Source organism: Bacillus bruguierae, from assembly GCF_037104725.1.
Taxonomy (GTDB): Bacteria; Bacillota; Bacilli; order Bacillales; family Bacillaceae_G; genus Bacillus_A; species Bacillus_A bruguierae.
In genome coordinates this window covers 115,343-173,013 of sequence record NZ_JBAWSX010000007.1, presented here as the reverse complement: position 1 = coordinate 173,013, position 57,671 = coordinate 115,343, and the positions used below count along the sequence as shown (strand labels likewise).

Annotated in this window: 49 protein-coding genes, 1 tRNA gene, 3 pseudogenes and 3 riboswitches (2 of these 56 running past the window's edge); of the genes and pseudogenes, 35 read left to right on the top strand and 18 right to left on the bottom strand. The window is 35.8% G+C overall.

What is annotated here, in order from left to right; translation table 11 throughout:
- From WAZ07_RS13880 to WAZ07_RS13860, 5 genes are all read left to right on the top strand, one after another.
- Positions 1-140: the 3' portion of a glutaredoxin family protein gene (locus tag WAZ07_RS13880; protein WP_336472921.1), read on the top strand. 109 nt of this gene lie to the left of the window's left edge; only the last 140 of its 249 coding nucleotides appear in the window; its start codon lies beyond the left edge, outside the window; its stop codon occupies positions 138-140.
- Positions 141-154: 14 nt separating this feature from the next.
- Entirely contained in the window at positions 155-397 is a 243-nt protein-coding gene (locus WAZ07_RS13875) for a hypothetical protein (protein ID WP_336472920.1), read from the top strand.
- Between the two features lie 111 nt (positions 398-508).
- Positions 509-730 carry a hypothetical protein gene (locus WAZ07_RS13870; protein ID WP_336472919.1) on the top strand — a complete coding sequence of 74 codons (222 nt, stop codon included), beginning with the start codon at positions 509-511 and terminating at the stop codon, positions 728-730.
- 28 nt (positions 731-758) lie between these two features.
- Positions 759-926, top strand: a complete 168-nt coding sequence (locus tag WAZ07_RS13865; protein ID WP_275857410.1) for a hypothetical protein — start codon at positions 759-761, stop codon at positions 924-926.
- A gap of 79 nt (positions 927-1,005) precedes the next feature.
- Positions 1,006-1,076: transfer RNA gene (locus WAZ07_RS13860), tRNA-Cys, on the top strand.
- Positions 1,077-1,104: 28 nt separating this feature from the next.
- Here WAZ07_RS13860 and WAZ07_RS13855 read toward each other — a convergent pair.
- Both WAZ07_RS13855 and WAZ07_RS13850 read right to left on the bottom strand, forming a co-directional pair.
- Positions 1,105-1,260 carry a hypothetical protein gene (locus WAZ07_RS13855; protein ID WP_336472918.1) on the bottom strand — a complete coding sequence of 52 codons (156 nt, stop codon included), beginning with the start codon at positions 1,258-1,260 and terminating at the stop codon, positions 1,105-1,107.
- A gap of 80 nt (positions 1,261-1,340) precedes the next feature.
- The gene (locus WAZ07_RS13850) at positions 1,341-1,922 is read right to left on the bottom strand and encodes a DUF3967 domain-containing protein (protein WP_336472917.1); all 582 of its coding nucleotides are present in this window, start codon (positions 1,920-1,922) and stop codon (positions 1,341-1,343) included.
- Positions 1,923-2,710: 788 nt separating this feature from the next.
- Here WAZ07_RS13850 and WAZ07_RS13845 point away from each other — a divergent pair.
- Positions 2,711-2,887, top strand: a complete 177-nt coding sequence (locus WAZ07_RS13845; protein WP_156107953.1) for a hypothetical protein — start codon at positions 2,711-2,713, stop codon at positions 2,885-2,887.
- Between the two features lie 329 nt (positions 2,888-3,216).
- Here the strand turns inward: WAZ07_RS13845 and WAZ07_RS26405 are convergent.
- The 3 genes and pseudogenes from WAZ07_RS26405 to WAZ07_RS13835 form a co-directional block, all read right to left on the bottom strand.
- Positions 3,217-3,315, bottom strand: a pseudogene (locus WAZ07_RS26405) (IS6 family transposase); the annotation flags it as partial.
- Positions 3,312-3,425 (bottom strand): annotated as a pseudogene (locus WAZ07_RS13840) (IS6 family transposase); the annotation flags it as partial. The pseudogenes WAZ07_RS13840 and WAZ07_RS26405, both read right to left, overlap by 4 nt.
- A 116-nt stretch (positions 3,426-3,541) precedes the next feature.
- A complete protein-coding gene (locus WAZ07_RS13835; RefSeq protein ID WP_413788889.1) occupies positions 3,542-3,874 on the bottom strand; it encodes a nitrous oxide-stimulated promoter family protein in 333 nt (110 codons plus the stop codon).
- A gap of 1,377 nt (positions 3,875-5,251) precedes the next feature.
- Here WAZ07_RS13835 and adhP point away from each other — a divergent pair.
- The gene (adhP, locus tag WAZ07_RS13830; RefSeq protein WP_090919801.1) at positions 5,252-6,295 is read left to right on the top strand and encodes an alcohol dehydrogenase AdhP; all 1,044 of its coding nucleotides are present in this window, start codon (positions 5,252-5,254) and stop codon (positions 6,293-6,295) included.
- Positions 6,296-6,562: 267 nt separating this feature from the next.
- Here the strand turns inward: adhP and WAZ07_RS13825 are convergent.
- A pseudogene (locus WAZ07_RS13825) lies at positions 6,563-6,973 on the bottom strand (aquaporin); the annotation flags it as partial.
- 221 nt (positions 6,974-7,194) lie between these two features.
- Between WAZ07_RS13825 and WAZ07_RS13820 the strand changes: the two are divergent.
- Complete coding sequence (locus WAZ07_RS13820; RefSeq protein WP_336472915.1) at positions 7,195-7,803, top strand: methyltransferase; 609 nt, start codon at positions 7,195-7,197, stop codon at positions 7,801-7,803.
- A 202-nt stretch (positions 7,804-8,005) separates the two neighbouring features.
- Here the strand turns inward: WAZ07_RS13820 and WAZ07_RS13815 are convergent, their stop codons facing one another.
- Positions 8,006-9,178, bottom strand: a complete 1,173-nt coding sequence (locus WAZ07_RS13815; RefSeq protein ID WP_336472914.1) for an MFS transporter — start codon at positions 9,176-9,178, stop codon at positions 8,006-8,008.
- A gap of 81 nt (positions 9,179-9,259) precedes the next feature.
- On the opposite strand from WAZ07_RS13815, the gene yeiL reads away from it, so the two are divergent.
- Positions 9,260-9,931: a transcriptional regulator YeiL gene (yeiL, locus tag WAZ07_RS13810; protein ID WP_336472913.1), complete on the top strand. Its 672-nt coding sequence runs from the start codon at positions 9,260-9,262 to the stop codon at positions 9,929-9,931.
- Between the two features lie 172 nt (positions 9,932-10,103).
- Here the strand turns inward: yeiL and WAZ07_RS13805 are convergent, their stop codons facing one another.
- Together WAZ07_RS13805 and WAZ07_RS13800 are read right to left on the bottom strand one after the other, a co-directional pair.
- Positions 10,104-10,604, bottom strand: coding sequence for a phage tail protein (locus WAZ07_RS13805; protein WP_336472978.1), 501 nt, complete (start codon positions 10,602-10,604; stop codon positions 10,104-10,106).
- Positions 10,591-11,070 carry a GyrI-like domain-containing protein gene (locus WAZ07_RS13800; RefSeq protein ID WP_336472977.1) on the bottom strand — a complete coding sequence of 160 codons (480 nt, stop codon included), beginning with the start codon at positions 11,068-11,070 and terminating at the stop codon, positions 10,591-10,593. The genes WAZ07_RS13805 and WAZ07_RS13800 overlap by 14 nt, the downstream gene beginning before the upstream one ends.
- A gap of 109 nt (positions 11,071-11,179) precedes the next feature.
- On the opposite strand from WAZ07_RS13800, the gene WAZ07_RS13795 reads away from it, so the two are divergent.
- The 4 genes from WAZ07_RS13795 (at position 11,180) to WAZ07_RS13780 (ending at position 16,369) form a co-directional block, all read left to right on the top strand.
- The gene (locus WAZ07_RS13795; protein WP_336472912.1) at positions 11,180-12,142 is read left to right on the top strand and encodes a helix-turn-helix transcriptional regulator; all 963 of its coding nucleotides are present in this window, start codon (positions 11,180-11,182) and stop codon (positions 12,140-12,142) included.
- Positions 12,143-12,298: 156 nt separating this feature from the next.
- The gene (locus WAZ07_RS13790; protein ID WP_336472911.1) at positions 12,299-12,943 is read left to right on the top strand and encodes a LytTR family DNA-binding domain-containing protein; all 645 of its coding nucleotides are present in this window, start codon (positions 12,299-12,301) and stop codon (positions 12,941-12,943) included.
- Positions 12,944-13,069: 126 nt separating this feature from the next.
- Positions 13,070-14,584, top strand: a complete 1,515-nt coding sequence (locus WAZ07_RS13785; RefSeq protein ID WP_336472910.1) for an acetyl-CoA hydrolase/transferase family protein — start codon at positions 13,070-13,072, stop codon at positions 14,582-14,584.
- A gap of 303 nt (positions 14,585-14,887) precedes the next feature.
- Entirely contained in the window at positions 14,888-16,369 is a 1,482-nt protein-coding gene (locus tag WAZ07_RS13780; RefSeq protein ID WP_336472909.1) for a WD40/YVTN/BNR-like repeat-containing protein, read from the top strand.
- Between the two features lie 149 nt (positions 16,370-16,518).
- Here WAZ07_RS13780 and ahpF read toward each other — a convergent pair whose 3' ends face one another.
- Both ahpF and ahpC read right to left on the bottom strand, forming a co-directional pair.
- A complete protein-coding gene (ahpF, locus tag WAZ07_RS13775) occupies positions 16,519-18,045 on the bottom strand; it encodes an alkyl hydroperoxide reductase subunit F (RefSeq protein ID WP_336472908.1) in 1,527 nt (508 codons plus the stop codon).
- Positions 18,046-18,059: 14 nt separating this feature from the next.
- A complete protein-coding gene (ahpC, locus tag WAZ07_RS13770) occupies positions 18,060-18,623 on the bottom strand; it encodes an alkyl hydroperoxide reductase subunit C (RefSeq protein ID WP_336472907.1) in 564 nt (187 codons plus the stop codon).
- A gap of 461 nt (positions 18,624-19,084) precedes the next feature.
- Here ahpC and mtnK point away from each other — a divergent pair, with 461 nt between their 5' ends.
- From mtnK to WAZ07_RS13740, 6 genes are all read left to right on the top strand, one after another.
- Positions 19,085-20,317 (top strand): S-methyl-5-thioribose kinase, encoded by a 1,233-nt coding sequence (gene mtnK, locus WAZ07_RS13765; protein WP_336472906.1) that lies wholly within the window; start codon positions 19,085-19,087, stop codon positions 20,315-20,317.
- Positions 20,318-20,329: 12 nt separating this feature from the next.
- The gene (gene mtnA, locus WAZ07_RS13760) at positions 20,330-21,373 is read left to right on the top strand and encodes an S-methyl-5-thioribose-1-phosphate isomerase (protein WP_336472905.1); all 1,044 of its coding nucleotides are present in this window, start codon (positions 20,330-20,332) and stop codon (positions 21,371-21,373) included.
- Positions 21,374-21,457: 84 nt separating this feature from the next.
- Complete coding sequence (locus WAZ07_RS13755) at positions 21,458-22,099, top strand: L-fuculose-phosphate aldolase (protein ID WP_090919766.1); 642 nt, start codon at positions 21,458-21,460, stop codon at positions 22,097-22,099.
- A gap of 137 nt (positions 22,100-22,236) precedes the next feature.
- Positions 22,237-22,467, top strand: a complete 231-nt coding sequence (locus WAZ07_RS13750; RefSeq protein WP_139207770.1) for an excisionase family DNA-binding protein — start codon at positions 22,237-22,239, stop codon at positions 22,465-22,467.
- A 1,580-nt stretch (positions 22,468-24,047) separates the two neighbouring features.
- On the top strand, positions 24,048-25,283 hold the full coding sequence (locus WAZ07_RS13745) for an ATP-binding protein (RefSeq protein WP_336472904.1): 1,236 nt from the start codon (positions 24,048-24,050) through the stop codon (positions 25,281-25,283).
- A 394-nt stretch (positions 25,284-25,677) separates the two neighbouring features.
- Positions 25,678-26,790 (top strand): PRK06851 family protein, encoded by a 1,113-nt coding sequence (locus WAZ07_RS13740; RefSeq protein ID WP_336472903.1) that lies wholly within the window; start codon positions 25,678-25,680, stop codon positions 26,788-26,790.
- Between the two features lie 44 nt (positions 26,791-26,834).
- Here the strand turns inward: WAZ07_RS13740 and WAZ07_RS13735 are convergent, their stop codons facing one another.
- Positions 26,835-28,043, bottom strand: a complete 1,209-nt coding sequence (locus WAZ07_RS13735) for an NAD(P)/FAD-dependent oxidoreductase (protein WP_336472902.1) — start codon at positions 28,041-28,043, stop codon at positions 26,835-26,837.
- Positions 28,044-28,186: 143 nt separating this feature from the next.
- Between WAZ07_RS13735 and WAZ07_RS13730 the strand changes: the two genes are divergently transcribed.
- Positions 28,187-28,960, top strand: coding sequence for a nucleotidyltransferase domain-containing protein (locus tag WAZ07_RS13730; RefSeq protein ID WP_090917727.1), 774 nt, complete (start codon positions 28,187-28,189; stop codon positions 28,958-28,960).
- A gap of 268 nt (positions 28,961-29,228) precedes the next feature.
- On the opposite strand, the gene WAZ07_RS13725 is transcribed toward WAZ07_RS13730, so the two are convergent.
- Positions 29,229-30,755, bottom strand: coding sequence for an FAD-dependent oxidoreductase (locus tag WAZ07_RS13725; RefSeq protein WP_396548553.1), 1,527 nt, complete (start codon positions 30,753-30,755; stop codon positions 29,229-29,231).
- 545 nt (positions 30,756-31,300) lie between these two features.
- Between WAZ07_RS13725 and desB the strand changes: the two genes are divergently transcribed.
- The gene (gene desB / locus WAZ07_RS13720; RefSeq protein WP_090917731.1) at positions 31,301-32,380 is read left to right on the top strand and encodes a Delta(10) desaturase DesB; all 1,080 of its coding nucleotides are present in this window, start codon (positions 31,301-31,303) and stop codon (positions 32,378-32,380) included.
- Positions 32,381-32,622: 242 nt separating this feature from the next.
- Here the strand turns inward: desB and WAZ07_RS13715 are convergent, their stop codons facing one another.
- The 3 genes from WAZ07_RS13715 to WAZ07_RS13705 all read right to left on the bottom strand — a co-directional run bounded on the left by WAZ07_RS13715 (position 32,623) and on the right by WAZ07_RS13705 (position 34,921).
- Positions 32,623-33,309 (bottom strand): amino acid ABC transporter permease, encoded by a 687-nt coding sequence (locus WAZ07_RS13715; RefSeq protein ID WP_090917733.1) that lies wholly within the window; start codon positions 33,307-33,309, stop codon positions 32,623-32,625.
- An 86-nt stretch (positions 33,310-33,395) separates the two neighbouring features.
- The gene (locus WAZ07_RS13710) at positions 33,396-34,181 is read right to left on the bottom strand and encodes an ABC transporter substrate-binding protein (protein WP_336472901.1); all 786 of its coding nucleotides are present in this window, start codon (positions 34,179-34,181) and stop codon (positions 33,396-33,398) included.
- Positions 34,182-34,198: 17 nt separating this feature from the next.
- Positions 34,199-34,921 (bottom strand): amino acid ABC transporter ATP-binding protein, encoded by a 723-nt coding sequence (locus tag WAZ07_RS13705; protein ID WP_336472900.1) that lies wholly within the window; start codon positions 34,919-34,921, stop codon positions 34,199-34,201.
- 251 nt (positions 34,922-35,172) lie between these two features.
- Here WAZ07_RS13705 and argR point away from each other — a divergent pair, with 251 nt between their 5' ends.
- From argR to WAZ07_RS13655, 10 genes are all read left to right on the top strand, one after another.
- Positions 35,173-35,622: an arginine repressor gene (argR, locus tag WAZ07_RS13700; protein WP_090917739.1), complete on the top strand. Its 450-nt coding sequence runs from the start codon at positions 35,173-35,175 to the stop codon at positions 35,620-35,622.
- A gap of 745 nt (positions 35,623-36,367) precedes the next feature.
- Positions 36,368-37,600 (top strand): arginine deiminase, encoded by a 1,233-nt coding sequence (gene arcA, locus WAZ07_RS13695; protein WP_336472899.1) that lies wholly within the window; start codon positions 36,368-36,370, stop codon positions 37,598-37,600.
- A gap of 30 nt (positions 37,601-37,630) precedes the next feature.
- A complete protein-coding gene (gene argF / locus WAZ07_RS13690; protein ID WP_336472975.1) occupies positions 37,631-38,629 on the top strand; it encodes an ornithine carbamoyltransferase in 999 nt (332 codons plus the stop codon).
- 236 nt (positions 38,630-38,865) lie between these two features.
- On the top strand, positions 38,866-40,281 hold the full coding sequence (arcD, locus tag WAZ07_RS13685) for an arginine-ornithine antiporter (RefSeq protein ID WP_336472898.1): 1,416 nt from the start codon (positions 38,866-38,868) through the stop codon (positions 40,279-40,281).
- A 34-nt stretch (positions 40,282-40,315) separates the two neighbouring features.
- Positions 40,316-41,257 (top strand): carbamate kinase, encoded by a 942-nt coding sequence (gene arcC, locus WAZ07_RS13680; protein ID WP_336472897.1) that lies wholly within the window; start codon positions 40,316-40,318, stop codon positions 41,255-41,257.
- A gap of 208 nt (positions 41,258-41,465) precedes the next feature.
- Positions 41,466-42,155, top strand: coding sequence for a Crp/Fnr family transcriptional regulator (locus WAZ07_RS13675; RefSeq protein ID WP_090917748.1), 690 nt, complete (start codon positions 41,466-41,468; stop codon positions 42,153-42,155).
- 676 nt (positions 42,156-42,831) lie between these two features.
- Positions 42,832-44,496, top strand: a complete 1,665-nt coding sequence (locus WAZ07_RS13670) for a glycoside hydrolase family 13 protein (protein WP_336472896.1) — start codon at positions 42,832-42,834, stop codon at positions 44,494-44,496.
- Positions 44,497-44,691: 195 nt separating this feature from the next.
- On the top strand, positions 44,692-46,332 hold the full coding sequence (locus WAZ07_RS13665; RefSeq protein WP_090917752.1) for a PTS transporter subunit IIBC: 1,641 nt from the start codon (positions 44,692-44,694) through the stop codon (positions 46,330-46,332).
- A 3-nt stretch (positions 46,333-46,335) separates the two neighbouring features.
- Positions 46,336-47,127, top strand: a complete 792-nt coding sequence (locus WAZ07_RS13660; protein WP_336472895.1) for an endonuclease/exonuclease/phosphatase family protein — start codon at positions 46,336-46,338, stop codon at positions 47,125-47,127.
- A 260-nt stretch (positions 47,128-47,387) separates the two neighbouring features.
- Positions 47,388-50,039 (top strand): YhgE/Pip domain-containing protein, encoded by a 2,652-nt coding sequence (locus WAZ07_RS13655; protein WP_336472894.1) that lies wholly within the window; start codon positions 47,388-47,390, stop codon positions 50,037-50,039.
- A 144-nt stretch (positions 50,040-50,183) separates the two neighbouring features.
- On the opposite strand, the gene WAZ07_RS13650 is transcribed toward WAZ07_RS13655, so the two are convergent.
- The gene (locus WAZ07_RS13650) at positions 50,184-52,373 is read right to left on the bottom strand and encodes a DNA topoisomerase III (RefSeq protein ID WP_336472893.1); all 2,190 of its coding nucleotides are present in this window, start codon (positions 52,371-52,373) and stop codon (positions 50,184-50,186) included.
- 470 nt (positions 52,374-52,843) lie between these two features.
- A riboswitch (TPP riboswitch) is annotated at positions 52,844-52,953 on the top strand.
- A 71-nt stretch (positions 52,954-53,024) separates the two neighbouring features.
- Between WAZ07_RS13650 and thiM the strand changes: the two genes are divergently transcribed.
- Together thiM and thiE are read left to right on the top strand one after the other, a co-directional pair.
- A complete protein-coding gene (thiM, locus tag WAZ07_RS13645) occupies positions 53,025-53,834 on the top strand; it encodes a hydroxyethylthiazole kinase (RefSeq protein ID WP_336472892.1) in 810 nt (269 codons plus the stop codon).
- 15 nt (positions 53,835-53,849) lie between these two features.
- Positions 53,850-54,503, top strand: a complete 654-nt coding sequence (thiE, locus tag WAZ07_RS13640; RefSeq protein ID WP_336472891.1) for a thiamine phosphate synthase — start codon at positions 53,850-53,852, stop codon at positions 54,501-54,503.
- A 114-nt stretch (positions 54,504-54,617) separates the two neighbouring features.
- On the opposite strand, the gene WAZ07_RS13635 is transcribed toward thiE, so the two are convergent.
- Positions 54,618-55,931, bottom strand: a complete 1,314-nt coding sequence (locus WAZ07_RS13635) for an anaerobic C4-dicarboxylate transporter (protein WP_336472890.1) — start codon at positions 55,929-55,931, stop codon at positions 54,618-54,620.
- 425 nt (positions 55,932-56,356) lie between these two features.
- Positions 56,357-56,443: riboswitch (cyclic di-GMP riboswitch) on the top strand.
- Positions 56,444-56,801: 358 nt separating this feature from the next.
- Positions 56,802-56,904, top strand: a riboswitch (TPP riboswitch).
- 96 nt (positions 56,905-57,000) lie between these two features.
- Between WAZ07_RS13635 and WAZ07_RS13630 the strand changes: the two genes are divergently transcribed.
- Together WAZ07_RS13630 and WAZ07_RS13625 are read left to right on the top strand one after the other, a co-directional pair.
- Positions 57,001-57,321: an MTH1187 family thiamine-binding protein gene (locus WAZ07_RS13630; protein WP_336472889.1), complete on the top strand. Its 321-nt coding sequence runs from the start codon at positions 57,001-57,003 to the stop codon at positions 57,319-57,321.
- A protein-coding gene (locus WAZ07_RS13625) for an ABC transporter permease (protein WP_336472888.1) crosses the window boundary here: on the top strand, positions 57,269-57,671 show its 5' portion. 398 nt of this gene lie beyond the right edge of the window; the window shows 403 of its 801 coding nt (coding positions 1-403); its start codon is at positions 57,269-57,271; its stop codon lies off the right edge, out of view. Before WAZ07_RS13630 ends, WAZ07_RS13625 begins: the two co-directional genes overlap by 53 nt.

Here is a 57,671-nt window from a genome sequence, read left to right as displayed (position 1 = left end):
AAGATGAAAAATATGCAAAAGAACTTGAACAATACGATCCTCAAAAAGCTATTCCTTACATTGTAATCAAAAACAATGATACAGAAGAAACGATTAAAGGTTTAAATATAAAAAAAATACGTAAAATATTACAGATTTAAATGGGATGTGAAATATGAATAATATAGAAAGCAATATAATTAGATATAACGAATTAAAAATAGATTTATTAAACATAAGCAAATGCATTGAAACTTGCGAAGAATGTGATAAAGGATTCTATCAAGATATAGCTATTCAATACTCAAAAAGACATAGAGAAATGAAAAAATTCATAGAGAAAACATACAATGTAAAAATTTGTGAATGTTGCTCATATGAAAAAGATAAATTTTCTTTTGATAAACAAATGAAATAATTCTCTTTAAAAAATATAAAGAACAGAAAGGTGTTCTTAATGATACAAAATCGAATATTAAAAAAAGAAGAAATTATAAACTTAATTTAAAACCTCTATGCAACAAATAACATGCAACAACTAACTGATAAAATTTCAAACTTTATAAACATAAACTTAGCAAAATATAAAATAAAGCTTGCACAAGAATACATTACTAATTCAAAAGAAAAGATGACAATGCTAATCCTCAGTTATCATAATGAATCAATTGAAATCATTTTTCTAAAAGAAAAAACAAAACAAATTATCATAGCAACAATACTAGATGGTCAAAAAATTATGATTGCTTAAAACTAGCAAATGAAAGGAGGTGTTATACATGCATCATGAAAAGAAATTAACAGAACAAGCAACTACTTGCTCTCATTATCAAATTTGTAAAAAACATCGCGACTGTTGTATCAATAATGCATCATGTTATGGATGCGCAATGCCTGACTACTATACGGAAATCGCTTCTTGTGGATGTAGTCCTATTATTGGATAGTCAAAGATTACATCTCTTTTCTAATGTTCAACACAACATATTTTTACGTTCTTGTTTAAAAAACAAGAACGTAAAACATGGCGATATAGCCAAATGGTAAGGCAAAGGTCTGCAAAACCTTGATTGCCGGTTCAAATCCGGCTATCGCCTTTTTATATAACATCAAAACAAGTTAATATTAATCATCCTCTGTTTTTTTATTATCCCCCTCAATAAATTCAAAAAATCCAGGAGATATTTTTTCAACTTCATTTCTCTCTTTTTCTAATTCCTTTTTAATACTAGGATCCAAGTTTTCCAAAAACAATTTTAAATCTATATCTTTTTCAAACAAAGTAAAACACCCCTTTAAAATATAAAAAAATTTAATACCTAACTCATATAATTTAGAAATCAATTAAAAGTAATTTTCTTTTACCTTAACATATATATAGCAAGGGAATGCTTCCAAAATTGATACCATTTCTTTTCATTACTTGCCGCAACCATCTGTTTTACTTCTTGAAGTTCTCGCATAACAGTCATAACAGCTTTATCACGATCAGTAACCTGTTGTTTCTCTATATTATTAGAATGAGTTAATAATTTTTGTTGCGATTCCAATAAATTTGTTAGTTGAGCTATTTGTTCATTTTGATTCTGTAATTGTTTTTGTTGTAACTCCACTGTCCTTTTTAGTCCTTGTAATAATTCTTTCAAATCATCCGATCCAGGAGTTATAACGGTCATATCTGTAATCTTAACTGTTAATCCTTCCTCTTCTAAAAGTAATTTACAAGCATCTTCCAATGTAACTTGTGGCATACTTTTTAATTCTACTAACCTTTGTAATAACCCAACATCATAATCATCAAAAATAACCCGTTCCCTTTCATCCCTTTTAAAAGCATAACAGTTATAACTCTCAATTAATAAATAATATTTTTTAACCGTAGATGGTGATACTTTTAATCTTTTAGCAACTTGGGATACATTTTCATAAATTACAGGAGTCATAATAGTTATAACCTCCTTTTTTAGTATTTCAAATTCGTTATAACGGTTATAACTCCTCTATCTTAGCATTTTAAATAGACTTGATCTAAATCTACTCTTCCTTGCCCAGGATTTCTTGTCCTCGATCATAGGATCCTTCTCATAACTCTTTAAAACGTCCCCTAGCAAAAATATTGTTATTAATTTATCAGCCTCTCTCAGACCCATAGAGAGCTTCCTAGAGTTTTTTTGTTTTTTAATAGTTAACACCCTTTTCTCAAAACCCAAGCTTACAGGTCCTTTTGGAAGCTTCTCAGCTTGCTTATGTATCACTATTTATAGTTGGGATACTGTCAGCATTTCAGAAAAACCCCACGCTAGAAAAAAATAATAAGCCGTCCATATGGACAGCTCATTTACATAATTCTCGAATTCGGAAGTTAATAAGTCTTTAATTTAGTCTCTATATCTACATAAACAAGAAATCCACCTACTGTTACATTGTCGCTTGATTCGAAGTCAACAAGATATACTTCTTTACCGTCATAGGGTGTTTTTGCCTATCCCCCGAAAAGGGGGATGGGCAAAAACACCCAAAAAGGACTAATTGACTGTAAAAAAGAATAATAAAAAGAAGGTACGTGAAAAGTTTTAAATTTGATGAGAGGTGGAGATTCGTGAAAGTACACGATTGTCCTAATTGTAACACCTATAGTAGAGAATGTATCATTGTCATCAAAAATGCTCCGAATTTTTCGGAAGAGATATTAAAGTGCAGTATTTGTTCCTGGAACGGTAAGTGGTCGGACATGACAGTGCGGGAGGTTATATTGCCAGCGATTCCAGGCGGGATAGAGATCCCTGGCGTCGAACCAATTACTGATTATTATGTACTTCATTCAGATCAAATTAGAATTACTTATACAGGAGGTTGTTGCCCTCATTGTGGTGGAAGTGATCCGTTATGCTGGTGCATGACTTTATAAACGATTATCAGAGCCTCTTACTCGAAGTTGACGATTAGACAGGTGCGGACGAGAAATCATCCGAAATAATTTAAGCACTATCTAAAAATAAGGTTAATATTGCAATTTTTCGATCCTTATTCTTTTGGAAGTTGGTAAGCATTTTTAACATTTTAACACATAGACAACAAATATCTTATTGAACTAACGCATGCTTTATTTAAATAAGAATTCAAAAGGACTGTCTAAATTTTACAGTCCTTTTTGTATCGTTAACATAATAGATTCTCGAAGGTTCTGTTGCAAAGTTTGAAAAAAGCATAAACAGGTTGGTAAATGAGGAACAATGTTTAGGAAGTAGCTAGTAATTGTTGAAGTTCATTGTACGTTGAAAAGGCGGAGTCTCTTTGAAGACTTCGCCTTTGTTTATATAGGGCATGAATGGTCTCTCTTTCAGAATTTCAGAGACATCGCGATAACTTAAAGAAAAACAGCAGTAGTAGCCGACAGCTACTAAAATAATTTCTTTCTTTAATTGTTTTCCTTTAAAATATCTCATGCCTGATTCTCCTAGATTCTGTTTTCTAGAGTGTAGCTTCATGTAGAAAACTTTGCAACAGAACCGTTTACGTTAATAAAAGAAAAAACGGGCTTGTTAGACAACCCGTTTTTCTTTTAGCTCTTTTTTCTTTTTGATAAGTCAGAAGCCTTCTTCATTGTGTCAACAACATGCATGACCGCGAAATATGGATGTTTTAAAATCATTTTCGGTCCGCTCTTCTTCATAACATCCTTAACGAAATCTTTCATATCTGGTTTATAACAATGAATTTTGCAATTTTGACATGCTGGCTTCTTCTCTTGAAATGGACATTTTGATAGACGAAAATAAGCATACTCTTTTAACTTCTGGCATTCTTCACATATAGTATCTTGTTCATGTTCGTTTTTACAATACATATCAATCATAATGCTAATTGTTTTCTCTTCACGTTCAATTCGATTCATGGCTAGTGCCTCCCGTTCCAAAGTCTCCCTGCTTTGATTGTAAGACTTTTTTAGAGGGTTTACATGAATTTTCATTGACAGTTTTTCTAACGTTTATCTCTTTCCTACAAATTATTAATGGAGAATGTCCCTACCAATCATAACCAACAGTAAAAGCGAACGCATTAAGACTTAAATAAACATCTTTCTTTTTCTTACGAGCTTCGGATGCTTAAACCACTGGAACGACAAGCGTCCACTCGATTCTTCCACGCTATTGATTGATCTATTTTGACATGGAACTGATTCTATTGGTAGGGACAGTTTGACGCTTACTGTTATATCAAGTAATTCAGCCTTAACGTATGGAATCCGCGTTTTGTTGGGCCATCAAGTTAAGGTATCGGTTGTTCTCCAAAACGAAAAAAACGAGCTGAATTTACATGAATAACTGTCAAGAGATAAAAATTTCGTTTAGGGGGTACCTTAAAATATTAGCTTGATGGGGATGCGGCGATACCCCAATAAGGAAGAGAATTTAAAACGCATTTTAATATGTAATATTGCATATTAAAATGTATTGATAAAAATGTAAGCGCTTACTATAATAAGAGTATAAAGATGAATCACATCTTAACAACAAGAAAGAGGAGGAAGTTATATGGCAATCGCAATGGCAGTTTTAAAATTTATCGGTGGAGTACTTCCATTAGTAGCAGAACTTTTAAAAGCAGTAATGTAAGTTCATATTCAGCAATTATTTATAAAAATTATCATACAAATGATCTGTATATCAAAGATGAACTGATGTGCAGATCATTTGTGTGAGCCAAGTCCCTTTATAATATGAAGGGACTTTTTTAGGTTTCTACATACTTGGACTGCTGATAAGGGGATTATGGTAGTAAGATAAAATTATATCCAAAAAACAAAAGTTTTACCCTTCTATAATTATCCATGAGGTAGGGCGTTTAATTTCGTTAGCTTGATGCTGAGGTGGCGGATCCTCTTTATCCCGCATTAACGGGCAGTAATACTCCCACCTCAAAATTCGACGAAAGCAAAGAAGTTAGGTGGGAGATAAACTGCCCGTAAAAGCCCGATTGGTTCAACTAATAATCAGTGGGGGATGAAGAAAACCCCCACTGATTAAAGTTTCACTTTATATAAATGTCTGAATTTTCGCACTTATTTTGTTGGTACGAAAGTTGAGTAAATTAATATTTTGAGTGTGGTTTTTTATAAGATTCTGAACTAGTTAGCGTAGAAGATGTTGCCTTTGTATAACATTTCAAAAATTGTTCGATATTTCACAATTTATGTTTCAAATTACATGTTATGATCAACTGGTAAAGATTAACTTATTAAAATTTTAAAACAATAAAGGGGAAATCGCATATGAAAGCAGTAGTGGTTAATAAAAACAGCAAAGCAAACATTGAAGTTATTGAAAAAGAATTACGTCCGTTACGCTCAGGCGAAGCATTAGTAGATGTAGAGTATTGTGGAGTTTGCCACACTGATTTACACGTTGCGAATCATGATTTTGGTAACACAGATGGCCGCATCCTTGGTCACGAGGGTGTAGGTATTGTTACTAAAATTGCTGATGATGTTACTTCACTTAAGATTGGTGATCGTGTAAGTATCGCATGGATGTTCCAATCATGTGGACGTTGTGAGTATTGCGTAACTGGTAGAGAAACATTCTGTCGTGAAGTTAAGAATGCTGGTTATACAGTAGATGGTGGTATGGCTGAACAATGTATCGTTACTGCTGATTATGCGGTAAAAGTACCAGAAGGATTAGATCCTATTCAAGCATCATCAATTACATGCGCAGGCGTAACTACATACAAAGCTATTAAAGTATCAGACATTAAACCTAGTCAACCTATCGTAATCTACGGTTGTGGTGGATTAGGTAATCTAGCTATCCAATATGCTAAGAATGTATTTGGTGCAAAGGTAATTGCAGTAGATATCAATGACGATAAATTAGCATTAGCTAAAGAGGTTGGTGCTGATATGACTATTAATCCAATTACTCAAGGTCCTGCTGACAAGATTATTCAAGAGGTGTTTGGTGGAGCTTATGCTGCTGTAGTAACAGCAGTTTCTAAAGTAGCCTTCAACTCAGCAGTTGATTCAGTACGCGCTTGTGGTAAAGTAGTTGCGGTAGGTTTACCAGTAGAAACTATGGATTTAAACATTCCACGACTTGTACTAGACGGAATTGAAGTAGTTGGTTCTCTAGTTGGTACTCGTAAGGATCTAGAGGAGGCATTTATGTTCGGTGCAGAAGGCAAAGTAGTGCCGGTTGTTCAAACTTGCCCACTAGATGAAGTGCAAGATGTATTCGAAGAAATGGAACAAGGTAAGATCCAAGGTCGTATGGTAATTGATTTTAAACAGCACAAGTGTAATTGCGAGTGTAAATAATTTATTTTGTTTTAACCATCGTTGGTACGATTCTCTTAGTAAATATTAAAAAGGTAGCTTCTTGGGCCTGAGTCCAGTATTGAACCGAATCTACTCATTAAGAATCGAGTTCGGGCTAGTCGCTATAGCCCACAACTTTATCAAACAAGCGGAAAAGAATCGCTCGTTTTGAGGAAGCAAACCTGAAAAATAACAAAACCCACGGAGAAAATTTATTTTCTCCGTGGGTTTTAGTCATTTAAAGGGGCTTTTGGAACATCCTCCTTTTTATCTTATAAATACTGAATATTCTATTTTTTTGGTATTTAAAATAAATTCCCTTACAATACCACCAAGAATTGGAGCAACGGTGAATATCCATAGTTGAGAGATTACTTCGCTACCAATGAATATAGCTGGTGCAATGCTGCGTGCAGGGTTAACAGATGTTCCAGTTAGCGGAATACCTAATAAGTGAACTAATACTAATGTGAAACAAAGTACAAGTCCAATTAAAGAAAGATTTCCTTTTTTACCCGTTACAGCAACAATAACTAGAATGAACACGAATGTTAAAATGAATTTTACTAAAAATGCTCCACATAAATCTAAATTTCCAAAACTATTTTGTCTTAAATTATCTAAAGGCAGGCTAGTAGATTGTAAAATCGTTATTAGTGTTACAGTTCCTGATAAACCACTATTCGGATAATTCAATACAAGGGAGCTCGATTAGAATTTTCTCTTAATGGACTTTCTTGTGATCCTTCAAGAGGTATCGTCATATACCCATCGGCTTAAAAATATGAACGCCCCATATATGATAAAATTGGATTGCATGCCAGTAGAAAAATTCCGTAGAAAATCAAACAGAGTCTCGATTATATCAAGATTTCTTTCATAGAGAGTAGGCTGAATACATGAACGAACAATATTATGATGCAGTGTTACATATAAAAACAGTAGGAGAGCAAAAAGGATTCAACAAATCCTTACATTATCATCGTTATGAACCAACACCATATTGCGCACTCGAAACATTATTTACGCAATATGACTTAAAAAGCAGTGACCGAGTTGTTGATTTTGGATGCGGGAAAGGACGATTAAATTTTTATATTCATCATTTCTATCGTGCGTCGGTTGTAGGGATAGAAATGAACGAGACGTTTTATAAAGAAGCGATGGAAAATCGAGGTCGTTATATAAAGAGAGAGAAAAAAGGTAAAGATAAAATCCACTTTCAATGTTGCTTAGCACAAGAGTACGAGATTGATCCGCGTGATAATAAATTTTACTTCTTTAATCCGTTTTCGGTGCAAGTGTTTATGAATGTTATAAATAATATATTGTTTTCGGTAGAACAGACAGAACGGGAAATAGATCTGATTTTGTATTATCCATCAGAAGATTATATTTATTTTTTAGATCATCAAACCTCGTTTGAATTGAAAGAGGAAGTGATATTGCCGGGTTTATATGAGCGTAATTTGAATGAGAGGTTTTTGGTGTATCGGTTGGGGGAGTAGTTGGTTTTGGGATTAATTACGCTGAATCGGACCATAAGTAAATGAGTTTTTCCATACACAGCAAAGTTTTATTAAAAAATGACTAGGCTTATCCAGAACGGATAAGCCTGCTTCATTTTCTTATAACTCTATTTTTCGGCGAGGGTTGTAGATATGCCTTAATTTTTGAGTGAAGATTTACTCAGCTTTTTAGGTAAAAGAACTAAATAGAAATTAAAATTTCCTTTCTAAGTTCCAGTTTTCTATATAAAAGTGCAAGTAGCATTGATGGAATAGTACAAACAATCATTCCAATAAAGGCATATCGTGGCTCAATTTCGTATAAATAGGCACCGAAAATTGTAAATACGGCAGTGCTCCAGCTAAGAGCCAGCGCTGAATATATGCCTTGTGCTTGCGGAATCTGTGTATGTGAAATGTTTTTGACTAGGTATTTCATAAAGGCATAATGCCCCATAGCAAATGAGCATGCATGCAAGGTTTGCGCGATACAGAAAACAATTACATTAGGAAAGGTAAATACTAGTATCCAACGTACGGAAGAACCAAGTGCCGCCAGTGCAAGCAAGGAGCCTACTGAAAAGTTATGAAACTTTCGGTCTGCGATTGAGAAAAAAATGATTTCTGCTATTACGGCAATGTTAATAATTATACCTATTAAATATTTGGGTGCATGGATTTCTTGTAAAAAGAGATAACCATAATTGTAATAAGAAGCGTGTGCCGCTTGCAGTAAAATTACTATAATGAGTACCAAACTAAAGTGCTTGATATGAAATAATTTTAACATGCCTTCTTTTTGTGTTTGGTCTGATTGAGGCTTTTTAGATAGAATGACAGGTGCACGCATAAAACCAAGACACACGAATATTACTGTGCCAAATAACAGGGCCCATAAAATCACTTCATCTCCAAGCATCCCCGTAAAGACAGATAAAATCATGCCGGCTAGGACGAACCCGATGGATCCCCATTGACGGCTTCTCCCGTAATCTTTTAATTGGTTACTTTGTACGAGTACGCCAGCAGCGCTATCTAAAGCAGGCATCAATGTTGGATAAAAAAAATGGAATACTAATGTGACTATAAGTAAGCCGGTAAAGGAACTTGCCGGAATATAACACAGAATAGCAATAAGCGTACCGATTCCCGCCCCATTTAATAAGGTTTTACTACTAAATTTCCCTGATAAATAAGGAAATGCAAATAATGTGGAAAGGCCTCTTGCAACTAAACCTAAGCTCATAATCAAACTAGCTTGAGGAACCGTAATTCCTTTTGTATGAATCATCCATCCTGTCCAATAGGGTAGAAAAATTCCCCATGTCATAAAAAAACTAAAAAACTGTATACTCATCCAGCGATGTGTGTTCATGCTGTATCCCCCCATAGTTTGCATGTTATCATGTAAATACGTAAAAATAATATGAGATATCTCATATTTTTGAGGTGGATTATGGAAATCTACAAAGGTGAGAAAAAGCAATTGCAGTTGAAGAAGAGTTCTATTGCGCATTTATTTTCTTTTCCAGTTGAAGAGTTTATGGAAGTGCACGAGTATCAACGGGATGAATGGATTATTCAAGAAGGTATGAGAACAGATTTTCTATTTTATGTTATTGAAGGGAAAGCAAAGATATATGTAACACATCAAAATGGAAAAGTTTCCTTAATTAATTTTATTAACACAAATGAGTACATTGGAGAAATGGAATTATTTAATGAGGTGTACTATACAAAAGGAATTCAAGCATCAATGAAGACCATTTGTTTTGCTCTTCCTATTCATCGTTGTCGCACACAATTGATGGAAGATGCAAAATTTCTACGTGAATTAACTAAGTTTTTAAGTATAAAGGCAACACTTATGGCTGCAAAGTATTCACAAAGTCTTGCCTTTCCGCTTGAAAACCGGCTTGCAGATTTTATTTTGCAAACAGCTTATGAAGGGGTTTATAAGGAGAAACACGTAACGGTTTGTGATTATCTAGGTGTATCCTATCGTCACTTATTGCACGTACTAACACAATTTTGCGATAAAGGGTATTTGCAAAAGGAAGGGCGATACTATCAAATTAAACAGTACCATTCTTTATATGAACTTGCAGAGATGTTGAAGAATAAGTAACCATTTAGATAAAAGTATGTTGTGCAGTAAAAAATGTAATTGGAAGAAAAAAGTAACAGCACCCTCTAATTTGATGGAAAGGTGCTGTTTTGTTATTTGAATGCTTAGATGAACATTTGTTGCATAAATGATTGTTTTTGCTCTTGCGGTGAATTTAATTTTTTTGCTTACTTTAATATTCTCCTTTAATTACAAAAAACGAACCCCGAATTGTTCCAGCTAGTTTAGACTTCTGCCTAGCAAACTTAAACTTCTCTTCTAACTCCTTTGGTATCTCCATTCCCTCAGAAAGCTTAAAACCAACAGCTCGCTTCTTAGGGTTATCAACCGTATACATGACGTTGAGCACAAGACCATCCTCATAAATGACGTAGGTAAATTTGATATTTTCCACTTGAAAACGCGACGTTTCTAAAGGTTTGGCCGCAAACTCAATATCACGTTCTTCTTTCAAAATTCGGTTCACATAATCAAGGGTCTCCTTGCTTTCGCTAGCTGGTACAACCGTAAATTCATACTTGTATTTGTTCATAAAGTAACGGGCTTCATGAGCACGTAAACCAGCAAGCGCTTCTGCTACAGGTGAAGACTCTAAACCAACCGTAGACACATTTTTAAAATCAACGATATAGGACAATTCCATTCCTCCTTTTATCTCCTTATTTCCTAACAACAGGAATCCATATTTCACCAAATACTAAGCCGTTTCGCAGCCCCATCTCAACTGTTGCATTTGGGCCACCAACATAGGCAAAATTCTTTGCTTCTGGCAAGACTTGACCAAAGGCAATGCCAGTAAGCTTATTACTCAATTCATCAGCCGTCTTTCCTTCTCCTTTAACAACTAGGTATTCCCCCTTAGGAAATTGGATAACCCTGGACTCTTCTGGTACTGAGGCCTCTGTCATGACGCCAGCATAATACATCATTTTGTTATTCACCGCTTCGTTCACGGCAAAAATGTAGTCATTTGTGGCTATGGATTTTAAAGTGTCAAGTCTTCCATCTTGTTTGACGGCCCACCAAAAGTCTGCCTTTTCCTTGTTTATGCCCGCATAGTCTGTGTAATCGCTCTTAAGCTCAGTTCCAATACCTAAAACGGTAAAGCTGTCTTTTTCCTCTAATGTATAATTTTCCATATTCAAAACCTACCTCTTTTTTTATTAATCAAATGATTTGTCTTTTCACTTGATGAGTTTATAATAGCCTTAAATCATGTCAAAAAATGATACTGTTTAGGAGGTCTCGATGAAAAAAGTTGAAAGGATTAATATTATCATGCGGTATATCAACAACCGCGCCCATTTTACAGTTTCTGAAATCATGCGAGAATTTAACATCTCTCGTTCGACAGCTATTAGGGATATCAGAGAAATTGAAGCTATGGGGATGCCACTTGTTGCTGAAGTTGGAAGGGATGGGGGTTATTTTGTCATGAATAACTCTGTCCTGCCCACTGTTCGCTTTACTGATAATGAGATTAAAGCTCTTTTTATTGCCTTTATGGCCACAAGAAATCAACAACTCCCTTATCTAAAGAGTCGTCAGTCTTTAGCTGAAAAATTACTAGGCCTCATCTCAGAAAACCAGCAAGATGACCTTGTTCTTTTAAATCAAATCTTGCTATTTGAAGGGACCAACCCCAATAATCCTGACCTACTTGATCTGTCGGACCTACCCCATCCTATGTTAGAAAAACTCATCCAAATCCTTCTTTTGGATAGCTATTTATTGATTACCATCAAAGAAGAGAAGGTAATAAAGTCTTATCCAATTTATCTCTTGCACCTTTATCGTGAAAAAGGCCTTTGGTTGATTGAAGGTTTTGACTTAAAGGATGAAAAGATACAGATTTTCCCTGTCGACAATCTCACCAATGTCAAAGCATACCCTACGAAAAAAAGATTGAGTAAGAAAAAGATTTTAGAAAAACTAAGTAAGCAGGAAGAAGTAATTAACCTTGTCCTTGAACTTGGTCCAAAGGCGATTGCCCAGTTCAAAAAATACCATCCTTTAAAAGTTTCGATTTCCTATACGAATCCTTACCAAGCCACGGCCATTCTAAAGACGTTTATCAATGTTAATAATCATAAAGAATTGACTGAAATAACAAATTGGCTACTTTTCCTAGGTGGGGATATCAAGGTCAGGGAAGTGCCAGAAGAAGTCTTAGAGGGTTTACAAGAGAGATTATGCTTATTCTGCACATAAGGAGTGCATGTTCATCGTGCACTCCTTCTTTTTGGTACTGTTTGCTTCACTACAATTGAACCTCTTTTTGATTAGGAAATTTATTACTTTTTTATCAGGATCAGTACAGTTTGGTATTAATAATAGTAGTATAATAGTGAATGAGGTGTTAATAGTATGGAAGATATAACCTTAGGATTACTACTAGATGTTGTTGGTGAATTATTTTCAGATGAAATTTCAATTGCCGTTTCGAATACGAAAGAATATATCTACTATCGGCCAAGTAAACGAATTGACTTAAAAATTAGCGTCGGGGATCCTATAAAGGAAGGGACGATTGCCCATAAAGCAATGGTGACGAAGCAAAAGGTTTCTGAGTTTATTGACCGGGATGTTTTTGGTATTCCTTATCATGGAATGGCCGTACCATTTTTTAATAATGGAAATCTTGAAGGCTGCGTGACGGCAATTTATCCAGCTTTAACGGATGGAAAGTCGGTTGTTACCGTAAAAACAACGGACGGCTGGGTTCCGATTCCTTTTTCGAAGGTCATTTATTTAGAGGCTAAAGATAAAAAGACGTATGTGAATTCAGAAGAGTTATCAGGAACACATAAATACTCGCTGCAAGAATTCGAATATTTACTTCCAAGGGATTCATTTATTAGATGCCACCGTTCATTTATTGTAAATGTTAATCATATTAAAGCGATTTATCCGGATACCCATTCTACCTTTTTACTTTCGATGGATAATGGTGAGAGGGTCCCAGTTAGTCAATCATATGCCAGTTATTTTCGGAAGCTTCTAGGATTCTAGATTTTCTGTTTTAGAACCTAGATTCTCTCTTTTATCTGGATTTTTCGTATCGTATACCAAAATCCCTATTTTCATAGTGTTAAAGTGTAAAATAATTATGAATATTCATTAAGAGAGGGATTACTTATGGAGAATAATTTGGAGAGAATCAGGGACCATCGTCTAAAGGACCGAGTAGTTACACCTGAAGAAGCAGCTTCCTGGATTCAAAGTGGAATGACGTTAGGTTTAAGTGGATTTACACGTGCAGGTGATGTGAAGGCAGTTCCATTTGCGCTGGTGAACCGCGTTAAAGATGATAAATCTTTTAAAGTAAATGTCTATACTGGAGCTTCCTTAGGTTCGGATGTGGATAAATTATTTGCTGAAGCAGGAATTTTAGGTAAAAGATTGCCTTTCCAAGCCGATGCGACTATGCGAAAAGGAATTAATAATGGAGACTTTTTATTTGTGGATCAGCACTTATCTCATACAGCAGAGCTGCTCCGTGCTGGCGTTATGGATATAGATGTTGCTATTTTGGAAGCGGTTTCAATAACTGAGGACGGAATGATTATTCCAACCACTTCAATTGGAAATTCCTTAGCGTTTGCCTTAAATGCTAAGTCCATTATTATTGAAATGAATATGGCTCAATCGACACAACTAGAGGGGTTGCATGATTTATATGAACCTGGGAAACAAGGGGAAAGATCTCCGATTCCGCTCGTGAAATCGGATGATCGAATTGGAACGATCGGTATTCCGGTTGATGTTGAAAAAGTGAAGGGTATTGTGTTTACGAACCAACTTGATTCGCCATCGACGATTGTTCCTCCAGATGAAGAAACTGTCATCATGGCACAGCATTTAATAGAGTTCCTTCGAAATGAAGTAAAAGTAGGGCGATTAACAAATAGTTTAGCGCCATTACAATCGGGAATTGGTTCAGTGGCCAATGCAGTGCTGCATGGAATGTTAGATTCGGAGTTTGAAGATTTAGAAGTGTATTCCGAAGTATTACAGGATGCGGTGTTTGATCTTATGGATGCTGGGAAAGTACATTTTGCTTCCTGCTGCTCCATCACGCTTTCTGAAGAGAAAATGCAACAAGTATTTTCCGACTTTGAAAAGTATCGCGACAAATTAATGATGCGTCCGCAAGAGATTTCCAATCATCCTGAAATCATTCGCCGCCTCGGATTAATCTCGATTAATACTGCTTTAGAGTTAGATATATACGGAAATGTCAACTCTACTCACGTGTTAGGTACAAAAATGATGAACGGTATTGGTGGTTCTGGTGATTTTGCAAGAAATGCACGCTTAGCTATCTTTGTTACGAAATCCATTGCGAAAGGTGGTAACATTTCAAGTATCGTACCTTTCGTCTCTCATGTAGACCATACGGAACACGATGTCGATGTTATCGTCACTGAACAGGGATATGCTGATTTAAGAGGACTGGCGCCAAGGGAAAGAGTGGAACTGATTATTGAAAATTGCGCACATCCAATGTATCGTGACCAGTTACGAGCTTATTACGAAGAAGCACAAACAAGGGGTGGACAAACTCCTCATGTGTTAGAAAAAGCTTTTTCTTGGCATACGAATTATGCTAAAAATGGCACAATGCTTGAAAAGGTACTAGAAACTGTATAAGCAAGTAATAATAAACCACAAACAGGGGATTGCATTTAATATTAAAGAATTGAAGTTAAGGTTTGAATAAACAATATCTCCTCTATTTATAAAAAAGGACAAGCTTACTTAAATGAGCTTGTCCTTTTTTATCATATGTGGCGAGAAGACCTCCATCTCAAGCGAAATGGTAGGTGGGGGCAGTTCAATTACTTTTCACTACTATATTAATGTCGATTCCTTAAACCATATGTTGAGTCAAGGGTTATACAAACGTTTGGTAAAATAAGGTATAATTAATGTCGTTAATACATTTAATTGGGAGTGATTTTTATATTTAGGCAAAATGTAAAAAGGATACTTATGTCGTTATTAACAAATCCAGTATTAATAATTGGATACGGGATTTTTTGTTATGAGTTAGCTTTATACTGTAAGTATGGAAGAATGAATTATAATATTTATATTTTATTATTATGTATAGTGTTTTTTATATCTATAATTACATTTACTACAATGAGAGTGATAAAAGATAGAGAATATGAATCTAAAAAATTAACTAATTCAACTGCATGGAAATACATTTCTATTATTATCATTGTTGTAATTACATCATTTTATGGAGTAAAGATTTATAAAAGTGCAATAAATCTTGATGGCAAACTTGCATGGTTTATAGAAAGATTAAAACATGAAAGGTCAGTTGAACTTAAACATAATAATATATATGAATCTGGAGTAGAAGGTATTTTTGAAGATATAAATAAGAAATATCCTTTGCCAAAGAAATTATATATGGCAACTGATTTTGATCTTACATTTCATTCAGATGGAACAATCACAGCGTTTGATACATTTGTTTATGGGAAAAATGCTGACGGGAAAGTGGAAACTTATTTAATATCTTATAATAATAAGAAATCAGAAGATATTACTATAATACGAGATGGATATGCAAATCCTGATTATGATGATGATAAATTAGTAGAACCTCTAATTAAAACGGTTAAGGCTATTCCAGTTAAGCAAACGGTTAGTAAGTGGAATGAAAGTAAGTATGGATTGATTTATTATGGGAAAAGGAATTGGGGATACAATACAGATGGAATTATTAATATTACTGAGGATGGTAAGGAGCATAATCTTAAAGAAGCAGCTTCTGAAATCATTGGATATACTGTATCTATATTTGTTCCTGGAAAAGAGAAAGAGCTAGTACCTGCTAGATATAACTTAATATGTGACGCAAGTTGGAGTAAATCAAAGACTCCTCCAAATAAAGATAAGTTTAAAGAGAAGAAACAAGATTTAACGAATGAAAAGGAACAGTTTTTCCTATCAAAAGAAGTTGGTTATAAACTAAATATGACAGAAAAAGCATTAGGGAGTGCTTTTTATTCGCTAAGCAAGACTAGTGATGAAGGGAAAACATGGGAGGATATCAATCCAGATCCATTTAATAGAGGGATTGGTAGTGTATCAGGAATAACTTTTATAAATGATAAACTTGGATTTTTAGGAGCAGTTAGACCTTCTGGTAATGAGGGAGAGTTATATCGTACAGATGATGGGGGCTTATCTTTCAAAAAGGTAGATTATCCGCCTCACGAAGTGAAATTAGATCATACACAGTCTATAATAAGTCCTTTTGATTCTCCAGGTATGCCATATGAGAAAGATGGAGTTTTCAATATGTTAGTTGGACAAGGAGCAGATGGAGACTACAATGGCGATAGTAGTGCACTTTATCAATCAAAGGATAAAGGAGAGACATGGGAATTTGTAGAGGAAGTTAAAAAGAAATAACGAGAATTTGCAATAACCCCATTACGAGTTATTATTCGTAATGGGGTTATTCCTTTCTAAAAAAGAAAGCCACTACACTACCAATTAGGTAGCACAGCGACTTTCTTTTTTGTTGTTTATGAACGGTACGTACTACTTATGTTCGGTTATTAATTACGGATTAGGTAATCGAATGCACCTAAGGCTGCGTTCGCACCTGATCCCATAGAAATAATGATTTGCTTATATGGACTATTTGTACAGTCACCTGCAGCAAATACGCCATCGACGTTTGTAGCGCCGTGTTTGTCTGTTACGATTTCACCACGAACACGTTCAACTGTTTCGCCTAACCAATCTGTGTTTGGTACAAGACCGATTTGAACGAATACACCTTGCAATTCAATGTGATGAACTTCTTCTGTTTCACGATCGATGTAAGAAATACCGTCTACTTTGTCAGTACCAGTAATTTCTTTTGTTTGAACATTCTTTAGAACAGTTACGTTAGGTAGACTGTAAAGACGCTCTTGTAATACAGCATCAGCTTTTAGTTCTGGCATGAATTCAAGAACAGTTACGTGTTTTACGATACCTGCTAAATCAATTGCTGCCTCAATACCAGAGTTACCGCCGCCGATAACTGCTACGTGTTTGCCAGTAAACAATGGACCGTCACAGTGAGGGCAGTATGCTACACCTTTATTTTTGAACTCAGCTTCACCTGGTACGCCAACATTGCGCCAACGAGCACCTGTTGAAATGATTACGCTCTTACTTTTTAGAACAGCGCCGTTTTCAAGTTCGACTTCAATAAGTTCTTTCTTTTCTAAACGTTTAGCACGTTGTAAATTCATTACATCAATGTTGTACTCTTTTACGTGTTCTTCAAGACTTGCTACGAGCTTAGGCCCTTCAGTGTGTTTTACGCTGATGAAGTTCTCGATACCCATAGTATCCATTACTTGACCACCGAAGCGCTCAGCAACGATACCTGTGCGAATGCCTTTACGTGCTGCGTAAATTGCTGCACTTGCACCAGCTGGGCCGCCGCCAACAACAAGAACATCGTATGGATCTTTATCAGAAAGCTCTGATGCATCAGAACCATTCCCCATCTTAGCAAGAATTTCTTCAAGTGTCATACGACCACTGCTTAAGAATTCCCCATTTAAGTAAACAGATGGTACTGCCATGATGTCTTTGCTTTCTACTTCTTCTTTGAATGCAGCGCCGTCAATCATAGTATGTGTAATACCAGGATTAAGAACACTCATCAAGTTCAGTGCCTGCACAACATCTGGGCAGTTATGACAGCTTAGGCTGATGTAAGATTCAAAATGATATTCGCCTTGAATATTTTTTACTTGATCAATTACTTTTTGTTCAACCTTTGGAGCTCTGCCACTAACTTGTAGTAAAGCTAACACTAATGAGGTAAACTCATGTCCTAGAGGGATACCAGCAAACGTTACTCCAGTGTCTTCGCCGATACGATTCACACTGAAGCTTGGTGTTCTCTCCAATTGTGTTTTCTCTACCTTAATTTTGGATGACATTGTAGCTAATTCATCTACTAGAGCTAGCATGTCTTTCGATACGTCATCGGATCCTGCGCTAACTTTAAGTAGTACATCGTTTTCCATCAGTTGAAGATACTGGGCTAATTGTGCTTTTATATCTGCATCTAGTATCATTTTGATTACGCTCCTTAAATTTTTCCTACAAGGTCAAGGCTTGGTTTAAGTGTTGCAGCACCTTCTTGCCATTTAGCTGGGCAAACTTCACCTGGATTGTTGCGAACATATTGTGCTGCTTTAATTTTGTTAACAAGGATGCTTGCATCGCGGCCGATACCGTCTGCATTAATTTCAACAGATTGGATAACGCCATCTGGGTCGATGATGAATGTAGCACGAGCAGCAAGACCTTCTTCTGCAACTAATACGTCGAAGTTGCTAGTGATTGTGCGAGTAGGGTCACCAATCATAATGTATTCGATTTTGCCGATAGTTTCTGAGCTATCATGCCATGCTTTATGTGTAAAGTGAGTGTCTGTAGATACAGAGTATACTTCAACGCCTAATTCTTTTAAAGCTCCGTATTGGTTTTGTAAATCTTCAAGTTCAGTTGGGCATACAAATGTGAAGTCTGCTGGGTAGAAGCAAACTACGCTCCATTTTCCTTTGAAACTTTCGTCAGTAACTTGGATAAACTCTCCATTATGATAAGCATTAGCTTTAAAAGGTTTTACTTCTGTTCCGATTAATAACATATTAAAATTCCTCCTAAATGTGAGTTATGGGCAGTAAAAATGATCTTGCTCATAAAGTAAATTTTTTAATTAACTATAATAATTCTAATTCGATACTAATTATCATATAAAACTGTTTATTTTGTCAAGGGAAATGTTTGACGCATATTCCTAACAAGCTATAATAAAAACTATATATAAGTTAAAAAACGGCGTAAAAACCTCTTTCTTTTTAGGGGGACGAGAGCATCTGGCCGTGCGTAGAAGCGGTCAGGGCCTTTTCCTGCCACATGCGAAATTTCAAACAAAAGGAGAAAGCAAGTAGCGGTTTTGTTGTATTCTACATAGCAGCGACTTATATGTAAAATGGAATAGTATAGATGCTTGTTTTAAAAAATTGTGATACATAGGTTGAAATAATATCAATCTATCATTTTTACGGCTTTTAGAAAACGCTTACAATTAGAGCGGAGGGAGAAACCATGTCTAAGTTCACGAAGTATTTTTTAATGGAAGCTAGTGATGTTATACCGTATGTGATGGAAAAATTGTCGATGTTCGAGGATACACAGCGTTTGCAGTGTAAGGAAATTGGAGATGGTAATTTAAATTATGTGTTTCGTGTTTGGGATGAAGAGAAGGGCACTTCTGTTATTGTAAAGCAAGCAGGAGATACGGCGCGTATTTCGGATGAGTTTAAGTTATCTACAAATCGTATTCGGATTGAGTCAGATGTGTTGCAGTTAGAGGGGAAGCTAGCACCAAGACTTGTACCGAATGTGTATTTGTATGATGATGTAATGAATTGCTGTGTGATGGAAGATTTGTCAGATCATACGATTCTTCGGACTGCGCTTATAAATCATCAAATTTTTCCACAACTTGCAGATGATTTAACAACCTTTATGGTGAACACACTACTATTAACATCGGATGTGGTCATGAATCATAAAGAAAAGAAAGAGCTTGTAAAAAATTATATCAATCCAGAGCTGTGTGAGATTACAGAGGACCTCGTGTATTCTGAGCCATTTACAGATCATAACAAACGAAATGAGCTGTTTTCTTTAAATGAAGGCTGGATTCGAGAGCATATATATGGCGATCATGTACTTCGTATGGAAGTAGCGAAGTTAAAGTTTTCGTTTATGACAAATGCACAAGCATTGTTACATGGAGATTTACATACTGGATCTGTGTTTGTAAGAAAAGATTCTACAAAGGTAATTGATCCAGAATTTGCGTTTTATGGACCGATGGGATATGACATTGGGAACGTTGTGGCAAACTTAATATTTGCATGGATAAATGCAGATGCAACAATGGTTTCTGGAGTAGAGAAAGATGTGTATATGAACTGGTTGGAGAATGCAATTAGAGATGTAATTGATCTATTTTCCGTGAAGTTCTTAGAAACATGGGATGTTCATGTTACAGATATTATGGCGAAAGAATCAGGATTTAATCGTTGGTATTTACAGTCTGTATTAAAAGATACAGCGTCTGTTACTGGTCTTGAATTAATTCGCCGTATTGTCGGATTAGCAAAGGTGAAAGATATTATATCTATTACAGATGAAGAAGCTCGCGCTAGAGCAGAACGTATTTGTTTGCAAGCGGCAAAGTCGTTTATTTTACAAGCAAATGCGCATAAAACAGGAAATGATTTTTTACAAACGTTAAAAACAGAAGCGCTGTTACTTAGTACGAAATAAGGAGAGAAGCTCATGTCTGAACAATTAATACCGATTCAATGGAATGAGAACGCTTTAGTTTTATTAGATCAGACTTTATTACCAAATGAAGTTGTCTATGAGTCTTTTAAGACGGCAGAAAGTGTATGGGATGCGATTCAAGTAATGAAGGTGCGCGGTGCACCAGCAATTGGAGTCTCAGCAGCTTATGGCGTGTATTTAGGGGTAAAAGACGTGCAAGAAGATTTGATGGAATTGTTTATAAATAAAGTGCAAAAAGTATGTGCGTATTTGGCGACTTCAAGACCGACAGCTGTGAATTTATTTTGGGCGCTTGAGAGAATGGAGAATACTACAAAGGAAAATGCTCATTTGTCTATTAGTGATTTAAAACAGAGATTGTTAGAAGAAGCAAAAATGATTCATAGAGAAGATGAGGAGATTAATCGTCAAATTGGTGAGCATGCACTTACGTTATTTCAAGATGGCATGGGTGTGTTGACGCATTGTAATGCAGGTGCTTTGGCGACAACAAAATATGGAACAGCAACAGCACCAATGTATTTGGCAAAAGAAAAAGGCTGGAATTTAAAAATTTATTCGGATGAGACGCGCCCGAGATTACAAGGATCTACGTTAACGGCATTAGAATTGCAGCGAGCGGGTATTGATGTAACAGTTATCACAGATAACATGGCAGCGATGGTCATGTCACAAGGGAAAATTGATGCAGTCATTGTCGGCTGTGACCGCGTGGCAGCAAACGGTGATGTAGCTAATAAAATTGGAACGTTAGGTGTGTCTATTTTAGCAAGGTACTATAACATTCCATTTTATGTAGCAGCACCGACGCCAACAATTGATTTAAAAACGCCAACGGGAAAAGAGATTCCAATTGAAGAACGTGATGCGTCTGAAGTTATTAATCGTTTTGGGCAATATTCAGCACCGCAAAATAGCAAGGTGTATAACCCAGCATTCGATGTTACACCACAGGAGAATATTACAGCAATTATTACAGAAAAGGGGATTGTACGCCCACCGTTTGCGGCAAACTTGGAAAAGTTATTTCAGTAATTAGGAAAGATAAAAATGATGGAAAAGCGGTCATTATAGTGAATTAGCAGTAAGAAGCGTTTCGCTGAGGGGGATGTATAGTATATGTTACTACAAAAAGAGAGAGAAGAAATTGTAGAGTATGGAAAGAAATTAATTACAAGTGGTTTAACAAAGGGGACAGGCGGTAACATTAGTATTTTTAACCGTGAACAAGGCCTTGTAGCAATGAGTCCAAGCGGATTAGATTATTTTGAAACAACACCTGAAGATGTGATCGTACTAAATTTAGATGGTGATATTATTGATGGAACAAGAAAACCATCTAGTGAACTGGATATGCACCTCATTTATTATCAGAAAAGAGGCGATTTAAATGCTCTTGTGCATACACATTCTCCTTATGCAAAAACAATTGCATCATTAGGTTGGGAACTTCCTGCCGTTTCTTATTTAGTAGCCTTTGCGGGACCGAATGTACGCTGTGCTCCGTATGCAACGTTTGGAACGAGAGAATTGGCAGAAGCAGCTTATGAAGGAATGATAGATCGCCGCGCTGTTTTACTTGCGAATCATGGGTTAATTGCAGGTGGACATAATATTAAAATGGCGTTTACAGTTGCCGAAGAGATCGAGTTTTGTGCACAAATTTACTATCAAACGAAATGCATTGGAGAACCAAAACTATTGCCGGAAGAAGAGTTGAATGTATTAGCGAAAAAATTTGAGACTTACGGTCAAAAATGAACAAAGAGGAACTTTCATATGACCAGCTCCTCAATATACAATGTATGTGGTAAAGTTGATATGGACGGAAGTTGAATCGATTAATAAAAGGAGTCATTTCATTTACTCCTTTTATTATTAAGAAAGGACTGAATACATTGTATTTAACGGTAAAAGAAGCAGCTGAATTTTTAAGTATGCCAGAATCGTATATCGAAAGCTTAATTCAACAAAAACGCATACGTGCTGTTCATGACGGGGAGCAGTATTTATTGAATAAAGAGCAATTTAATACACACTTAGAACAAATGGAGAAATATAAAAAGCTAGTAGAAGAAATATTAAATGAACCAATTCCAGAAGATATAGATGTGAAAGATGAGGACTAGGAAGCATTTCCTAGTCCTTATATATGGAATCTCGCCAGCATTTTGGAAAACCCTCACGTTCAAGCAAAGATTCTTTTTAAATATTTTAAATCTACATTCTGAAAGATTAAGGCCTTATCCTAAAACTCTATACTTTTAATGCATGGTCTGAAAAAGAAAGAATTGTTGTCGTGAGCCTGTTAGATATTTACTAAATGGGCTCTTTGTTAGACAGAGATTACACAATAAATTTCTGTGAAGCAAATAGGGGGGAATCAGATATATAAATAAAAAAAGATAAGACTAGGGATTCAGTCTTATCTATGACATAGGGAGAGACAAATGGGACAGAAACCATCACACGCTTATTATAAAATATTATCTTTTAATTTTGAATATTTAAACTGTAAATAATTAGGGTATTCATGTTGAGAAAAAATTAATAGGACTCTTTTTTTACTTTTCTTTTTATATTGTATATTCTACAGATGTGAAATTACCATAATCACGCTTATCAGCAGTCCAAGTATATAGAAACTTAAAAAAGCCCCTTTATAATATCTAAAGGGACTTTGCTCACACAAATGATCTGCACATCAATTCATCTTTGGTATACAGATCATTTGTATGATAATTTTTATAAATAATTGCGGAATAATGAACTTACATAAATGCTTTTAAAAGCTCTTGTACGAATGGAAGTAATCCACCTACAAATTTTAAAACTGCCATTGCAATTGCCATATGATTTCCTCCTCTGGTCTGTACATCAATTCATCTTTGGTATACAGATCATTCTTATAAATGATTGCTGAATATGAACTTACATAAATGCTTTTAAAAGCTCTTGTACGAATGGAAGTAGTCCACCTACAAATTTTAAAACTGCCATTGCGATTGCCATATGATTTCCTCCTCTTTTTTTGTATTACGATGTGGTTCATCTTTATACCCTTATTATAGTAAGCGCTTACATTTTTATCAACACATTTTAATATGCAATATTACATATTAAAATGTGTTTCAAATTCTCTTCCTTTTCTATGTGTTCATAGATTAAGTGATACAGGGAAATCTTGATACGTATACAAAGCCGTGCTATATATAAATGACTAATTTTTTCCTCCTCTTGTACCTAAGCTTTTGTACTATTATGTATACTACTTGATAAGAAAATAGATAAGGGGAGTGAAGGGCGTATGAGATGTTTAAAAATTACAAATCCCCTCTAGGTAATTTTGGTAATTTAACTTTAACAAAAGATTCAGAGTAACTCCAGTTTATAAGGCTTACTCTATTGTGGCGTTTGTATCTTGAATTCAAGAATAGAAAAAGTGTTGACGAGCATAGTGATTGTTTGAGTAAACAATTTGTTACGCAATATATAATTTGTTATTTTTAAATAGAGTATTGTAGGTTATGTATATATCGTTATAATAAAATAGTGGGAAGTTTTTATTTGAAAACATTTCAACCTATAAAGGAGTTTAATGTGGATCCAAGTACGATGCTGTTTCAAGAAGAAGGGAAAAAGCAAGTGATTTTGGTAGAGGCTTAATGGCTGTTTATAAAATTGTTGTTGCCGATAAAGGAGTTTTAACATGGACAAAGCTCATATACTTATACAAGAGGAAGTTAAAGCGTTAAAGCTTTTTTTAAGTTTATTTTATGTAATTTTCTTCTTGAGTGATATTCTGTATTATTATTTTTATCCAAAAGTGGAAATGGGAGATAGCGATATAGGCTTTCCAGAAGGTGGTTTAGGATTCTGGATGTATCCTTTTATGTTTTTATTGTTGTTAATTGCTATCTATTTTATAAAAAAGAAAAATATATATATTGTAAAATATATTATTTTTATAGGATATATTTTTATTGATTTTATTGATAATATAATGATTTATTATGGCACTACAAAACCATTTGACAGTGGTAATGCAGTAGAACCGTTTTTATTTTTATTTTCTCCTATTTTTGTAAATAAACGCTATTTTCGGATCGTGTCACTTGGGATTGTTGGAAAGTATGCCGTTTTAGGAATCATGTTACATGCACCAATTGTAATTGGACCTATTGTGCTATGTGTAAGTTTTGCAACTATCGCGTTTATTCTGTTAACACGTTTTCAATCGTACGTATGTACAATTGAAAACATGTTTGAAGAAGCACAACAAGCTGAAAAATTGGCAGTCATCGGAAAAATGGCGACTACGATCGCACATGAAATACGCAATCCATTAACATCATTAAAAGGCTTTACGCAGATGCAGAGAGAAAAGCACCCTGAAGATGTAGAATACTATAACATCATGGTGCAGGAAATTGAACGTATGAATGCGATTGTTAGTGAATTAATGGTTCTTGGAAAACCGAAAAAGAGACACTATACATTACATAATATAAAAGATATTTTATATTATGTGATTTCGATTGTAGAACAGACAGCCGCTCAATATGGTATTACAATTTCAACAATGTTTGTTAAAGAATTACCTTCTATAAAATGTGATGAAAAACAGATGAAACAAGTATTTCTTAATATTATTAAAAATGCGATAGAATCTATGCCCGGCGGCGGTAATATTATTGTGGAAGCGAATAGAGTTCATGGTGATGAGGTTGTAGTGAGTGTAATTGATGAAGGGTGCGGGATGGAGCAAGAGAAAATAGATAAAATAGGTGAAGCTTTTTATACGACAAAGGAAAATGGAACAGGTTTAGGTTTAATGGTTACATATAAAATTCTTGAAGAACATCAAGGTGAAATGGAATTTCAAAGCAGACTTGGTATCGGGACAAAGGTAAATATCAAGTTGCCAGTAGGAGAAGTGAATTAAATATACGTGAAAAAACTCTTCTTTCATATTCTAAAAAGAAGAGTTTTTTCGTAATTCTGAATGAAAATATTTGAAACACAAAGCTGTTTATTTTATCCGGCTATTTTTGTGCAATAAGACCACTATCTCAAGATTGGGAGAGAGGTGGAGGAAAAACTTACTGGTGGAAGTTTCACATTATACAAAGCCATTTTAAATTTTCAACATTCGCTGCTTTGCAGAATACAACATGCCCCGCACTCGTTCTATACGTTTAACCCTTGCACGTGGCAGGAAAAGGGGTTTATGTCGTTTTTTAATTTGTATTTATATACTTTATAGGTATTCACCTATTTTTTCCTGCTTGCATATTGTAGCTTATGTAGTGAAACTGCTTACAAGGGAGTGAAAGGCAGTGGAAGGAAACATAAAAAATTATTATGCTGGCGGTAATACAGCAAGGGGATTTTACAGTTTATATGAAGAGAACGTAACGGGGTTAGACCGATTATTTATTCTAAAAGGTGGTCCTGGAACAGGAAAATCTTCACTTATGAAGGCGATTGGTCGTGATTGGGTAAAGAAAGGATACGATATTGAGTTTTTACATTGTTCATCTGACAATCATTCAATTGATGGTGTGATTATTCCGGCGTTAAAAGTAGGGATTGTTGATGGAACGGCACCGCATGTGATTGAGCCGAAAGTACCAGGTGTTGTAGAAGAGTATGTAAACTTAGGTATAGCTTGGGATTCTGCTGAGCTTAGGACGCATAAAAGTGAGATTGTACATTATACATCAGAAGCGGCTAATTCGTTTCAGTCAGCTTATGCGTGTTTTAAGACGGCGCTAGAGATTCATGATGAATGGGAGAAGTTTTATATTGACCACATTGATTTTGAAAAAGCAAATGAATTAACAAAGCAGCTTATACAGCAGTTTTTCACTGATAAAACGTGTATGAAAAAAGCGAATGTGAAGCATCGTTTTTTAGGAGCGGCAACGCCAAAAGGAGCAGTTGATTTTGTTCCTAATTTAACAGAAGATGTACCGAAGCGTTATTTTATAAAAGGGCGACCTGGTTCTGGAAAATCGACGATGTTAAAGAAATTAGCAGCGGCAGCTGAAGAGAAAGGATTCGATGTTGAGATCTATCATTGCGGCTTTGATCCAAATAGTCTTGATATGGTCATTGTAAGAGAACTTGGCTTTGCCATTTTTGATAGTACAGCGCCGCATGAATATTTTCCAACTCGTGAGAGTGATGAAATCATTGATATGTATGAACTTATTATTGAACCGGGAACAGATGAAAAATATGCAGTAGAAATTCAAGATGTATCAAGACGCTATAGAGAGAAAATGAATGAAGCGATGTCCTATTTAGCAAAGGCAAAATCTGTGCGTGATAAACTAGAGAAAATTTATATTGCGGCGATGGATTTTGAAAAAGTGGATGCGTACAAAGATGAGATTCAATCTGAGTTTGAGCGGATTGCAGAATTTGTTGCCCAGCAGCAACAGTGAAGAAAAGGAGCTGACTCGAAAAAGGATTAATGTCAGCTCCTCTTTCAAATCGGACGTGTTTGTCTGTATAAATCAAGATTTGGACTTGATCCATTTATAATAACATCACGAATAATTCTAGAGAACACCATGCTGTATACTAAGCCATTATCACCATAAGGATAGATAAAATAGCAGTTAGGCATTTCTTCATATATACCAATCATCGGTAGTCCATCATGCGTGCCGCCATAAAGGGCACCGAAATAAAATTCAGGTTTCACATCGATATTGGGAAACAACTTTTGAAATTCTTTTAATAGTTTATCCCGTTTATGAATTAGTTTCGCATCTCGTTCTTCTGCGATATCCGTATCTTCATCAAGCCCGCCGATAATAACGCGGTTGTCAGCAGTAGTTCTTATATAAATATATGGGCGAGCAGTTTCCCAAATAAGTGTCCGTTTGTACCAGGAAGAAAAATCAGATACAGGGGTTGTGACAATGGCATAAGAACTGCTAAGTGTTGCATTTTTGTCTTTTTTGAACTCTAATCCTTCATAGCCAGCAGCAATTATCACTTTTTTGGTAGTAATAGAATGACCATTTTTTGTGAAAAAAGTAGCTTTCTCTTTTTCTAATTTCTGCCCTGTTATTTCGGTATCTTCATATATTTTTACTCCTTTATTTGAGGCTTGCTTTAATAGGCCGTGCGTAAATTTATATGGGTTAATTTCACCGTCGTTGTATGTATAAAGAGCGGCGCGTTTTTGAAAGGGATACTTTTGACCAATTTGTTTTTCTGTTAGCCAAACTGCTTTGAATCCATGCTTTTGTAAGTAATAAAGTTCTTTTTCTAGTTTCTCAATATCATCTTCACAGCTGGCATAGTACAAGCTATCACGGCGAATAAAATCAGATGAAATGGGTAAATTTTGAGAAGCAGCTTCAATGTCACAAATAGCTTGTTCGCATAATTTAAAATGACGAACGGCATGTTCTTCGCCAAACGTATTCACAAGTTCAAAAAACATTTTATCACCTAAATATTGAATAAGTCCCGTGTTTGGTAAATTGCTTCCATGTCCTACTTTTCTTTTATCAACAACAACGACACGTAAGTCTGTTTCACTTAAGAAATGTGAAAATTGTGCCCCAGAACTTCCTGCACCTATAATTAACACATCACATGTTATATCTTCTTGCAAAGATGAATACGTGGGTGGACTTGGGAGAGTTGTCGTCCAAAACATTTTACCTGTGTGTAAATCCATTCCTATGCACCTGCCTAAATGAAAATCATACTTCTAAAGTTACCGATTTAATGGAGTTGTATACGTTTTCGAATAAAAAGAAGGAATGTTATTATATTTGTCGAATTTCCGAGGAAATGATCAGAAAATGAGAGTGATATAGTATGAGAGAAAAAATCCAATTAGAATTAGAAAGAATTGAGAAAGAGAATGATGTGAAAGTCTTGTTTGCAGTTGAATCAGGGAGCCGGGCATGGGGATTTCCATCAAAAGATAGTGATTATGATGTGCGTTTTGTATACGTACACCGATTGGAATGGTATTTATCAATTGAGCCGAAGCGAGATGTTATTGAGTATCCAATTAACGATGATCTTGATATAAGTGGCTGGGAACTCCGCAAAGCACTGCAGCTATTTTCTAAATCGAATCCAGCTTTGTTAGAGTGGATAAGTTCCCCCATTGTATACAATAAGGCATCAAATCTTCCTGAACGCTTGCAGGAAATGAGTAGTCATTTTGATCCAAAAGCAACGATATATCATTATTTACATATGGCATCTAAAAACTATCGCACATTTTTGCAAAGTGAAGAAGTAAAGATAAAAAAATATTTTTATGTATTACGTCCGATACTGGCGTGCAAATGGTTAGAAGAGAAAAAAATATTGCCACCTGTTGAGTTTGAAAGATTAATGAATGGATTAGCATTGGATTCAGCACTTTTAGAAGAAATTGAGAAACTGCTTGAGAAGAAAAAAGCGGGTATCGAGCTGGATGTAGGACCAAGAATTACGTTATTGAATAAATTTTTAGAAGAGCAGATTACATATTATGAAGAGTACGTGAAGAGTTTAGAAAAGAAATCGGTTATAGATATTGAGCAGTTAAATGTATTATTTCGAGATATGTTACATCAAAGTTGGAAAGAGCACTGATAAAATATTGGTGCTCCTCCTTATATTAGAGATGAAATTTCATATTTAACTATATAAATCCATTTTCATTTTTCAGACATAAAAGTCGTTACTATGCAGCATACATCATGGTCGCTACTTGCATGCTCCCTTTGTTTGAAACCTCGCATGAGGCAGAAAAAGGCCCTGACCGCTGCAATGCACGGCCAGATGCTCTCGTCCTCCTCTAAAAAAGAGGTTTTTATGCTTTTTTACTTTTATATAAGAGAATAGTTGTAAGCTTACAGCATCACATATCTTCAATTCTTTTTAACGCTTCATCAGCCGGCCCTTCAATTACCTCTCCTTCAATTGAAAAACGTGAACCATGACAAGGACAATCCCATGTGCATTCACCGCTATTCCATTCCACTTCGCAGCCTAAATGTGTACAAGTTGTATCGACAATATGCAGTTTCCCATTATCATCTTTATACGCACCGGCACGCTTCCCATTTACTCTTACAACAGCACCTTCTCCGTTTTCGAGATCTTCTGGTTTACGAAGAGCAAACTCTAGTTTTCCTTCAATTAAATGCTTTGCTACGTCGAGGTTTTGCGTAACAAACGTTTTTATATCTGGATTCGTATGGAATCGTGATGGTGCATAGAGTTCTTTGTATGGGCTATCGATTTTCATAACAGATGCTTTTAGCAATAAAGCTGCTGCGGTTCCATTTGTCATGCCCCATTTGCGGTAGCCTGTTGCAACGAAAATGTTAGGGTTATTTTCATTGATGTGTCCGATATAAGGAACTTTATCAAGTGTAATTAAATCTTGTGTTGCCCATCTGTATGGGATTTCCTCTATGCCAAAAGTTTCTTCGCCAAATGCTTGCAGTGCTTCGTAATGATTCATCATGTTAATGCCTTGTCCTGTTTTATGACTTTCACCGCCAATTAACACGAGTTTTTCGCCATCCATTGTGGTGTAGCGGAGGGATCGTTTTGGGTTATCGATGCTTAAATACATTCCTCCTGGATACTCTTGCTTTGTTTTCACGCCAAGGACATAAGAGCGTTCTGCGTACATCCTTGCGAAGAAGAAGCTGTTTGCATCATAAAAGGGAAAGTGTGAACAAGAAATAATGTAACCACAAGTGATTCGATGTCCGTCCTTTGTAATCACTTGTTGATAAAATCCTTTTTCTACATCAATTGCAGTTGTATTTTCATATAGAACGCCGCCAGCTTTAATAAATTCTTCGACAAGTGCTGTGAGGTAGCGAAGCGGGTGGAATTGCGCTTGATTCTTTATAACAAGCGCAGCTTTTACGGGAATGGGAAGTGGGATACTTTCTACATATTCACCAGGGATATTAAGCTGTTTGTATGCTTCTAATTCTTCTGTTAACTTGTGTAAGTTGTCGATTGAGTTTGTATATAGATAAGCATCTTCTTCTGTGAAATCACATTGAATATTGTGCTCTTGTACGGTCTCTTTTATAAATTGCAGTCCTTCATTGTTTGCCTCGTAATATAATTTTGCTTTTTCTTCTCCAAAGTGATTAATGAGTTCATTGTAAATAAGATCGTGCTGCGTTGTAATCTTTGCCGTTGTATGTCCAGTTGTTCCGTTTAAAATATTTCCTGCATCGATTAAAGCAACTTTGACACCTTCTTTAGCGAGTAAATAAGCGGTTGTGATACCAGTGATACCTGCTCCAACAATGGCAACTTCAGTTCTAATGTCCTCTGTTAGCTTTGGGAAGGTAGGCAAATGAATAGAATCACGCCAATATGGTTCTGGAAATTTTGGGAGCTGATTATGTTCCAAGTGAATACACCTCTTATTTTAATGAGTTCTTGCTAACTATTTTTTCCAATTGTTAGGGATTTTATGTATTTGAATCGAATTGCTAATAAATTATTTTAAAATAATTTATTAGTCAGCTTTCCATATATGGTTTTGGCTTTTCATTTCATTAGCAGAACGCGGAATAAATAAGGTTAAGTATAGTATTGACCATGAAACGGAGTAATTAGTGAAGGACAGATGAAAGGATAGTAGGAAGTTGAAATGTTGGTAAATAAACGTTTTTCCTTTAGTAACATAGAAAGTAATTATAAAAATATAACCAACTTTTATTACTAGGTCATAAAATCTATTGACAATATAGAAAACGTACTGATATGATTCATCTTGTGGAAAGGTTGATAAAGGGTAAAAAGAGAAATGTTTTTCAATGAATAATAATTGTAAGAGTGAGTGAACATAATTTTCTGTGAGAAAGAAAATTTATAATAATAGTATTATCAATCTGGAAACGAAAATCAATATGTGCAAAGTGCGTAAGCGCGGCAAGAGAAAGGGGCAAAAGAATGAAGGATCTTCATACGTTTGGATGGTATGCAGCACGCGTATCACCACATTTGCCAAAAAAGGCATTTAAACCAGTCCCGGCTCGTTTGTTTGGAGGACTAGCCTATTTACTCGTTACAGTAGCGGGGTTTTTGGCAATTGGCTTATTCAATTTGAATGTGTGGGCTAATCTTGGAATTGCAATCGTTTTAGGATTGTGTTTTGCATCTATGGGATTTCTTGGTCATGAAATTTTACATGGCACAGTAGTAAGAAAAGCTTGGCTAAGAGATTTTCTTGGAGCAATTGCGTTCATGCCATTATCAACTGGACCGAAATTGTGGAGAAAGTGGCATAATTTAACTCACCATGTGCACACACAACATGAGGAGCATGATCCAGATGCGTGGCCAACGATGGATAAGTTTAAGAAAAGCAAATTTTTACGTTGGGTATATCGCCTACCATTACATGTTCGTTCTTTCTTCAGCTTTTTGTCGTTAACAATTCAATTTACAATGCATTCGTCTCGTATGTTTTTCCTTTTTATCAAGGAATTTAAACCGCAGAATCAAAAATCTGTGTGGTTCCAGCTTCTTTTGCCATGGACAGTATGGATTAGTTTATTGTTTATTATGGGTCCTGCAAAATGGTTTTTTGCTTATGTTATTCCATTATTAATTGCAAACTTCATTGTAATGGCATATATTGCAACAAATCATCGTTTGAACCCGATTGTTCCTGTAAACGATCCACTTGCAAACTGTTTATCGGTAACAGTGCCGCGCTGGGTAGATGTATTACATTTTAACTTCTCATATCATACAGAACATCACTTGTTCCCAGGTATGAGTTCGAAATACTATCCGTTAGTAAAAGAGAAAATTAAAGAAATGTGGCCAGAGCGCTATCATGAAATGCCAATGGGGAAAGCGTTAGCTGCCCTTTGGAATACACCGCGTGTATATTATCAAGGTAGCGAGTTAATTGATCCGCATAAAGCGCATTTATACGGCTCTTTAGGAAATGGACTAGATCCTGCGAATATTGAATATCGCCAGGAAAATATAAAAGAATCAAAAGTTGTGAAAAACGGATAAAACATAATTTGAAAAAATGATATAAAAACCCTTTTGTTTTTAGGGGAGGACGAGAGCACCTGGCCGTGTATAGAAGCGGTCAGGGCTTTTTTCTGCCACGTGCGATGTTTAAAACAAAGGGAGCAAGTAGCGATCATGTTTTATTCTGCATAGCAACGATATATAATATAGAACCTTCATATATTTTATAGAATGATATTTCAACAAAGTGAAAGCACGAACTCGTGGAGAGTTCGTGCTTTTTACATGGGGATTTCTTCCTGTTTCACAGCTTGTGTATAATTCGTATTTTTTCGTGCCAATCTTTTTTCAAGAAGATGGACAAAGTACGTGAATAGAAGTACAAGCGCAAGATAATAGACGCTGACGATCATATATGTTTCGAGTTGCTGAAAGTTTGCGGCAGCTTCAGAAAGCCCAGTGCCCCACAGCTCTGACATTCCTACATAAGCAACGAGCGAAGAGTCTTTTAAGCCGATAATGAACTGATTGCCAAGCGGCGGAATAGATAAACGAAACGCTTGAGGCAAAATAATACGCCGCATTGCTAATGGATATGACATTCCTAAGGAGCGAGCTGCTTCAAGTTGACCGCGGTCTACAGACTGAATAGACCCTCTAAAAATTTCTGTAATATAAGCACCGTTATGAATAGCGAGAGCTATTGCCCCCGCCCAGAATGGGGATAATACAATAATAGATGTAATTCCAAAATAGAGGATCATAATTTGTACAACTAATGGTATCCCACGAATAATGGCAATGTATACATGTGCAATTCCATTTAAGAGTTTACTATTTGAAATACGAAAAAAAGCAAACAACAATCCAATTATGGATCCAAGTAATAGGGATGTTATGGTTAATTGTAATGTAATGACAATTGCTTTTAGGAACGTTGGATATGTAGATATGAAAATATCAATCATGGTTATCACCTCTATATCGCAGTTTATTTTCATGTGATTCCGATGCCCCGTCAAAAGGTGCGGGGCATGATCTATGTGTAAAAAATCTATTTTCCTTTTTCACCTAGAATGTTACGACCGAACCACTTTTTACTGATTTTTTCATATGTGCCATCTTGAATGATTTCATCTAGAGCTTTATTTAATTTCTGTAGTAGTTCTTTGTCGTCTTTACGAACAGCAATGGCCATTTCATCAAGAGATAATAGCTTTCCGGCGTCTTTTATATTTGCTTTTCCTTCTTTCATTATGCGAAGACCTACCATTTGATCTGTTATAACAGCATCAATTCGTCCTGGTTCTAAGTCCATAAGGGCGGTAATATCACTATCGTATTCGGTAATTTGGTCTGTTTGTTTAGCAATAAGTGTTTTGAATGTACTTGCTTTCACAACACCTACTTTTTTTCCTTTTAGATCTTCAGCGGAGGATATGGAGGTGTTCGTTTTTGTAACGAAAATTTGTGCCCCAGAACGATAATATGGGTTCGTAAAGTTCACTGCTTTTAGACGGTCTTCTGTGATGGCCATACTCCCTAAAATCACATCATATTTTTTAGCTTGCAATCCTTGGATTAATGTTTCCCAAGGATTTGTCACAGGGACAGCTTTCATATTCATTTTCTTAGCAAGAGCTTCACCAATTTCGACGTCAAAGCCGGCAAGTTTACTATTTTCTTTATAGCTAAACGGTTTATACACACCGCTCATTGCATAGCGAAATTCTTTCTTTCCATCGGTTGATGAAGTACTACTTTCTTTACTGCAAGCACCTAATAATAAAGAAGCACATAATGTAATCACTGCTATCGCTTTAAACATATTTCGTTTCATAAAAGCACCTCCAATTTTTATAAAATATTTCGTAAAAATTGCTTCGCGCGCTGATTTGATGGAGCGGTGAAAAATTGTTCTGGGGGTGCATCCTCTACGATTTGTCCGTCATCCATAAAAATAATGCGGTCAGCTACCTCACGGGCAAATCCCATTTCATGTGTGACGATAATCATTGTCATACCTTCTTTTGCGAGATCTTTCATAACTTGTAGCACTTCTCCGACGAGCTCAGGATCGAGAGCTGAGGTAGGTTCGTCAAATAACATAATTGTTGGGTTCATTGCGAGTGCTCTTGCAATAGCAATTCTCTGTTTTTGACCACCTGATAAAAGATCGGGTGTTACGTTCGCTTTATCTTGTAATCCGACTTTTTCTAGTAATTCGTAGGCAATGCTTGTTGCCTTTGTTTTATCTAACTTTTTGACGTGAATAGGGGCTTCTATGATGTTTTCTAGTGAGGTCATATGAGGAAATAAATTGAAATGTTGAAAAACCATACCGACATTTTCGCGGACGTTGTTTAAATTTGTATGTTTCGGATGAATTTGTTCTCCCTGTATCGAAATTTCTCCATTATCATACACTTCTAGGAAGTTTAAACAACGCAGTAATGTACTTTTCCCTGAACCGCTTGCACCGATTAAGACAACAACTTCTTTTTCTTGTACGTGTAAATTGATGTTTTTTAACACGTTTAAAGACCCAAAGGATTTTGTAAGGTTTTGAACTTGTATCATGCATCCCCCTCCAAAGAAATGTAGATGTATAAAAATAACTTATTTTTGTTAATTAGTCATAAATCGTCAAATTCCTTTATTTTTGTTAAAAATTTTAAGGGAATATAGATTGTTGTATATAAATAGAAAACAGGAAAAATTGTTATAAAAAGTAGAGATATGAACGTTTCCGCAACATTTGTCGTTGTCTCTTTCAGAAGAAAATTATAGCAAGATATAATAAAGCTATAATATTAGAGGGAGTGTCTTTCATGAAAAAAGAGAAAAGACAACAACTAATTAAACAATTGGTGAGAGAGAATGAAATAGATACACAAGAAAAATTGGTAGAGTTGTTAGAGGAACGTGATGTATTGGTCACACAAGCAACGGTTTCTCGAGATATTCATGAATTAAATTTAGTAAAGGGAGCTTCTTCAAAAGGAGTAGCAATATATAAGGTTTTTACAGAAGAGAACCAGCGAGCAGATATACAGCTAAAGAAAAAAATAAGAGAAGTAGTTGAAAAAATCGATTATGTAGAACAACTGATTATTATTAAAACTTTGCCTGGGAATGCTCATGTTATCGGTGCTTTATTAGATTCTTTAGACTGGAAAGAAAAAATAGGATGTATATGTGGGAATGATACATGTCTTGTAATTGCGGGGTCAAAAGTAGATAGGGAGATTATAAAAGATAGATTGGGGTTGATTATGTAAATCCAAATTGAAAAAATGACAAAAAACCATTCTTTTTAGGTGGATGAGAGTATCTGGCCATGCATAGAAGCGGTCAGGGCCTTTTTCTGCCACACGTGAAGTAAAAACAAAGGGAGAAAGAAAGTAGTAGGCTCCTTTTTTCTACATAGCAGCAATCTATATGTCGAAAAATCAAAATGGATTCATATAGCTTTGTATAGAAGCGAATTGTATGTTAAAACATCAAAATATATTTATACATATAAATGAGAAGGCTGTTTCTAATGAAAATTAGAACAGTCTTTTTTAATTTATATATACAAGTTAAAAAAACGACATAAAACCTCCCTTTCTTTTTAGGTGGGACGAGAGCATCTGGCTGCGCATAGAAGCGACTTATATGTCGAAAAATTAAAATGGATTTATACATAAGGCTTAATCAGTCATCAGAAGGAGTGTCTTTATCTTCGCTAATCGGAATGGATCTGATAAAACGTCTTTGTTTTTACTAAACTTTATGCTAATACGATATAAAAAATTTTAACCTCAAATAGGAGGCAATTATACAGCTAATATGCGTGATATTTTACCTAGTTAGTTAATTATGAGATGAAATATCTTATAAAAATACAATTACATATGATTTTTAAAAAATAATTTGTGAAATATTCCACTTAACATTGTTAGCGTTTTCACAAAGAGATATGTGCATTCTGTTTATTATGTACTTGTAGACATCAAATGAATTTAAAAGGGGGTACAACAAATGAAACATCCGATACATGTTACTTCAGAAATTGGAGAATTACAAACAGTTTTATTAAAACGTCCAGGTAAAGAAGTGGAAAACTTAACGCCAGATTATTTACAACAATTATTATTTGACGATATTCCATATTTACCAATTATTCAAAAAGAACATGATTATTTTGCGCAAACATTACGCAATCGGGGTGTTGAAGTTCTTTATTTAGAAACACTAGCAGCTGAGGCGTTAGTTGATAAAAAACTTCGTGAAGAATTTGTTGATCGTATTTTAAAAGAAGGACAGGCTGACGTAAATGGTGCATATCAGAATTTAAAAGAATATTTACTTTCCTTTTCAAATGAAGAAATGGTTCAGAAAATTATGGGGGGCGTACGTAAAAACGAAATTGAAACTAGTAAAAAAACCCACCTGTATGAATTAATGGAAGATCATTATCCATTTTATTTAGATCCAATGCCAAATTTATATTTTACACGTGACCCAGCAGCTAGTATAGGTGGCGGTTTAACAATTAACAAAATGAGAGAACCAGCACGGAGACGTGAATCATTGTTTATGGAATATATCATTAAACATCATCCACGCTTTGCGAGTCACAATGTACCAGTTTGGTTAGATCGTGACTATGATTTTCCAATTGAAGGCGGCGATGAGCTTATCTTAAATGAAGAAACAATTGCGATTGGCGTATCAGCTAGATCATCGGCTAAAGCGATTGAACGATTAGCAAAAAATTTATTTAGTCGTCAAAATAAAATTAAGAAAGTACTAGCAATAGAGATTCCAAAATGTCGTGCATTTATGCATTTAGATACAGTATTTACAATGGTTGATTATGATAAATTTACAATTCATCCAGCTATTCAAGATCCAAAAGGAAATATGAATATTTATATTTTGGAAAAAGGAGAGAGTGAAGAAGTTCTCAAAATCACACATCGTACTTCTTTAACTGAGGCTTTAAAAGAAGTGTTAGGTTTGAGCGAATTGGTTCTTATTCCTTGCGGAGGAGGAGATGCGATTGCTTCTGCTCGTGAACAATGGAACGATGGATCCAATACATTAGCAATTGCACCGGGAGTAGTTGTTACATATGATCGCAACTATGTATCCAATGCTTTATTACGAGAGCATGGTATAGAGGTTGTGGAAGTATTAAGTTCGGAATTGTCTCGCGGTCGTGGGGGTCCACGTTGCATGAGTATGCCAATTGTTCGAAAAGATATCTAAGCTAAATACAAGAGAAAGTAGGGACGAATGATGATGATGACAAAACCAAACTTAAAAGGAAGAAGTTTTCTTGCTGAAAAAGATTTTACAGAGGAAGAATTTTTATATCTTATTGATTTAGCGGCAGAATTAAAAGAGAAAAAGAAAAACGGTATCCCGCATCATTATTTAGAAGGTAAAAATGTTGCCCTTTTATTTGAAAAAACTTCAACTCGTACCCGTTGTGCATTTACGGTGGCTTGTACGGATTTAGGGGCAAATCCTGAATACCTAGGTAAAAATGATATTCAGCTCGGGAAGAAAGAATCTGTTGAAGATACAGCAAAAGTGTTAGGACGTATGTTTGACGGTATTGAATTCCGTGGATTTTCACATGCAACAGTAGAATCTCTAGCGAACAACTCAGGTGTGCCAGTATGGAATGGCTTAACAGACATGTGGCATCCGACACAAACACTTGCAGATTTGTTAACAATAAAAGAGCACCTCGGAAAATTAGAGGATATTAGGCTCGTCTACGTCGGAGATGGACGTAACAATGTGGCGAATAGCTTATTAGTTGGCGGTTCGATGGTAGGAATGGAAGTACGCATTTGTACTCCAGAGTCACTATTCCCAGCACAAGAAATCATTGATACTGCTAAAAAATATAGTGATCGGGTCATGGTAACGAGCAACGTGGAAGAAGCTGTTGCCGGTGCAGATGTTATTTATACAGATGTATGGGTATCTATGGGCGAAGAAGATAAATTTGCTGAACGTATTGAACTTCTTACTCCATATCAAGTGAACATGGAAATGATTAAAAAGACCGGAAATGAAAATATGATTTTCTTACATTGTTTACCTGCATTTCATGATATAGAAACATTGTACGGAGAGGAAATATATGAAAAATATGGCATAAAAGAAATGGAGGTAAGTGACGAAGTATTCCGCAGTAAGCATTCAAAAGTATTTGATCAAGCGGAAAATAGAATGCATACAATTAAAGCGGTTATGGCAGCTACTTTAGGAAATATGGAATAAAGAAGGAGGAGATTCCTCCTTCTTTATCCCTCTATTGATAGAAGTTTCACTTTATCCCGCATTAACGGGCAGTAAGATCCCTATCTCAAGATTGAGAGGGAAGCAAAGAAGATAGGTGGGGGATAACTGCCCGTAAAAGCCCGATTGGTTCAACTAACCATCAGTGGGGGATGAAGAAAACCCCCACTGATGGAAGTTTCACTTTATTCCTATCTGATAAAAGAGAGGTGAGTGTAATGGGTGAAGAAAAGAAATTAGGACTGTTTACTTTGACCGCCCTTGTTGTAGGCTCTATGATCGGAGGCGGAGCATTTAACTTAGCAAGTGATATGGCAAAGGGTGCAGGCGCAGGAGCAATTATTATTGGTTGGATTATAACAGGTATCGGAATGGTTTCACTTGGATTGGCGTTTCAAAACTTAACAGTGAAAAGACCCGATTTAGATGGTGGAATTTTTAGTTATGCAAAAGCTGGATTTGGTAATTTTATGGGGTTCAATAGTGCCTGGGGATATTGGTTATCCGCTTGGCTCGGAAATGTAGCTTACGGTACATTATTATTTGCTTCAATAGGTTATTTTTTCCCAGTTTTTGAAGGTGGACAAAATGTAGCATCGATTATTGGAGCGAGTATATTACTGTGGTGTGTTCATATGTTGATTTTACGCGGTGTACAATCAGCAGCACTTGTGAATTTAGTAACAACAATTGCAAAGTTAGTACCTGTCTTTGTATTTATTGTTGTAGGGATATTTGCTTTTCATATTGATGTTTTCTTAGATGGATTTTGGGGGCAAGGTGCTACTTTTTCGTGGGCGGATGTAGGAAGTCAAGTTAAAAGTACAATGCTTGTCACACTTTGGGTATTTATTGGGGTAGAAGGAGCTGTAGTCTTATCGAGTCGTGCAAAAAGTCGAAGTGATGTTGGGAAGGCAACTGTTATTGGATTAATAGGAACTCTCATTATTTACATTCTCCTGACACTATTATCATTAGGGATTATGAAGCAGGCTGATGTTGCAAATTTAAAAAGTCCAGCAATGGCATATTTATTTGAAAGCGTTGTCGGGAAATGGGGAGCTATCTTTATTAATTTAGGTTTAATTATTTCTGTATTAGGTGCTTGGTTAGGATGGACGTTACTAGCATCTGAAATTCCTTACTTGGCTGCGAAAGACGGTGTATTTCCAAAATGGTTTGCGAAGGAAAATAAAAATAAAGCGCCTGTTAATTCATTATGGTTAACAAATGGCCTGATTCAAATTTTCTTGTTAACATTTGTTGTTTCAGATCAAGCTTATCATTTTGCATTTTCGCTCGCTTCTTCGGCAATTTTAGTTCCGTATGCTTTTTCAGCTTTTTATCAATTTAAGTATAGTTTGCAGTCTCAAGAGAAAGATCGCACAAAAAATATTGTCATTGGTTTAGTCGCGAGTATGTATGGGGTTTGGTTAATTTATGCAGCTGGTTTAGATTATTTATTGCTGACTATGACACTATATGCACCAGGAATTTTTATCTTTTACAAAGTTCAAAAGCAAACAAATTCAAAACAAATCTTTACTCGTGTCGAGCTTATATCCTCAATAGTCATTGGAGCTTTGGCACTGGTTGCAATTTATCAATTGGCTACAGGTGGTATTACTCTTTAAAAACTCTTTTGAAAAGAAATGGGAGGGTTACAAGATGACAAGAAAAAAAATCGTCGTTGCACTAGGAGGAAATGCAATCCAATCTGGAGATGCTACTGCAAAGGCGCAACAGGAAGCGTTAGAAAGAACGGCAGAACAACTCGTTGCAATTATCGAAAATAATGTAGATGTTGTCATTGCTCATGGAAATGGTCCGCAAGTAGGGAACATTTTATTGCAGCAAAAAGCAGCAGAAACAGAAAAAACACCTGCCATGCCACTAGATACTTGCGGGGCAATGAGCCAAGGAATGATCGGGTATTGGATGGAAAATGCAATTGAAAAAGCTTTGAAAAAGCGGGGTATCGAAAAAGATGTAGTAACGGTGATCACGCGGGTTGAAGTGGATGAAGAGGATGAGGCGTTCGAAAATCCAACAAAACCAATCGGTCCTTTTTATACAGAAGAAGAAGCACGGAAGTTAATGGAGACAACAAAAGCGACATTTAAAGAAGATGCAGGTCGTGGCTGGCGTCGTGTTGTCCCATCGCCAAAACCGGTAAGCATTCACGAACATAAAGTGATTAATGCGTTAGTGGAGGATGGTGATATTGTTATTGCTGTTGGAGGCGGAGGCATTCCTGTTATTGATTCGAAAGATGGATTAATAGGAACAGAGGCTGTTATAGATAAAGATTTTGCTGCTCAAAAACTAGCTGAATTAGTAGATGCTGATATTCTCGTCATTTTAACGGCAGTTGATTATGTGTATGTAAACTTCAATACACCAGATCAGAAGAAGTTAGAGCATGTTACAGTTGATGAGCTAACGCAATATATACAAGAAAATCAATTTGCACCTGGAAGTATGCTTCCGAAAATTCAAGCAGCTATTAATTTTGTGAATACAGATCTAAAACGAAAAACGATTATTACTTCATTGGAAAAAGTATATGAAGCGTTAGAAGAGAATGCGGGTACCATTATTTCCAAGTAAGATATATAAATAGTAGTTAGATGATAAAAAGAGTGAAGTGCTGTGCTTCATTCTTTTTGTGTACGAAGGTAAAGTAAGTTCATAAAGTATTCATTATAAAAAAAAGATTCAGCAATTAATTATGATAAAATAGTTTTTGAAGGCGCTTTCTTTACAGATTAGTCCCCAAATGATGAAAGTTTCACTTTATAGAAAGAGAGGACGTTCTATGCAAAGACGAAGCATAGTTAAAGACTTAAAGCAATTTGAATTATTTACTGATTTAACAGATAAGAAATTGAAGAGTTTAGCAGATCTTGTTTATTGGCGAACTTATAAAAAAGGGCAATTTCTATTTTTAGAAGGTGATTCAAGAGAAAGAATTTATCTTATGTTAGATGGATTTGTAAAATTAGAGCGGGCCAATCAAAGTGGAAATTTATTATATGAAGATTACATAAAGCGTTTTTCTATTTTTCCCTACTGTGGTATGTTTACAGACAAGTCATATAATTATACAGCTATAGCAATGACAGACGTTGATGTATACTATATTCCCACCTCTATTTTTGAGGATATGGTGAAATCAAATCATAAACAGCTCATGTATGTTGTTCAAGAATTGTCTTCTATATTAAAACTAAATGAAAGACGAGTCCAAAATATTACAATTCCAAACGCGCAAGATCGCGTCATACAGACATTAAGTTATTTGATGGACGATTTAGGGGAAGAAGCTGGAGAAGAAATTTTAATTTCATGTCCTCTTACAACAATTGAAATTTCTAAAATATCTGGGACGTCTCGTGAAACGGTTAGTGGGGTATTAAAGCAACTAAAAAATGATTGTATTGTTACAGTTCTAGATAAAAAAATTACAATACATGATCCGGCCTATTTTGAAGAAATCTCTATGTAAAAACAAAATAATTGATAGTAGGAAAAGTACAAAGAAGATATCAATAGCCATTTTAATTGTTAATCTTCTTTTTCTCATTTTCTATAATTAAAGTTCTTTATATGTTTATAAAGGGCTTTTTCGCGTTATTAAATATAAAGATTATATATTGCTGTATTAACAAATGGGATAAAAGTTTCACTTTGTTTAAGAATAATCATACATATATAAATACAAATTAAAAAACTGACATAAAAACGCCTTTCTCTTAGGTGGACAAAGGCATCTGTTCATGCATAGAAGTGGTCAGGACTTTTGTTTGCCACATGCAAGGGGAGAAAGTAAGTGTAGGTCATGTTGTATTCTGCATAACAGCGGTTTATCCCGCATTAACAGGCAGTAAGACCCCTACCTCAAGATTTAGAGAGAAGCAAAGAAGATAGATGGGGGACAACTGCCCGTAAAAGCCCGATTGGTCGGGCTCTCCATCAGTGGGGATGAAGAAAACCCCCACTGATGGAAGTTTCACTTTATATGAAATGGATTTATATAGATTAACGATAAAAATAGAAGATTTGTTTTTTAGATGGGTGTTTTAGTAATAGTGTAAAAAATATGGTTGCAAACTCTTCATATTTTGTTATGATAGTGTTACGAAAACGTTTGCATAACATTGTGCAAAAGGAGAGAAGAGATTATGAACAAAACGTGGTGGAAAGAAGCTGTAGCTTATCAAATTTATCCGCGCAGTTTTATGGATTCAAACGGTGATGGAATTGGTGATTTACAAGGTATTATTTCAAAATTAGACTATTTAAAAGATCTAGGTATTGATGTGATTTGGATTTGCCCAATGTATAAATCACCAAACGATGATAACGGCTATGACATCAGTGATTATCAAGATATTATGGACGAATTTGGCACAATGGCTGATTTTGATGAATTGTTAGCTGAAGTGCATAAACGTGATATGAAGCTTATTATTGATTTAGTTATTAATCATACAAGTGATGAGCACCCATGGTTCATTGAATCCCGTTCTTCTAAAGATAATCCAAAGCGTGATTGGTACATTTGGCAGGACGGAAAAGATGGGAAAGAACCGAATAACTGGGAAAGTATTTTTAATGGATCTGCTTGGGAGTATGATGAAGAAACGGACCAATATTACTTACATTTGTTCTCACGTAAGCAACCAGATTTAAACTGGGAAAATGAAGAAGTGCGCGAGGCGTTATATAGCACGGTGAATTGGTGGCTTGATAAAGGAATTGATGGCTTCCGTGTTGATGCGATTAGTCACATTAAGAAGGAAGAAGGATTCAAGGATATGCCGAATCCGAAAGGGTTAAAGTATGTACCTTCTTTCGATAAACATATGAATGTTAATGGTATTCAGCCGCTTTTAGAAGAGTTAAAAGCAAACACGTTTGCCAAGTATGATATTATGACTGTCGGCGAAGCAAATGGCGTGAAAGTTGAAGATGCTGAGCTTTGGGTTGGAGAAGAGCAAGGGAAGTTTAATATGGTATTCCAATTTGAGCATTTAAGCTTATGGGATGCAGAAAAGAAAAAAGAACTCGATGTTGTAGGGCTTAAAAAAGTTTTAACGAAATGGCAAAAAGGTTTAGAAAATAAAGGTTGGAATGCGTTATATATTGAAAATCATGATAAACCTCGTATTGTTTCTACTTGGGGTGATGATACACAATATTGGCGCGAAAGTGCAACGTCTTTAGGGGCAATGTATTTCTTTATGCAGGGTACGCCGTTTATTTATCAAGGTCAGGAGATTGGAATGACGAATGTTCAGTTCCCGCATATTGAAGATTATGATGATGTGGCGATTAAGAACTTATATCGTCAAAAGATTGAAGAGGGGACACCTCATCAAGAAATTATGGAGATTATTTGGGCATCTTGCCGGGATAACTCACGTACACCGATGCAGTGGAGTAACGAAGAAAATGCTGGTTTTACAACAGGTACGCCTTGGTTTGGAATGAATTCAAATTATAAAGAAATTAATGTAGCTGTGCAGCAAACAGACTCAAATTCTATTTTAAATTTCTATAAAAAGATGATTGCACTGAAAAAAGAACATGACGTGTTTACTTATGGCACGTATGATTTACTTTTAGAGGATCATCCGCAAGTTTATGCGTATACACGTACGTTAAATGATGAAAAAGTTGTTGTAATTAGCAACTTATCAAAGAGTGAAGCTGTATATGATGAGACTGCATTCAAGCTAGAACGCAATCGCTTGCTTTTAAATAACTATGAAGTAGAAGAGCATGATGTAGTGACAACAATCACTTTAAAACCATATGAAACAAGGATTTATTATATTTATTAATAAAAAAAGATGCTTATATAGCATCTTTTTTTATATAAAAATTTATATTTTTTATAAAATTGTTATTGCAATATGAAAACGCTTTTATTAAAATGAATTTATGAAAACGATTGCGTAAAAAAGTTTTCGTAAGGGGATATGCAATTATTATTTATACATGAGGGATTGTAATTTAGAAAAAGGAGGAACAAAGAAATGAAGAAGCTTGGATCTTTTGATTTTTGGCAAAAATTCGGAAAAGCTTTATTAGTAGTAGTTGCGGTTATGCCGGCTGCTGGTTTAATGATTTCCATTGGTAAATTAATCGGTATGTCTGCTGGTGATGTATCGGCAGTGCAAACAATTGCTAGAGTTATGGAAGATATCGGTTGGGCAATTATTGTAAACTTACACATTTTATTCGCTGTAGCAATTGGGGGATCTTGGGCAAAAGACCGTGCAGGCGGTGCATTTGCAGCCTTGCTGGCATTCGTATTAACAAACCGAATTACAGGAGCAATTTTTGGTGTAAACGCTGTAATGTTAGCGGATTCAAAAGCGAAAGTATCTTCCCTATTAGCGGGAGATTTACTTGTAAAAGATTACTTTACTTCTGTTCTTGGTGCACCAGCACTTAACATGGGAGTATTCGTAGGTATTATTTCAGGCTTCTTAGGAGCTACACTATACAATAAATATTATAACTATGATAAATTACCACAAGCATTAGCGTTTTTTAATGGAAAACGTTTTGTACCATTCGTAGTAATCGTTGGTTCTACAATCACTGCTATTATTTTATCGTTAGTATGGCCGTTTATTCAAAGTGGATTAAACGAATTTGGACGTTGGATTGCAACTTCAAAGGATAGTGCACCAATTGTTGCACCATTTGTATATGGAACACTAGAACGTTTATTATTACCATTTGGATTACATCATATGTTAACGATCCCAATGAACTATACGGCACTTGGCGGCTCGTACACAATATTGACAGGTGCTAAGGCAGGACAAGTTGTTGCAGGACAAGATCCGTTATGGCTTGCATGGATTACAGACTTAAATAACTTATTAACTAAGGGTGATATGAAAGCATATCATGATTTATTAAACAATGTCGTTCCAGCGCGCTTTAAAGTAGGACAAGTTATCGGTTCAACTGCATCTTTAATTGGTATCGCATTTGCGATGTACCGTAACGTAGACGTAGAAAAACGTCATAAATATAAACCAATGTTCTTCTCGGCAGCATTAGCAGTATTCTTAACTGGGGTTACAGAACCAATTGAGTTTATGTTCATGTTTATCGCACCAGTATTATATGTTGTGTATGCAATTACAACAGGTTTGGCATTCGCATTAGCAGATTTAATTCACTTACGTATTCATGCGTTTGGTTTTATTGAGTTATTAACTCGTACACCAATGATTATAAAAGGTGGATTAACGAGAGACCTTATTAACTTTGTTGTTGTATCAGCTATATTCTTTGGATTAAACTTTACAATCTTCAACTTCTTAATTAAAAAGTTCAACTTACCAACACCAGGACGTGCTGGTAACTACATTGATAATGAAGATGGTGCTGAAGAAGTAGCAGCAAATGTAAAAGAAGGTTCATTAGCAGCAGCGGTTATCGAGCTATTAGGCGGGAAAGACAACATTGCAGATGTAGATGCTTGTATGACACGTTTACGTGTAACAGTAAAAGACTTAGATATTGTTGCAAAAGAAGCAGAGTGGAAGAAGAACGGAGCACTTGGATTAATTGTAAAAGATAAAGGTGTACAAGCTGTGTATGGTCCAAAAGCTGATGTATTAAAGTCAGATATTCAAGATATGTTAGGTATATAAGAAATGAAATTATTAACATTAAATTGCCATTCATGGCAAGAAGATGAGCAACTTGCAAAGATTCATTATTTAGCAAAAATAATTCAAGAAAATGACTATGATGTCATAGCATTGCAAGAGGTAAGTCAGTCAATTGCAGCAAGAAATGTATGCGGTAACATGAAAGAAGATAATTTTGTAAGCTTATTACAAGTGGAGTTAGAAAAGCTTGGAGCCGCAAAATATGACGCTGTATGGGACTTTGCTCATATTGGATATGATGTGTATGAAGAAGGTTTAGCAATTTTAACAAAGCATTCAATTATAAAGAGTGATTCATTTTTCGTATCAGACAGTATAGATACAACGTACTGGAAAACACGAAAAATTGTAAGTGTAACAGTTTCTTATTACAATCAGCCGGTGACATTCTATTCTTGTCACCTTGGCTGGTGGGACGATGAAAAAGAACCATTTAAGAAGCAAGTAGATCATTTACTGCATCGTGTAGAGAACGATGAATTGTCGTTCTTAATGGGTGACTTCAATAACAATGCGCGTATGCAGAATGAGGGCTATGACTATCTCATACAAAAAGGTTTATATGACACGTATAAATTAGCCGAAAAAAAAGATGAAGGAACAACTGTGCAAGGAAAGATTGCTGGATGGGATGAGAATAAGAAGAATTTACGTATCGATCTTATTTTAAGCAATCAGCCTGTACAAGTTACTTCTTCCAAAGTGATTTTTAATGGTATAAACCGAGAAGTAATATCAGATCATTTTGGTGTTGAGGCTCAAATTAACGTGTAATGGAAAGGCAACCACCGTGTAAAATACGGATTGGTTGTCTTTTTTATTACATTTCATATATAATCTTTAATATTGAACGTAAAACCAAAACAGTCATTTTGTTTGTATACTTTATTGAAACTATCATATAATGATGTATACCGTTTTTCAGGAACGTATAGATGATGTAAGTGAAATTTTTCTAGAAACAATGTTATAATGGCGAAATGCATGTATGAATTTGGAAGAAAGGAAAAACATATAATTAGGTGATTAATAATATGAAACAAATATGGCGTATTTATACGACAGACATACGGAATGTAGCGAAACATTGGGCTGCAATTGTTATCATCATAGGGCTGACAATTTTACCATCGCTCTATGCGTGGTTTAATATTAAAGCCTCATGGGATCCTTATGGAAGTACGAAAGATGTTCCAATTGCGATATCTAATAAAGACAAAGGTGCAAATTTACGAGGGAAGGACATTAATATAGGGAAGGAAGTCGTAGATTCCCTAAAAAAGAATAAAAATCTCGGTTGGAAGTTCGTTGATGAGAAGGAAGCAATACATGGTGTGGAGCATGGTGAATATTACGCAAGTATCACTATTCCAAAAGATTTCTCAGAAAAAATTGCAACGGTATTGGATGATAATCCGCAAAAACCAGAGATTCAATATTATGTGAATGAAAAGGTAAATGCTATTGCACCAAAAATCACTTCAAAAGGTGCGTCTGGTATTGTTGAAGAAATAGGCAAAAACTTTGTCAAAACCGCAAATGGTGAGATTTTTAAAATTTTTAATGAACTTGGAATTGATTTAGAAACAAACTTACCAAGTATTGAAAAAGTAAAGGACCTCGTTTTCAAATTAGAAGCGCAGTTCCCAGAAATCAACAAAATTGTAGATACAGCATTAACAGATGCTGATAAAGCGCAAGGTCTTGTAACGACAGCGCAAGATACGATGCCGAAGATTGAAAGCATCATTCATGATAGCCAGCAATTGACGAAGGATTTAGATACGTTCTTTGCAAAAAATGATCAAACGTTGGAAGAGGCACCGGCAGCGGTCAAGAGAGACTTAGTGTATGCGAAAAAAGCTGCAGATAGTACAGCGCAGATTACGGATTATTTAAAAGATCCGTTGGCAAATGTAAACAAAGAAACGATTAAGGGTCAGATAAAAACCTTACAAAATATAGCAAATGGAGTAAAGGACGTTTCACAAAAGATTCCTGGTTATACAGATAAGGCAAGAGAAATTTTAAATAAAGCACCAACTGCGGAAGAACTCAAACCGATTGGTGAAGGAATAGAGCAATTATCTACAGGAGCTATTGACCAGATTGATTTAGCCATTAAATACTTACAGAATTCTAATCAACCTAATAAAGATGAAGGTGTGAAAAAATTAGAGGATCTTAAAATCACACTTAATAAAATCAATGATAAGGCAAAAGTAGTAACAAAAGTAGCAACAGAAGCAGCGAACGACCTCAATAAGAATAAGCCAGCCATTGAAGATTTATTAAATCAAGTCGATGGTTTAGCAAAAGATGTTGAAAAAGGCTCAAATAATTTTATTAACTTTACAAATGATTTGATGAATAAAGTTGATAATGGTATAAGCAGTAATATAAATCCAGAACCGGCAAAACAAGGACTATACGACGTTCAATCACAGCTTCAAAAGGGAATTAATCTGATTGACGGAAGTATTCCTATATTAAATGACGCAGATAAGCTTGCTGGCCATGCAGGAAAAACAACAAACATCCCTGAGACTGTAGCGAAATTAAATGATGCAAAAGGAAAAATGCAAGAGGGAATAGATTTAGCGAATACAGGCATTGATATGCTTAATAAAGGGCAACAACCTACAAAAGATCTTGTAGAAAGTTTAAATTCCTTATCTAAAGATGCATCAACAGCATTAGGTGATATATTAGCACGATATGACTCTGAAATCGTCCCAAATTTCAACGATGCAATTGCTAAAACGAAAAAAATAAATAAAGAAGCAGCGGATGTTTTAAACACAGCAAATGAAAAGCTGCCTGATGTGAAAAAATTGTTAGAGGATGCATCAAAAGGGTTAGCTCTTGGCAAAGAGGACGTAACGAAAGTAAAAGCGGAACTCCCTGAAGCTGAGAAGAAAATTAAAGAAATTGCTAATAAAATTCGCGAATTTGAATCACAAGAAGATTTAAAAGACATCATTCGTTTGTTAAAGCATGACGTAGAAAAACAAAGTGATTATTTCGCAAATCCGGTAAACTTAAAAGAGAATAAATTATTCCCAATTCCAAATTACGGTTCAGCGATGTCACCATTCTACACAGTGCTAGCGTTATGGGTAGGGGCACTACTGATGGTTTCATTATTAACAGTAGAAGTACATGAGGAAGATGCAGAGTATAAGAGCTATCACATTTACTTCGGACGCTTTTTAACATTCCTATCCGTTGGTCTGGCTCAGGCATTTATCGTAGCAATGGGAGATATATTCTTATTAGGAACTTATGTGGTTGATAAATTCTGGTTTGTCCTATTTAGCATGTTAATTGCTGGAGTATTCGTTTGTATTGTATACTCACTTGTTTCTGTATTTGGAAACATCGGTAAATCCATGGCAATCGTATTACTTGTATTACAAGTTGCTGGTTCAGGTGGAACATTCCCAATTCAAATGACGCCAAAATTCTTCCAAGCAATTTATCCATTCTTGCCATTCACATATGCAATTCGTATTATTCGTGAGGCAGTTGGCGGTATGCTTTGGGATATTGTATGGAAAGACCTTCTTGTATTGGGCATATGGGTCGGTATTATGCTCGTTATTGCATTGCTTCTGAAAAAACCAATTAATAAGTCCAGTGAAAGATTTGTGGAAAACGCAAAAGGAAGTAAATTGATTCATTAATAACAAAAGGTTTCTACCAATTTGGTAGGAACCTTTTTCTTTTTAGAGGAAGAGTATATCGAACGTTGTCGAAAGGGCTTTATCTTGTGTCGAATCGCCGATATATTAGTGGACATGGAAAAAGGAGTTGGTAAGCCAACTCCTTTAATCAAACTTCAATTTCTTTAATGCTTCTGCTAATGCATTATTCAGAGGTTCTTCCTGCTGTTGTTGCTGTTTCATGTATTTTTGAACGGCACGTTTATCTGCTTTGTTACCTGATTCTTTTTTACGACGTTCTTGGAATGTAGATAGTTTCTCACGGTAGCCGCATTTACATGTGAAGATTTGACCAGCACCTTCACCGCGTAGCTCTAATTTTTTCTTACATTGCGGGCAGCGTGCATTTGTCGTGCGGGATACATTTTTACGATGACCGCATTCACGATCTTGGCATACAAGCATTTTTCCTTTTTTACCGTTTACTTCTAGCATTGGTTTGCCGCAGTCTGGGCAAGTTTTTGTAGAAATGTTGTCGTGTTTATATTTTTTATTGCTTGATTTAATTTCGGAAACAATTTCTTTTGTGTAGTTTTTCATTTCTGAAATGAATACTTCTTTTTTCAATTTGCCTTTCGCAATCGCCTCAAGTTTTTGCTCCCACTCAGCAGTTAGTGTAGGAGATTTTAACTCTTCTGGAACTAAATCCAGTAACTGACGGCCTTTTGATGTAATGTGAATGTCTTTACCGCGTTTTTCAATTAAGAACGAATTGAACAATTTATCAATAATGTCAGCACGGGTCGCAACTGTACCTAGTCCGCCCGTTGATTTTAATGTGTCTGCAAGTTGTTTGTTTTGCGTACCCATATACTTTGTTGGGTTTTCCATTGCTGAAAGTAATGTCGCTTCATTAAAGCGTGCAGGTGGCTTTGTTTGACCTGACGTTCCTGCAATTAGTTTCACATTTAATGTATCGCCTTTTTCGATGCGAGGTAAAAGTTGTTCTTTTAAATCATCTACTGCATCGTCATCTTCAAAGCGATTTTCATAAACTTCTTTCCAGCCAGAATTCACAATTGTTTTGCCGCGTGCGACGAAGTTTTCATCACCGATCTTGGCACGTAACGTTAGTTGTTCATATTCGAAAGCAGGGAATAAAACTGCTAAGAAACGTTTAACAACTAAGTCGTAAATTTTGCGTTCTTTATCTGTGAATGCAGAGAAGTTTACATAGCTTTCTGTTGGAATGATGGCATGGTGATCACTTACTTTACTATCATCAACAAAAGATTTGGAAACTTTAATTGGTTTCGTTAAGACTTTATTAGCTAAAGAACGATACTCACCTACTCCGCAAGCTTTTAGACGTTCTGAAAGTGTTCCAACGATGTCAGATGAGATATAACGTGAATCTGTACGCGGATATGTTAATACTTTGTGCTGTTCGTACAGTTTCTGCATAATATTTAACGTTTCTTTTGCAGAATAGCCAAAAATTTTATTTGCATCACGTTGTAGCTCTGTTAAGTCATAAAGACCAGGAGCAAACGACTTCTTAGGTTTTTTTTCAATTTCCACTACAGTAGCATTTTGGTTTCCTAGTTTTTTCACAATCACATCAATTTTTTCTTTATCAAAGCTGCGGCTATTGCCTTTCGCATCTTGCCAAGTTAGTTTTAATCTATCTGTTGTTTGCGCTTCAATGCCGTAGTATGTTTGTGCTTTGAAGTTTTTAATTTCGTCCTCACGACTTGCGATGATCGCGACAGTAGGTGTTTGGACACGACCGCAGTTTAGTTGTGCATTGAACCTTGTAGTTAATGCACGTGTTGCGTTAAGACCGATATACCAATCTGCTTCCGAACGTGCAACAGCTGAAGCATATAAATTGTCGTATGCTTTACCAGGCTTCAAATTTGCAAAGCCGTCTTTGATTGCTTTATCGGTAACAGATGAAATCCAAAGACGTTTAATAGGTTTATTAACTCTAACTTTATCAATAATCCAACGAGCTACTAATTCACCTTCGCGTCCTGCGTCTGTAGCTACGATGATTTCATTTACATCATTTCGAGTCAGTTGACTTTTCACAGCATTAAATTGCTTGCCGGTTTGTTTAATCACTGTTAATTTTAAACGTTCCGGCAGCATTGGAAGATCTTCTAAATTCCACGTTTTATACTTTACATCATAACTTTCTGGATCTGCTAATGTAACGAGATGCCCTAAAGCCCACGTAACAATATATTTACTGCCTTCAAGGTAACCATTTCCCTTTTTATCGCACTTCAATACACGTGCAATATCACGTGCAACAGAAGGTTTCTCAGCAATTACAACACTTTTTGCCATATTTCAAACATCCTTTCAATTTCCGTAAGTTAACTATAGCATACATCCCTTTTAGATTCAGTTATTCCAAAGATTTGAATCAGTTGTTATTAAATATAAGCATTACATTTTGAATTAGTTTTAGAAATGACCTGCACTTGCTTTCTCCTTTTGTTTTAAAGGCAGAAAAAGGCCATGATCGCTTCTATACATAGCTAGTTGCTCTCATCCACTTAAAAAGAAAGGTGTTTTTATGTTTTTTCTTTATGTAAATTTCAGCAAAGAAAATAAAATATACCCAGCACTCGCTTTCTCCCTTTGTTTTAAACGTTGCTCGTGGCATGTATAGGCCATGACCGCTTCTATACATGGCCAGAAACTCTCGCCCACCTAAAAAAAGAGTTTTTTTATTTTTTTCAGTTTGTATTTACATAGTTAAGAAGAACTTGTTATTTCAATAGAATCGGAGTAGACTACGGAAGTAGATGAATAAGAAAACACATGGGGGTTTGCGGATGCAAACTGAGAGTACGGCTAATCCGTCGTTGACCATTTGAACCTGTTGGGTAATGCCAGCGTAGGGAGAGTGTGAACGCACATTATGAAGACACTTTGCATGCGCAAAAGTGTCTTTTTTGCTATATCTCCCGTTATAAAAAAGGAGAGATACATATGAAAATGAAAGAAATTGCACAAGTAATTGAAACAGTACGTGAAAGAAATCCGCTCGTCCATAATATTACAAATGTGGTGGTGACAAACTTTACTGCTAATGGATTACTAGCATTAGGGGCATCACCTGTGATGGCATATGCGAAAGAAGAAGTAGCTGAAATGGCAAGTATTGCGGGAGCGCTCGTTTTAAATATGGGAACACTTCGCCAAGAAGAAGTAGAGGCGATGCTTATTGCTGGAAAGTCAGCAAATATGCACAACGTACCAATTGTCTTTGATCCTGTCGGTGCCGGGGCAACTTCGTACCGAACAGAAGTGGCAAGGCATATTCCAAGTGAAGTAAAGCTAGCGATTATCCGTGGTAATGCCGCAGAAATAGCAAATGTGATTGATGAGAAATGGGAGATTAAAGGTGTTGATGCAGGGGGAGGAAATGGTGATGTTGTGTCAGTTGCGAAACAAGCAGCAGAGCAGCTAAATACAATTATTGTTATTACTGGAAAAGAAGACGTGATAACAGATGGGGAAAGAACTTTCATTCTTCGTAACGGTCATCCTATTTTAACAAAAGTAACAGGAACGGGTTGTTTGTTAACATCTGTTATCGGAGCATTTATCGCAGTTGAAAAAGATTATGTAAAAGCAGCAGTTGCGGCGGTAACATTTTACGGTGTAGCGGCAGAAATTGTCGCAAGTAAAACAGTTGAACAAGGGCCGGGAAGTTTCCAAATTGAACTTTTGAATCAGTTAGCAAATGTTACTGCAGAAGACGTTGAACAGTATGGGAATGTTGAAGAAGTTCGTTAAGGAGGGGTGAGAGAAATGGCACGTATCGATAAACAACACATGTCTGAATTACTACAAGTGTATTTTATTATGGGCAGTAACAATTGCCGCAAAGACCCATTACAAGTTATGAAAGAAGCACTGGATGGCGGAGTTACACTTTTTCAGTATCGTGAAAAAGGTGACGGAGCGTTAACAGGGGAAAACCGATATGCATTTGCAAGACAGTTGCAATCTTTGTGCAAAGAATACAATGTTCCATTTATCGTAAATGATGATGTGGAGTTAGCACTAGCGTTAGATGCCGATGGTGTTCATGTTGGACAAGATGATGAAAATATTCAGAGCGTACGCGGGAAAATGGGGGATAAAATCATTGGTGTATCCGCTCATACAATAGAAGAAGCTTGTTTTGCGATTGAAAATGGTGCGGATTATTTAGGAGTAGGACCGATTTTTCAAACAAACACGAAAAAAGATGCAAAAGCAGTACAAGGAACGGCAGGATTACGTGTTTTTCGTGAAAGTGGTATTGAAATTCCGATTGTCGGTATTGGTGGTATTACAACCTACAATGCTGCTTCTGTCGTGGAAGCGGGGGCAGATGGTGTTTCCGTGATTTCAGCGATAAGTTTAGCAGATTCTCCTTATGAGAGTACGAAAAAATTAGCGGAATTAGTAAACAAATAGTGAGTTAATAGATGAAAAGAACGATTTCTTATGTGTAGAAATCGTTGAATAGATATTTAAACAAACGTTTGATTAAAAAGAGCTAGCCCCTTATAAAGGCTAGCTCTTTCGTAATTAAAACATCAGTGAAACAAGAAGCATTCCAATTCCAATTGATGTAATTGTTGCAACAAGACCTGGGATCATAAAGCTATGATTTAACACATATTTACCGATACGCGTTGTACCTGTACGGTCAAAGTTAATTGCCGCAACAATTGTTCCGTAGTTTGGAATAAAGAAATATCCGTTTACAGCTGGGAACATCGCAATTAATAGTGCAGGTGAAATGCCAAGTGTTAATCCAAGTGGTATTAACGCACGTACCGTTGCAGCTTGGCTATATAACAAGATTGATAGCACGAATAGTGCAATTGCAAATAACCATGGTGCACTTGTTACGAGGTCTTGAATAGAACCTTGAATCATTTGTAAGTTACCATTAAAGAACGTATCCCCCATCCATGCGATACCGAAAATCGCAACAACTGCTGTTGCTCCTGCTTTAAAGACGTTACCAGACACGATGCTTTCTACATTTGGTTTACAAAAAATAATAATAAGTGCTGCAATTGTTAGCATAACCATTTCAATGGTGTTTGGCATAGAAAGACGTACAAGTTTTCCGTCTATCATCCAACTAGGACGTAACGCTTCAAAAGACCCAAGAAGAACAACTAGAACCGTTGCAAGTAAAAAGAGGATAACAGACAGTTTTGCACCTTTCGGGACAGTAAACTCTTTCTTTTCTTCTAGTTTTGGAATCATGCCTTCTTGTAATCGTTTTAAGTATTCTTCATCTTCGTTTAGCTCTTTCCCCATTTTGCTTACGACGAAAGCAGCTAACATACAAGCGATAAAGGTAGATGGAATACTAATTTTTAAAATATCTAATAATGTAATCTTATAGTCAGCAAGCATAGCGAGAAGTGCAACGGTTGCTGCTGAAATTGGACTTGCCGTAATCGCTTGCTGCGATGCAATAACAGCAATTGACATTGGACGCTCTGGTCGAATTCCTGATTCACGCGATACTTCAGCAATGACAGGAAGAACTGAATAGGCAACGTGTCCTGTTCCTGCACAAAGCGTAAATAAATAAGTGACGATTGGGGCGAAGAACGTAATACGTTTCGGGTTTTTGCGGAGCGCTTTTTCTGCAATATGAACAAGATAGTCCATCCCCCCAGCAGCCTGCAAGGCTCCAGCGGCTGTAATAACTGCTAAAATCATAAGCATAACATCGATTGGGGGAGAGGTTGGTTGTAAGTGGAAGAAGAAGACAAAGATTGTCATCCCAACGCCTCCCATTACGCCAAGGCCAACACCTCCAAGGCGTGCGCCGATGAAAATACAGAGTAATAAGATGATAAACTGTAGCCAGAACATAGTATAGCACCTCCGAGATAATAATTAATTGTTATTATCAAATAATTTAACTTGTTTAATGATTCGAAAGTAGAGTGATATATATACAAGTTAAGAACCCGACATAAAAAAACTTTCTTTTTAGGAGGGAACGAGAGCATCTAACCGCGCATAGAAACCAAGTAGCAATCATATTGTATTCTGCATAGCAGCGACTTCTATGTCGAAAAATTAAAATGGATATATATAATAAATCTCTAAAAATCGCTTTTTTTTCATTATATAACACATCAAAAACATGATTTACTCTAGTTGTTAAAATTATGTTACAAAAGGGTTATTTTGGAATATTATATTTATATGTACGGATAAATGGTTAATTTGATTTGGAGGTTGTAATCTGTGGACAGAGAATTGTGTAATTTTCATAAAACTCTCATATCGTTCATCGAGAAAGACAAACTTATGGAAACATAAGGACACAAAGCTGTAGGGGCTAAGGACGAATGAGACTAGGCTAGCCAGTTACCGGACTGATAGGATTGGTTAGGCCAATGTTTTTTATGACATTGATCTCTTTTTTATGTGTAAAGATAATAATAGTAAGAATACTACTACTAGCAACAAATGGGATAGTAGTGTGATGCTGATCAATTGCAAGAGCTAGTGTAATCATCATAACTGGAAGTCCAGCTGAGAAGTAATAACTGAATAGATACTTCTTTTCATGCAAAATTAAGAGATATTAACATATCCATCTACATACAAATTCCACCTCTCTACATCAATTGTTGAGTACAAAATGCATGAAGAGTAACTTGAGGATAGTATTTTTGAGAAGAAAAAATAAATTTGTTTGTTCATAAAAATAATCCGTGCTACAATGAAGACGAATTGAAACAGGGGAGCCGGTATGGCTGAGAGGATGTAACAAGACATCGACCCTTAACCTGATCTGGATAATGCCAGCGTAGGGAGTTGTATCAAGAATCGTAGCAATTGTTATTCTATGATAACTTGTATATAAGGCTTTCCTGCTTTTGGCAGGAAAGCCTTTTCTTTTTATACGAAATTTAAGGAGGAATTTATTGTGTCACAGCAAGTTACAGTTTCATTTTCAGTTGTACCACAAGCGAAGCATAAAGATGTATATGCAGTTGTAGATAAAGCGATTGAAGTTGTTCAGAAATCTGGAGTACGCTATGAGGTTGGGGCAATGGAAACGACGATGGAAGGAGAATTAGACGAGCTTCTTGCCATTATTAAACGTGCGCAGCAAGCTTGCATAGATGATGGAGCAGAAGAAGTAATTACTTCTATTAAAATCCACTATCGTCCAAGTACAGGCGTAACGATTGATGAAAAAGTGTGGAAGTATCGTGAAGAATATGAAAAAACAGAAGCGATCTAACATAGCGATTACAACAATATGGCTGTTCCTTCTCATCGCAATATGGGAAGGAGCTGTTTCCATATTCCATATTGAACCGTGGATTTTGCCAAAGCCTTCTGCAATTGTACATGAACTTATCGAAATGAAAGATTTGTTACTTCCAAATACGATGCAGACTTTGCAAGAAGTGTTCATAGGATTATTTTTTGCAATTATACTTGGAACGAGCATTGCAATTATTATGGATGTGATTCCGTTATTCCGTGTGTTAATGAATCCGTTACTAGTGATTTCACAAACAGTTCCGATTGTTGTACTAGCACCTTTATTTATCATTTGGTTTGGCTACGGAATGCTGCCAAAAGTAA

Bases quoted from the DNA above. Each gene is read 5' to 3' on its own strand.
- WAZ07_RS13665 (WP_090917752.1), top strand. From the start codon at position 44,692: ATGAAGAAGCTTGGATCTTTTGATTTTTGGCAAAAATTCGGAAAAGCT.
- arcD (WP_336472898.1), top strand. From the start codon at position 38,866: ATGGGTGAAGAAAAGAAATTAGGACTGTTTACTTTGACCGCCCTTGTT.
- WAZ07_RS13745 (WP_336472904.1), top strand. From the start codon at position 24,048: ATGGACAAAGCTCATATACTTATACAAGAGGAAGTTAAAGCGTTAAAG.
- adhP (WP_090919801.1), top strand. From the start codon at position 5,252: ATGAAAGCAGTAGTGGTTAATAAAAACAGCAAAGCAAACATTGAAGTT.
- WAZ07_RS13850 (WP_336472917.1), bottom strand. From the start codon at position 1,922: ATGACTCCTGTAATTTATGAAAATGTATCCCAAGTTGCTAAAAGATTA.
- WAZ07_RS13835 (WP_413788889.1), bottom strand. From the start codon at position 3,874: ATGAATCGAATTGAACGTGAAGAGAAAACAATTAGCATTATGATTGAT.
- WAZ07_RS13865 (WP_275857410.1), top strand. From the start codon at position 759: ATGCATCATGAAAAGAAATTAACAGAACAAGCAACTACTTGCTCTCAT.
- argR (WP_090917739.1), top strand. From the start codon at position 35,173: ATGAAAAAAGAGAAAAGACAACAACTAATTAAACAATTGGTGAGAGAG.
- WAZ07_RS13875 (WP_336472920.1), top strand. From the start codon at position 155: ATGAATAATATAGAAAGCAATATAATTAGATATAACGAATTAAAAATA.
- WAZ07_RS13660 (WP_336472895.1), top strand. From the start codon at position 46,336: ATGAAATTATTAACATTAAATTGCCATTCATGGCAAGAAGATGAGCAA.
- WAZ07_RS13870 (WP_336472919.1), top strand. From the start codon at position 509: ATGCAACAACTAACTGATAAAATTTCAAACTTTATAAACATAAACTTA.
- WAZ07_RS13800 (WP_336472977.1), bottom strand. From the start codon at position 11,070: ATGGAAAATTATACATTAGAGGAAAAAGACAGCTTTACCGTTTTAGGT.
- ahpC (WP_336472907.1), bottom strand. From the start codon at position 18,623: ATGTTATTAATCGGAACAGAAGTAAAACCTTTTAAAGCTAATGCTTAT.
- WAZ07_RS13790 (WP_336472911.1), top strand. From the start codon at position 12,299: ATGGAAGATATAACCTTAGGATTACTACTAGATGTTGTTGGTGAATTA.
- yeiL (WP_336472913.1), top strand. From the start codon at position 9,260: ATGGAAATCTACAAAGGTGAGAAAAAGCAATTGCAGTTGAAGAAGAGT.
- WAZ07_RS13785 (WP_336472910.1), top strand. From the start codon at position 13,070: ATGGAGAATAATTTGGAGAGAATCAGGGACCATCGTCTAAAGGACCGA.
- ahpF (WP_336472908.1), bottom strand. From the start codon at position 18,045: ATGATACTAGATGCAGATATAAAAGCACAATTAGCCCAGTATCTTCAA.
- WAZ07_RS13670 (WP_336472896.1), top strand. From the start codon at position 42,832: ATGAACAAAACGTGGTGGAAAGAAGCTGTAGCTTATCAAATTTATCCG.
- desB (WP_090917731.1), top strand. From the start codon at position 31,301: ATGAAGGATCTTCATACGTTTGGATGGTATGCAGCACGCGTATCACCA.
- thiM (WP_336472892.1), top strand. From the start codon at position 53,025: ATGAAAATGAAAGAAATTGCACAAGTAATTGAAACAGTACGTGAAAGA.
- WAZ07_RS13635 (WP_336472890.1), bottom strand. From the start codon at position 55,931: ATGTTCTGGCTACAGTTTATCATCTTATTACTCTGTATTTTCATCGGC.
- WAZ07_RS13705 (WP_336472900.1), bottom strand. From the start codon at position 34,921: ATGATACAAGTTCAAAACCTTACAAAATCCTTTGGGTCTTTAAACGTG.
- WAZ07_RS13710 (WP_336472901.1), bottom strand. From the start codon at position 34,181: ATGAAACGAAATATGTTTAAAGCGATAGCAGTGATTACATTATGTGCT.
- WAZ07_RS13795 (WP_336472912.1), top strand. From the start codon at position 11,180: ATGAAAAAAGTTGAAAGGATTAATATTATCATGCGGTATATCAACAAC.
- WAZ07_RS13655 (WP_336472894.1), top strand. From the start codon at position 47,388: ATGAAACAAATATGGCGTATTTATACGACAGACATACGGAATGTAGCG.
- WAZ07_RS13815 (WP_336472914.1), bottom strand. From the start codon at position 9,178: ATGAACACACATCGCTGGATGAGTATACAGTTTTTTAGTTTTTTTATG.
- WAZ07_RS13845 (WP_156107953.1), top strand. From the start codon at position 2,711: ATGACAGTGCGGGAGGTTATATTGCCAGCGATTCCAGGCGGGATAGAG.
- WAZ07_RS13675 (WP_090917748.1), top strand. From the start codon at position 41,466: ATGCAAAGACGAAGCATAGTTAAAGACTTAAAGCAATTTGAATTATTT.
- thiE (WP_336472891.1), top strand. From the start codon at position 53,850: ATGGCACGTATCGATAAACAACACATGTCTGAATTACTACAAGTGTAT.
- WAZ07_RS13715 (WP_090917733.1), bottom strand. From the start codon at position 33,309: ATGATTGATATTTTCATATCTACATATCCAACGTTCCTAAAAGCAATT.
- WAZ07_RS13730 (WP_090917727.1), top strand. From the start codon at position 28,187: ATGAGAGAAAAAATCCAATTAGAATTAGAAAGAATTGAGAAAGAGAAT.
- WAZ07_RS13820 (WP_336472915.1), top strand. From the start codon at position 7,195: ATGAACGAACAATATTATGATGCAGTGTTACATATAAAAACAGTAGGA.
- argF (WP_336472975.1), top strand. From the start codon at position 37,631: ATGATGATGACAAAACCAAACTTAAAAGGAAGAAGTTTTCTTGCTGAA.
- mtnK (WP_336472906.1), top strand. From the start codon at position 19,085: ATGTCTAAGTTCACGAAGTATTTTTTAATGGAAGCTAGTGATGTTATA.
- arcC (WP_336472897.1), top strand. From the start codon at position 40,316: ATGACAAGAAAAAAAATCGTCGTTGCACTAGGAGGAAATGCAATCCAA.
- WAZ07_RS13755 (WP_090919766.1), top strand. From the start codon at position 21,458: ATGTTACTACAAAAAGAGAGAGAAGAAATTGTAGAGTATGGAAAGAAA.
- WAZ07_RS13735 (WP_336472902.1), bottom strand. From the start codon at position 28,043: ATGGATTTACACACAGGTAAAATGTTTTGGACGACAACTCTCCCAAGT.
- WAZ07_RS13650 (WP_336472893.1), bottom strand. From the start codon at position 52,373: ATGGCAAAAAGTGTTGTAATTGCTGAGAAACCTTCTGTTGCACGTGAT.
- mtnA (WP_336472905.1), top strand. From the start codon at position 20,330: ATGTCTGAACAATTAATACCGATTCAATGGAATGAGAACGCTTTAGTT.
- arcA (WP_336472899.1), top strand. From the start codon at position 36,368: ATGAAACATCCGATACATGTTACTTCAGAAATTGGAGAATTACAAACA.